Here is a 56,659-nt window from a genome sequence, read left to right as displayed (position 1 = left end):
CTTCCGCAGGCAGAGCCTACGGATGGATTCAGCAAAAGCGGCTTCATCATTTCGGCGGTCGGCAGCTCAGTCGGCCTCGGGAATATTTGGCGGTTCCCCTATTTGACGAGTCAAAACGGCGGAGCCGCGTTTTTCCTGCTGTTCACCCTCTGCCTGCTGCTGATCGGGCTCCCCGTTCTGCTGGCGGAGCTGGCGATCGGACGCGGAGGGCGGGGGAACGCGGCGTCTTCCTTCCAGAAGCTTTCCGGCAAGAAGGCGTGGGGGCTGTTCGGCCTGATCTCCGTGCTCGGTTCGCTGCTCATCATGTCCTTTTACGGAGTGGTAACGGGCTGGACCTTGCACTATTCCGTGCGGTCTTTCACCGGTTTCTTGAATCGGCAATCGGATTACGCCGCTTCCTTCCAGTCGTTTACCGGTTCCGGTTACTGGCCGGTCTTCTGGGAGATCATCGCGATGGCCATCACTTGCTGGGTGGTGGCGAAGGGGATCTCCGGCGGGATCGAAAAATTCAACAAAGTGCTCATTCCCGCCATGGTCGTCGCTCTCCTCGTGCTGATGGTCAATGCGCTTACCTTGTCCGGTGCCAAGGCGGGCATCGATTACTTTCTCAAGCCGGACTTCTCCAAGCTGACTCCCGAGGCAGGGCTTCTCGCGCTCGGACATGCCTTCTTCTCCCTGTCGCTCGGGATGGGAACGATGGTCACCTACGGCTCCTACGTGAACAAGCGGCAGTCCTTGAAGTCGGCATCCCTCGCCGTGGTCGGCGGAGACCTGGTGTATGCGCTCATCTGCGGGCTGATCATCTTCCCAACCTCGTTCACCTACGGGCTGGAATCCCAGCAAGGACCGGGACTCGTGTTCATCGTGCTTCCCGCCGCTTTTCACGCCATGCCATTCGGCGCCGTTCTCGGTGGTATCTTCTTCGTGCTTCTCGCCATTGCCGCGCTCACCTCGGCGGTATCGATGCTGGAGGTTCCGGTAGCCTTCGCCATGGAAAAATGGAAGTGGACGCGCACGAAAGCGTCTGTCGCCATAACGGCCGTGTGCGTGCTTCTCGGGGTTCCCGCGGCACTGTCGGCGGAAGGACCGTGGAAGGGCTACGTCTGGCTGGGCCGGACGGTGTTCGACTGGCTGGATTATACGGCTTCCAACCTGCTGCTTCCGTTCGGCGGGCTGCTGGTTACGCTTTTTGCCGGGTACGTCTGGAAGACGTCCTCGCAGGAAGCGGAGCTCACTCCCTTCTGGAGCCGGGTATGGCGGTGGCTTCTCCGCTATCTGGCGCCGGTTGTCATCGTGTTGATCTTCTTGTACTCGGCGGGGCTCCTTCGTTTTTAACCTCCTCCGCTGCTTTGGCATAACCTGTTAGCAGTACGCCTTCAACTCATAGCCACGGTTGCTGCACCTTTTCCAATACCAATTGACACGAAAGCATCTCCACCCGATCAGGGGTGAAGCGTACCAGCGGGTTTGGCCAGATAGACAGCGTTCATCGGCTGATAGCGGTTTCACACGATCGCCTTATTCGACCTGCATATCCGCTTCCGGTAAGTGTTAAGTATCGGTATAAGGAAAGGATGGTAGGAGAATGGCTGACGAAGAGAACATCCGGGACAAGACGAAGGGAATGGAGCAAGCGGCGGTTACGGAAGCCTACAGCCGTCAGGCCACCCGCGTGCTGCTGATCTCACTGGCCGGCATGCTGGTTACCGCCGCTGTGCAAGCGGTCATCTGCGTGTATTCGGGCAGCGTCGCGCTTCTCGCGGACACGATCCACAACTTCGGCGATGCGCTCACCTCAATTCCGCTCTGGATCGCGTTTGTCCTCTGCAAGCGCCCGCCTTCGAAGCGGTTCACGTACGGGCTCGGCCGCACGGAGGATCTGGCCGGCCTCTTCATCGTTGCGGTCATTCTCGCCAGCGCGGGAGTAGCCGGGTATCAATCCATCCAGCGGCTGGCGCATCCGGCTGAGCAAACTCATCTGGGCGTGACCGCCGCCGCCGCACTCATCGGCTTTATCGGCAATGAGATCGTCGCGGGCTATCGCATCCGCATGGGGCGGAAGCTGGGCAGCGCCGCGCTCGTGGCGGACGGTCAGCATGCTCGCATGGACGGCATTACCTCGCTTGCCGTCATCGCGGGAGTGGCGGGCTCCTGGCTGGGTTATCCGATTCTAGACCCCATCGTCGGTCTCGGCATCACGGTGATGATTCTGTTCATCGCCAAGGATACCGCTAAGCTTGTGTTTACGCGGATGCTCGACGGCATCGAGCCGGAGACCGTCGAGCGGATCACGCAGACGGCCGGGCGAATTCCCGGTGTGCGCGCGGTCAGCGAGGTCAAAGCCCGCTGGAGCGGGCATGAGATCAAGATGGAGCTCAGCATTTCCGTCGATACGGAATTGACGGTGCGCGACGCGCATCGGATCGCCCAGGAAGTCAATCATGAGCTGCTGCATGAGATCGAGCATGTGGGAAGCGTGTATGTTCATGTGGATCCGGTGGAGGAAACCGGCCCCGAGTTCCATACCCATGAAGCGCTCGACCGGTGCTGTCCCGAATCGGGATCGCTTCGCGAACGTTTATCAGGGTGACGGAGGAGTGGAACGAGCGGAGGATTGCGGCCTTTGAAGGTATGCCGATGGCTAAGCTGTCGGCTTTTTTGATTTGCGGGTGAAATATGCTATCTTAAAGTAGGAGACTTACATAAAAGGAGAGAGACACGATGAAGAACGTTGCATCTACCGTTACGCTGAACAACGGCGTTCAAATGCCGCAGTTTGGACTGGGCGTCTGGAAAGCAAAGGAAGGCTCCGAGGTTGTCGAAGCGGTCAAGGCCGCGATTGCCGCAGGATACCGCAGCATCGACACCGCTGCCGTCTACGGCAATGAAGAAGGAGTCGGACAAGCCATCCGCGAATGTGGCGTTCCCCGCGAAGAGCTCTTTATCACCACCAAGGTGTGGAACAGCGAGCAGGGGTATGACACCACTCTGGCCGCGTTTGACGCGAGCTTAAGCAAGCTGGGTTTGGATTATGTCGATCTATACCTCATCCACTGGCCGGTCAAAGGCAAATACAAAGAAACATGGCGCGCACTCGAAAAGCTGTACGCGGAAGGTCGGGCGAAAGCGATTGGCGTGAGCAACTTCCACCCGCATCATCTGGAAGATCTTCTGGCAGACGCTAAGGTGGTACCGGCTGTCGATCAAGTGGAGCTGCATCCCCTCTTGAACCAGGCGGAGCTGCGAAGCTACTGCGACAGCAAGAACATCTACGTCGAAGCCTGGAGCCCTCTGATGCAGGGCAATCTGGGCCATCCGGTACTCACCGAGCTGGCGGGCCGTTATGGGAAGTCCGCGGCGCAGGTCATCCTTCGTTGGCATCTGCAGCACAACATCATCGTGATTCCCAAATCCGTCACCCCTTCGCGGATCAAGGAAAATGCGGATTTGTTCGACTTCGAGCTTACGGCGGAGGACATGGCCAAAATTGATGCTCTGAACGAAAACAAACGCTTTGGTGCGGATCCGGACAACTTCAATTTCTAAGCGAACGAGACGATTTCGGCCTATTGATACACAAAGCAGCCTCCCCTTCATCGGAATGAGTGAAGGAGAGGCTGCTTCTGTGATAGAGCCTTTGAGGAATAGGATCGTATTCTCGCATAGGCGGTTATCGGTGGATTCGGCTGAGTCGCTCCGCCGTTCTAAATCTCCTTGCCGCAGTGGGGGCAGAAGAGAAACTCCTCCTCCAGCTTACCGCCGCAGAATGGGCAATATTCGCCCTGATATTTTCGCTTACCCGTCGAGGCGGTTGTTCCGGACTCCCGAGAAGCTTCTGGCGTGCCTGCGTTCCTCGACTCGAAGCGCGTGGAATCGTCGCCAAACCGATTGGATTGCGTAGAGCTGCCGAATGGCCTGTTAACAAAGTCGTCCAGAGGATCGGGTTCGCGGCTGCTGTCCACGATGTCGAAGTAGGACATCCGGTTGCGGCCGGTCGCATTTTTGAAGTGAAACACCGTTTGCACGATGCCGGTCACGATGAACAGAATTCCGAACAAGGGAAAGATCAAGCCGATTATTCCCGGAACTCCTCGGGTTATGCTGAACGCAATGATCGTCCAGAAAATCCCGAATATGACGGCGATGATGCTGCCGAGAGCTCCCATAGCGGACGGGCCTCGGCCGGGTTTGATGCTTTTCATGGAACGTTCCTCCCGAATGATTGAGATGGTATATATACTGCTCAGATTGGAAAAAGTTCCAGTTGGGTTTCGTTTCGCCTTGTCCAAGCCCATTCCCGTAAGGTAAGATAATCTGGACGAACGGATGTTCCGGAAAAGAAATCCTACGCGAGTGGAGTCGCGACCAGCATAAACTCTTACTCTGAAATGAGACACGACAGCACGAAGGGTGTGCATTCCTCATGGCTTTTCATTATCAACCCCGCGATTATCCGACAGCTCCGGGCTGTTACCTCATGAAGGATGCATCCGGTACGATCATCTATGTGGGCAAAGCGAAGCATCTGCGCAACCGACTCAGCTCGTATTTCCGCGGCACGCCCAAGCTGGAGCGAACCCGCGATCTGGTGGCGGAGGTCGCTTCTATTGAAGTGGTTCTCGTGCACAACGAAGCCGAGAGCCTGTTTCTCGAAAATAATCTCATCAAGCTGCACAGACCTAAGTACAACCGCGCGCTCAAAAAGGACAACAGCGGGTACGCCTACCTGAAGGTGACCAAGGAACGGATTCCTCGGCTCGACCTTCATTTCCGGGTTCGGAGGGATCTTCCGGGGAAGTTGGCCGCTGCCGGCTCCGGTCCCGGTTCCGGTTTAAACGGCTCGCGAATGTTCGGTCCTTATCCGAACGGCAAATTTCGCAATGCTCTCCTGGAATTCGTAAACGAACATTACGGGCTGCGCAGCTGCCAGAGGATGCCGAAGCGGGTTTGCTTGTATTATCACTTGGGGAAATGCTGCGGCATCTGCGAAGGGATGGTGACCCGCGAGGAGTACATGGAGCGGATCGCTCAAGCGGAGCAGCTTCTCGCCAACAAGGAAAACGAGCTGATCGCCGAATTGAAGCGGATGATGCTGGAGCATGCCGAACGGCTCGAATTCGAACGGGCGGAAGGACTCCGCCGGCAGATCGCTTCCCTGGAAAAGCTGCTGGTCAAGCAGGTCGTCGACCGGGATAGCTCCATCGATCAGGATGTACTGTACTTCGGGGAGAAGCATGTCATGATCATAAGCCTGAAGGAAGGCATGATTCGCGGCATGTTCTTTGAACCTCTGCAGATCGGCGGGGAGCAGAGCGCTGCCGAGCGTTTTTTGACCGATCGGTATCGCGAACAGGGGCCCCAGGAGCTGATCCTGAGCGAGGCTAGAGATCTCCCTAAGCTGAAGCAAGCTCTGCGGACGAGGGGAGCCGAGCCGGTGACGCTCACGGTTCCGAGGAGAGGGGACAAGCTGCGGCTTCTGGAGCTGTGCCGGCAAAACTACGAATTCCGCGCCGCAGCAGCTGCAGCCGCTGCAACCGGAGAGGCTGCCGATAATGGAGAGCTCTAGATGAATCAAGCATTTCGCCGCTTTGACGGCGGAATGCTTTTTTTGGCTTATATATATTGACAGTCGATATATCGGGTGATAATATAGAGACATCAAATACATCGACTCTCGATACAATTAACGACGATACAACGACACCCGCTATAAAAGCCGCTCTTGAGAAAGGATGAACCCCGATGAAAAAGAATACGGTCGAAGAGATGCTTCCCTTGACCGAAGCGTTCTACTACATCCTTCTCGTACTCCAGCCAGGCCCGGCGCACGGGTACGGGATGATGCAGGAAGTCGAGAGGTTAACGGATGGGCGGCTGAAGATCGGCCCAGGCACGCTTTATACCGCCCTGAATACGCTCACGGCCAAGAAGCTGATTGAGAATACGAACGAAACGGATCCGGCGGATTCCCGCCGCAAGCTGTATGCCACGACCCCGCTTGGAAGCCAAGTGGCCGAGGCGGAGATGAAACGGATGGAAGAACTGGTCCAACATGGACACCACTACCTTCAAGGAGGCCATGCCCAATGAAAAAGCAAACCGTATTCAAACCGATGAAGCTTGTCTGGAATGTCCAACAGATGGACGACAATCTCTCTGAGCTTTCGCAAAAAGGGTTCCATATGGTGAAAAACGGCTGGTTCAGTAAGCGCTGCGTCAAAAGCATGGCCGAACGGTATGAGTACCGGCATGATTACCAGAGCCGGTCGTTCTCTTCCAAAGAAGCCTTCGCGGACTATCGCGCTTCTCTCGAAGCTAAAGGATGGGAATATGTGGACAGCCGCTTCTGCTGGTATGTCTTCCGTCGCCCGTATGAAGCCGGGAAACATCCTGAGCTGTATACCGACAAGGAGTCCCGCTCCGGCTATTTCGCCCGGATGCACAGCTCGTTCCAGACACTCGCGTTTACCAATCTGGTCAGCTTCGGCGTAACTCTGAATCTTCTATTGCGGAGCGATGCTTCGCTCACCCGCTCCTTGATAACCGGGACCGCAGTCGCCTTAAGCCTGGGAGCCGGGATCGCCCTCTCGTTTGCCGCACGCAAAGCGAAGCTTCAAGGAGGGCAGGTTCAATGAGCTCGCAAACGGAATTTAAAGCAATGAAATGGACGCTGGGATTTCAAGAGGCAGAGAAATGGCTGACCGAGCAATCGGCTGAAGGGCTTCATTTTGACAAAAAGGGCATCTTCCGCTGCCGGTTCCGCCGAGATCCGAGCAAACGCTATGAATACCGGTATGATCTGCAATCCTTCATGATCGGGAGGAAGAAGGCGTTCCGGGAGTATATTACCCTCTATGAGGACGGCGGCTGGGAATACACGGACAGCCAATTATGGTGGCATATCTTCCGCAGACCTTTTGTGGAAGGACAGATCGGTGAGCTGTACACCGATTTGCCCTCACGAACCGCCTTCCTGAAGCGAATCCGGGTGCTGTTCCTCACAATCGGCTGGTTCAATATCGCTTGTCTAGCTCTGAATTTCGCCCTCAGCATGACCGTGGGGTCGGAGCGCTACGACTCCATACGCGGCTTTCTGATCGGCCTGAACTCCACGCTGGGTATCCTCCTGTTATATGCTGGTTACAGATTGAAGCCGGTCAAGGACTAATCATCTTCATTCGGAACAAGGAAACGAGGACGGCGAACGGCCGTCCCTCGATGGGGCTGTCCCCATGCAGGTTTTCACCTGCATGGGGACAGCTCTTATTTATTGAATTTCGTTTCGAGTCCAGGAAAATGCTTCATATCGGACCCCGCAATTCGCAGGATGCTCCGCCAGCGGTAATCGTCCGTGTGTTGTGTTGCATCCGCTCTTCGTCTATTCTTCTTTCGGTCTTCTTTCGGTCGATCAACCTGCCCCGGACGAGGTCTTAGGCTATGCCCCGACCAAGGTCCAGTCCAAATACCGCCGCGGGTCCGTTTTGGCTAAACCCGTTATAACCTAGAATAAAGACATAAACAAAACGTCATACCAACGAAAGGCGGTGAAACGAAATGAAACTCCAAAGCAAGAACACATTCGCGCTTATCCTGATCGCCTGCGGCGCCTTGATTCTCTTCGGCAAGCTCGGGCCGGTACTCGGATGGTTTATGGGCCTGCTCGTTCCGATCGCCCTGATCGGCTTCGGATATCTCGGCATTCGCAATGGCAAGAAGCTGATCGGCGGATTTCTCGTGTTCCTCGGCGCGATCATCTTGATCGGGAAGCTGACTCCCCTGATCGGCTGGATCGTTGCGATTCTGTTGATCGCTTACGGGATCTCGGTACTGACCAAAAAAAATAGTAGCTACTAATTCGATAAAGATGGAGTTGAGACCATGAGCGTCTGGAATCGGATGAGGGATATTACGGTGGCGACGTTGAACGACCGGTTGGAACAATCGGAAGATCCCGTCCGCCTGATCGACGGGTATCTCGCCTCCCTGCGGGAACAGATTCGAGAAACGGAACGACTGCACAGCGAATGTGCGAATCACGTCGGCGCGGTCCGCAATCAGTACCTGACGGCCCTTTCCCTCAAGCAAAAACGCGAAGAGCAAGCGGTCATCGCCCTGAAGGCGGGCGAAGAGGAAATTGCCCGCATCGCCCTGCAGGAGAAGCTTCAGCAGGAAGAAATTTGCGCCCAGTACGGCCCCTTGTATGAAGAGGGAAGAGCCTCTCTGGCCGACCTGGAGAATCAGATCCGCCAGCTGCGCGCCGACTTCGATGAAATCGCCGCTCGCCGCAGCTACTACCAAGCAAGAATGGAATCGCTCCGGCTGCAGCGTCGGATGAATGAACGCTTCTCCGGCGGCGGAGCCAATCCTTCGCCCCGCGCCTTCCAGCGGCTCGATGAGCGCCTGAGCGATATGGAGCTCGAATCCCGCACCTTGAACGAGGTTCGCCGTTCCACTACCCAATCCTACGGGTCGTATGGGTCCAACAGCAGCAGGCTGGACGAGGAAATGAACCGGCTGATGAACAAGCTGGGTGGCAAGCTGGAGGAGAAGGGCGGCAAGCTCGAAGAGAAGCTGAACCGTGAGCTCACCAAGCTGGAAGAGTCTTTGGAAGAAAATCGCGTCAAGCTCGAGCAGAAGCTCGAAGAAAAACTCGCCAAACTGAACCGGATTGAGAAGTAAAGCCGTGTCAGCTCGGAGAGAGAAAGGTTGGGATCAACTATGAACAAACTATACCGGTCCCGCAGGGACAAGAAGATCAGCGGCTTGTGCGGCGGACTCGCCGAATGGCTGAATATCGACGCCACGCTCCTTCGGGTAGTGGTCATCATCACCGCGATCTTCTCCACGGGCTTTCCGGTCATTCTCATCTACATCATCGCCAGTGCGGTGATTCCGAAGGAGCCCGGTCCGTACGACCCGCCTTATCCTCCGGCAGGCTCGTATCAGGAACGCCCCCCCTTTGCAGGCGGTAACGGCGGATTCGGTGGTTTTGGCGGCGGCAACGGCGGTCAAGCCGGAAGCCCTGGAGGGAACCCCTTTGGAAGCTTCAACTCCGCAAGCCGGCCGGAGCCTCCGAAGGCTGCACCGCAGCGAGACCAGTTGGACGAGATGATGAAGGAAGTCGAGAAGAAAGCTTTGCAGAAAGAAATCGAAGAACTCCGAGCCAAGCTCGACAAATATGAAAATGATAAGGGAGATGTATAACCATGGGAGTATTTACTCGAATCAAAGATATGACGCGCGCCTCGATCAATGAAGTTCTGGACAAAGTCGAAGATCCGATCGTTATGCTGAATCAGTACCTGAGAGACATGGAAGAAGAGATCGCTCAAGCGGAAGTTACCGTTGCCAAGCAGATCGCCAGCGAGCGCAAGCTTCAACAGCAATTGAAGGAAGCCGAGAAGCTCGCGAATGATCGCGAAGCCACCGCCCTCGCCGCCATCAAGAACGGTCAGGAAGCCGCTGCCCGCGCAGCGCTTGAAGAAAAGCTGTACTACGAGCAAAAGGTAACGGACTATACCGGCCTGCACGCTCAAGCGAAAGGCCAAGCCGACGAAATCCTCAAGCAGCTTCATGAAATGAAGGATGAGTTCTACAAAATGCGCAACAAGCGCAATGAGCTGATCTCCCGCGCCCAACTGGCGAACGCCAAGAAGCAGATGGCTTCGGTCACCAACCAAGTGACCCTCGGCGGGGGCAACGCCTCCCGCGGCTTCCACCGCATGGAAGAGAAGATCATCGAGCTGGAAGTGCAGGCGGAAGTAGCCCGCATGCCGTACACGGCGGTTCCTTCCACGGCAGCTTCCTTCAGCGCAGCCGACGCGGTGAAGAAGGAAAAGATCGACGCCCAGCTCCAGCAATTGAAGGATAAGCTGAATCCTCTGGCTGCTGAACAACCGGCTAACGAATAACATCGATATAATCAAATCGCAGCAAACGGGCACCGTCTGCCCCCGTATCAAGAGCATCTCTTGTACGGGGGCTTTCCGGCGAATGAAATAGAGCTTTTCCGGTTTGTCCCGTTTGTGATATGCTGTTCCGTGGCAGTAAAGTAGGCAGAGAATTCCCCCGGCAGGAGGTGCGAGATGGAAGAGCCTAAGAATAATCGGCAAAAGAATACGTATCTCGTCCTGATCGCGGCGGGGGTCTTCATCTTATTGGAACGGTTCATCGGATTTTGGAATCTGATGGGACTCCTGCTGATTCTCTATGGCGTTCATGTTCTGCGCAGCGGAGGCGGCGACAAGAAGGGGTATATTTTGGTGATCGCGGGAGCTTTTTTCGTAGCCGGAGGGCCGCTCGCCCTCATCATCGGCGTTGTACTGATCTCGCTGGGCTTGTTTTACAAAAAGTCGAAAGAGCTGCATCAGGACGGAGATTTCACCCAGAAGCAGAGCTTGATCGGCAGCATCCGTTATGACCGCGAGCCTTGGGTGCTGCGCAATATGAGCATTTGGCATGCCGTTGGGGAGATGCGCTTCGACTTCTCGCTCGCTCTTCAGGAAGAAAAGGAAGTGACCGTCGTTCTGCAGGGAATGATCGGCAATTTGAACATCATTATCCCGGAGGATATGGCGGTGTCGGTAGAGGGCTCGGTACAGGCGGGATCGCTCAATGTTGGAGGCACGAAGCGCGAAGGCATCGGCAACAAGATCTCCTGGCAATCCCCCGGCTATGAGACCGCCGAGACGAAAGTGAAACTCATGGCTTCTTATCTCGTAGGAGAAGTGAATATCAAAATTGTGTAAAATGAGGGACGCGAAGGGAGGAGGACCGCATGAACAAACGATTGACCGGCATGGTATGGCGTACGTTGGCTGAATCGATGCTCATCGGGTTTCTCCTCAGCGGCGTCCTGATTTATTTTTTGTATACATATGGTTTTTTGAACACGAGCCGAACATGGGAGCAGGGTATTCGCATCAGCCTGGTCTTGGTCGGTACCGTTGCGGCGATCACGATCTCGTACGGATTCTGGAGCGGTGCCCGGACGGCCCGCCGTTTGGAGCAGTTGAGCGAAGTGATGCTCTCTCTGGAAAAAGGAAACCTGTCCCGCGCGGTTCCACCGCTTGGGGAGGACGAGATCGGCGAGCTTGGCGAGCAGTTGAACCGGATCGGCAAGAAATGGGAGGAGCAGGTCTCCTCGCTCCAGCGCTTGTCGAACAATAATGCTCAGCTTGCCGAGAAGGCCCGCTATTCGGCGATCATGGAAGAGCGGCAGCGGCTTGCGCGCGATCTGCATGATGCGGTCAGCCAGCAGCTGTTCGCGATCTCAATGACGGCTACGGCGGTGGGACGGATCATCGACAAGGATATCGACAAGGCGACCCGGCAAATTCATTTGATTGAGGAGATGGCGTCGGTCGCGCAGTCGGAGATGCGCGCGCTGCTTCTGCATCTGCGCCCGGTTCATTTGGAGGGCAAGCGCCTGGCACAGGGGCTGCGCGACCTCATCACCGAGCTGCAGGCGAAGGTTCAGATTGAAATCGCGCTGGAGATGGATGAGGATCTGCAGCTGCAGAAGGGGATCGAGGATCATTTGTTCCGCATCGTGCAGGAAGCGCTATCCAACGCCTTGCGGCATTCCCGGGCCAACCGGCTGGAGATTCGTCTCCTGGTCGCAAGCGACAGTGTACGCTTGCTCATCCGCGATAACGGAGTCGGCTTCGTGCTTGATGAAGTTAAGCACGCTTCTTATGGACTGGTGTCGATCCGCGAGCGGGTAAACGAGCTGGGAGGCTCTCTCAACCTCGTAACGGCTCCTGATCGGGGCACGAGGATGGAAATCCGCATTCCCTTTACCTTGGAGACGAAGGAGGAAGAAAGCGTTGGGCAATCATAATAGTGATGAGCAGGATTGTCCCATCAAGGTTCTGCTGGTGGATGATCATGAGATGGTGCGCATCGGACTCGCTGCCGTGCTGAGCACGGAGGACGGCATCGAAGTGGTAGGAGAAGCGGGCAACGGGCTGGAAGGAATTCGCTTAGCACAGGAATACAAGCCGGACGTCATCCTGATGGACCTTGTCATGGACGGCATGGACGGTATTGAGACGACCCGGCGGGTGATGGGCATCTGCCCGGACTGCAAGGTCATCGTGCTGACCAGCTACCTGGATGACGAGAAGATGTATCCGGTCATTGAAGCGGGAGCGTTCAGCTATCTTCTCAAGACATCTCGGGCTACCGAGATTGCGGATGCGATCCGGGCGGCGGCAAGCGGCCGACCGATCATCGAGGCGCAGGTGGCGTCGAAGATGATGAACCGGTTCCGGCAGCCGCGCGCGGAAGCGGCTCCTCATGAGGAGCTGACGGAGCGGGAGATGGAGGTGCTGCGGCTCATCGCGAGCGGCAAATCCAATCAGGAAGTGGCGGACGAATTGTTCATCGGTATCAAGACGGTGAAATTCCACGTCACCAACGTTCTGGCCAAGCTCGGCGTGGAGGATCGGACCCAAGCGGCGATCTACGCGATCAAGCACGGACTGGCGGAATAAGAGACTGGGGCGGCAGGCCCTTTTCTTGCATAGAACGAGACGGGGCGCCCCGGCCAGCATTGGCCTCGGGACGCCCCGTTTCGTTCGATTTGCTAGTAGGTTATCCTGCTGAAACGAGGCGGTCGCAGGGATGCGTGGGAAGCGTCACTCTTGCTTGCGTGAGATGCTCCAGGAGTAAAAAGTCGGAATGACGACGAGCGGAATCATCGAGAGGAGGATGATGGCGGTGCTCCAGCGGCTTGGCAGGAAGGTGCCGATCGCCACCAGGATTCCGGCCAGCACCCACAGGCGGCCTCCGAGCCGATGGGTCTTGCGCCATACCTCCGGGCTGTTCAAGGTCCAGGGGGTGCGGATTCCTATGAAGTAATTATCCTTGATTTGAGGAATGTAATTCCCCATGATGATGAGGAGAACACCGACTCCCGCCAGCACCGCGTTCGTCATATTGATCGAGTAGCCAAGACCGTACAGGACGGTCGCGACGAGCACGAGATCGAGCAGCACGGCGATGACGAGCCGGAGCATGGCGAAGGCGTTCTCGAACTTGGCGTAATTGCTCCGCTTTGGATCGATGTGCCGGGCAACGCCCATGGCGAGCGGCAGGAAGAGGCCGAGGCAGACGAGCAGGCCGAGGCTGCTCAGCTTGTCGCCGTAGCGGTCAACTCCTCCTGTACTGAAATGAATGGGGAGCTGGTCGGGCAGGCGGTTGTAATTGACGAGAGCAAAGATGAACGCTCCGAGCCCGAGCAGCACGATCACCGTGTCCTGCCACTTCCAAACAAACTTGTTCATGATGGATGGTCCTCCTTTTTCTTGTTCGGGGCTGCCTTCTTGTCTTCTGAGCCGGCTCCTGTAACGGATAAGACCCAGCCAAGCACCTCTTGCAGAACCGTCATGTTTAAGGTATAACGAATGAACTGTCCTTCCCGCTCATCCTGAATGAGACCCGCATGCTTGAGGCTGTTCAAGTGATGCGACAAACTCGGCTTTGACATCTGAAAATATTCCGCGAGTTCTCCAGCCGTCCGGTCTTTTTCCTTCAACAGATCGATGATTTTCCTTCGGGTAGGGTCCGCGAGTGCTTTGAACGATTCGTTCATCTTCTGAATCCCTTCCGTTTCAATATTTAGATAATTATCTAAATATATAATAGTCGTTCGGTTGCTTTTTTGTCAACATTTATGAAGAATGGTAATGAAGGCGGATTGGGGAATTGACGGACAGAATCCATCCCAATCCGGAAGGAGGCGTTTCTCATGACATTCGGGGCGAGGGTGCTGAAGACTGGGGTGGCGGTAACCTTGGCTTTATACGCGAGCACCCAGTTTGGCTTAACGCCGCCTGTGATCGCGGCGATTGCCGCTGTTTTTGCCATGCAGCCGTCCATTTACCGTTCCTGGCGATATTTCTGGGAGCAGCTGCAGACGAATACACTGGGCGCTCTACTTGCGGTGATCGCTCTGCATTTTTTCGGAAATGACCCGATCGCGGTCGGTCTTGTCTGTATTCTGGTCATCATGCTTTGCCTGAAGATGAAGATGGAGGAGACCCTTGGACTCACGCTGGTTACCGTGATCGTGGTCATGGAGGCCCCTGCGGGACAGCTTGATTTTGCGCTAAACCGATTCCTGCTCAGCTGCATCGGGATCGCCTGCGCGTTCGTTGTTAATCTCCTGCTTTTGCCGCCGAATCCGCGAAAGCAATACTTTGAGCAGATTGAGAGCGTGTTCGATCGCTTGTCGCTCCTGCTGAGGACGCTCATCTCCGACGAAATCAAGGAGACGGTGTACCGAGAGGAGAAAAAGAAGCTGCGCGGGCTGATCAAAGGGCTGTCCGACAAATACGATCTGTTCGAGGAGGAACACAAAAAGCTGAGGAAGCCGAGCTATAGCGGAACCCGGCGCCTCGTCGTCTACAAGCAGATGCTGACCGTTCTGAACCGGGGAGCAGAAATTCTGGAGGTGGCCGAGGAGCATTATTTCCAATCGGAGCGGCCGAAGGGGACGGATGCCCGCTTTGATCATCATTTGGAGCAGATGATTAAGCGGCATGAGCATATTCTGCTCAAGTTCCAGAACAAACTAAAGCGGGATTCAGATGAGGACGCTGCAAGCGAGGAAGCGAACCGCATCTTCCTCTTGGACATGCTCAAGCTCTCGACGACCGCCTCTGCTCATGAGGATCGAGAGAGAGACGCTGGGGAGATAGCCGATCCGACAAGCGGGAAGGAAGCTCGAAGGGAACCGGAAGAAACGGCTAGTGGCGAGCACGCAAAAGAGCTGCACGGTGCTTCTGAAGAATCGGCAAACCGTCTCAGGCTCGCGGTAGTGGCTGCGGCGGTTTACGATTACGGGTTTCAGATCAACCGACTGGATAAGCTCGTCGTTCATGATCTGCGGAACGGAGAGGAAGCATCCGACCGACCGGCGCTTAAGGTATGGAGATGGTGGAAATGATGAAAAAGGCCGGCATCTGTCTCCTGGTCTTTGCCGTGATCAGCATGACCATGAGACAGGGATGGCTGACCCCTATGGATACGGCCGTACGGGAGTTGATCCAGAGCCCGGCTTTTGATAGCTGGCTCCCTTTGGCGCTGTCGGTAACGAACGCGGGCGAGTTCCTCGTTCAACTGCTTGTCTGTGCGATAACAGCGGTCTGTCTTCGCCTCGTTGCAGGACGGTTTGGACCGTCTTTGCTGCTGACCGTCCATATGAGCGGTGTCTGGGTGTTGAATGTGGGACTCAAAGAGCTATACCGAAGGGATCGGCCGACGGTCCGGCATTTGGTGGAGGCGAACGGGTACAGCTTTCCCAGCGGTAATGCCATGAGCTCGGCGGCCTTTTACGGAATGGTTGGCTATCTGTTGTGGAGAGCCTTCCGGGGAAACCGGAGCTTGGCCTGGATGATTCCTTTCCTCACGGTTCTTCTCGTTGTGTTGGTCGGCTGGAGCCGCATTTACCTCGGTGTCCATTTCCTAAGTGATATTCTGGCGGGCTACGCCGCAGGCGGCTTTTGGCTCGTGCTGTCCATTGCTTTCTATAGGCGATTCGATTCAAGCGGCTGAGCTGTCTTTGCGAGCCCTCTAGGACTCCCCCCCGGTCGCGTGGCACTCTCCGTTTCCGTGTGCTAAACTGAATAGGAGCACGAACCCTTTCACACTTACATACAAAGGATGATGATCATGAGCGAGGTTAAGAACGAAACCGTCCGGTCCGATGGGGCTGTCTTTATATTGTTCGGCGCGACCGGGGATCTTGCCAGCCGCAAGCTTTTCCCCGCCATCTACAGCCTGCACCGCGAGGGCAAGCTGTCGGACAAGTTCGCCGTTATCGGGGTTGCTCGTCGTCCGAAGACGCAGGATGAGTTTCGTCGGGATGTCCACCACTCGATTCACGAGTTCGCACGATATAAGGCGGAAGAGACCGATCCGGAATGGAGACGGTTTGCCGAGCATTTCGAATATCTCTCCCTGGATACGAACGACACGGCCGGCTACAGCCGGTTGAACGAGCTGACGGCGGAGATGGAAGCCAAGTTTCAGATTGCCGGCAACCGGCTGTTTTACCTGGCGCTCGCGCCGAATCTGTTTGGAAGTGTCGCCCGCAACCTTCAAACCGGTGGGCTGCTGGATAGTACCGGCTATCACCGACTTATCATCGAGAAGCCGTTCGGCTTCGACCTGCCGTCGGCGACCAAACTTACCGAGGAGATCCGTCACGTTTTCCACGAGGAAGAAATTTTCCGGATCGACCATTACCTCGGCAAGGAAATGGTGCAGAACATCAATGTAATCCGCTTCGCAAACGCCATGTTCGAGCCGGTGTGGAACAACAAGCACATCGCCAACATTCAGATTACGCTCAGCGAGACAGTAGGCGTTGAGGACCGCGGCGGTTATTACGACCACTCGGGAGCTCTGCGCGACATGGGGCAAAACCATATGCTGCAGATGGTGACCATGATCGCAATGGAAGCGCCCGGAAGGCTGCTGCCGGAAGATATTCGCGATGAGAAGGTCAAGGTACTGCGCTCCCTGCGCGGCTTCGCGGGTCCTGAAGAGGTGGCGGAACGCGCTGTGCGCGGGCAGTACGCGGAAGGAACGATGAAAGGCGCAGCGAAGAAGGCGTATCGCGAAGAGGACAAGGTTAGCCCGGACTCGATGACGGAGACGTATTTTGCCGCCAAATTGTTCGTGGACAATTTCCGTTGGGCAGGGGTTCCCTTCTATGTCCGGACCGGGAAACGGCTGCCAGCGAAGACCACGGAAGTGGTGGTGGAGTTCAAGAAGATCCCCGACAACGTCTACCTGGCCAAAAGCCAGGAGCTGAAGCCGAATCTTCTCGTCTTCCGCGTCTCGCCGCTGGAGGGCATCTACCTGAAGATCAACGCCATGCAGCCGGGCTCGGAGGGAACCGTCATCCCGATCGCGATGGATTTCTGCCAAAGCTGCCAGGTCGGCATCAACACGCCGGAAGCCTATGAGCGACTGATCTATGATGCGGCGCGGGGGGATTCCACCCACTTCACCCGTTGGGACGAGGTGGCGCTCGCCTGGCAGTTTGTCGACAGCATTGCCGGCGCTTGGGGCCAAGGCTTTGGCGACCTGCAGCCGTATCCGGCTGGAACATGGGGTCCGGTGGATGCGGAGCAGCTGTTGGCGAAGGACGGCTTCCACTGGTGGCCGGTAAGCGGGCAAGAAGAAAGCGACGTCGTTTGGGTAGCGGCTTCTCCGACGTGAGCGGAGAAAAGCGGATGAATCAACGAGAGACAGGAGGAGCGAATATGTTTACCTTTTACGATATATCGATGACGATCAAACCGGATATGCAGGTCTACAAGAACAAGGACGAGAAGCGTCCGGTGTTCACGACGATGTCGGATCATGTGACGGGAAAAGCCCATGAGACGAGGATCGCGCTCGATGCCCACACGGGTACGCATATCGACGCTCCGCTGCATATGATTGCCGGCGGAGAAACCATTGAGTCGATTCCGCTGGAATCGCTGGTCGGTCCGGCTCGTGTGCTGGATCTGACCGCTGTGACGGACGGAATCACCAAGGCGGACTTGGAGCCGTTTGGCATTCAGGCGGGCGAATGGCTGCTGTTCAAGACGCGCAACTCCCTCTCCGAGGAATTCGATTTCGAGTTCATCTATCTGAAAGAGGATGGAGCCGTTTATTTGAGCGAAATCGGCGTGAAGGGCGTAGGAACCGACGGACTCGGCATTGAACGCGCTCAGCCCCATTACGGAACGCATCGGTCTCTTCTGGCGAACCGCATTCAAGTCGTGGAAGGCTTACGGTTGAAGGATGTACCCGGCGGCAGCTATTTCATGGTCATTGCGCCGCTGAAGCTGACCGGTATCGATGCGGCTCCGGCCCGGGCGTTTTTGCTCGGAAACGGATAAGAGCAAATTAGCAAAGGTCGAGCAGAAGGAGGGATTTCCTTCACTCGACCTTTTTTTTCATGGCTTTTATTCGATACCAATCGTGTGCTTCCTGCCTTAATCGTGCGGATACGATCGGTGTCGATTGGTATGGGACTAGGTGGAAAGACTAGGTTCAGAAACCAAGGCTGTTCGTTGAAGGCGTACTCGCAGTTCATTTGGCAGGTATTGCTTTTCGGCCGCGGCTTTTCCGATAGACCAGGGCTATACCCCCGCAGACAAGCAGAAGGGCGATGAGATTCTTCATCTCCAGGATTGTTTCGCCAAGAAAGAGGGCGGACAGCAGGGAGCCGAAAACGGGAATGAGGAAGTTGTAGACGGATACCTGCCCAACCTTGTTGTATTTCAGCAGCAGATTCCACAGGCAAAAGGCAACTGAGGATAGCAGCGCCAGATACAGAAGCAGTGCGGCGGAACTCAAGGTAAAATGAGTCACTCGCCCGCCGCCGAGCAGACCCGTCACCGTAAGTGCAACCCCGCCGATCAAAAGGCTGTAGCCAGTGATGACGATGACATCGATGCGACCGGCTAGTCTCTTGCTATAGAGGGCCGCTATCGAAAAGACGAGGGCTGCGATGATTATAAAGCCTTCGCCATTCAGACGGAACGAGAAATCGAGCAGATCCGTGTGGAAATTAACCAGGACAACGCCGAGAAAGCCGAGCAGACAGCCGCCGACCTTATTCGGGGTTAGCCGGTCGTTCTTGTAGAGGAAATGCGCCAGCAGCACGCTGAAAAAGGTCGTGGTCGCATTCATGATCGAGCCTTTTACCCCGGTCGTGTGCGCTACTCCGATATAGAAAAACAAATACTGCACCCCTGTCTGAAAAAGCCCGAGAGCGGTTAAGCCGGCCCAATCCTTCGGCGCAAGACGCAGAATTCGGATTCCGAGCACCTTGGCTGCCGCCAAAAGGACGGCCCCTGCAAGCATAAAGCGGTAGCCGGCGAAGACAAATTTGGAGGGGATGTCCTCCAATCCGATCTGAAACCAATCCAGCCCAAGCTTGACTGAGGGAAAGGCGCTTCCCCACAGCAAGCAGCATAACGTAGCCACGGCAGCCACGAATTTTCCATTTGTGTAGACGTTTTTGTTCACGACATGCCTCCCGAAGCTATGAATGATGGCGCATCTGATGGCGCTACCGCGCCGGCAGACCCCTTCGCGCGTCTGTTAGCCTCGCATAAGCGCATATAGGCTCACCAAATTATAAGGCACGTCTCCCGGAAAGAGAAGAGAAATTGCAGAATCAAATCTGCACCAGTTGGGGATCGAATCGGCTTTTACTGTGAACTCCGAAACAATGAATAAGCTTCGGTGTTATTCGGAGTCTGGAAGCTTGGATGAAACGAATGCTTCGGCCTGCTGTCCAGATTATCTAACGGTTTCGCCGCACGATGCAGGCGGACTCTTGACAGTGCCGCCAGAAGGGTGCACTCTGGGTTAAGGCTGAACTTGTGTTGACCCAAACAATCCGGATACCTAGTACTCTGTCAACTCAAAAACGGTGTTTATCGCACCCCTTCTCATACCGATTGACGCCGCTTCGTATCCACATGATTTAGGTTGACAGCGTACTAGATATAGAGGGAGGAATAAGGATGGAGGAACACCGGCAAGAAATGCCCGATTCGGAAAGTCGTGAGGAATTTAGGGTCTCACATAGCACGCATGAGCACAAGGAGGAGCATTTCACGGCTTCAGACATGGTCCGCGATATCGTCATCGGCATGTCGGATGGATTGACCGTCCCCTTCGCTCTGGCGGCGGGTTTGTCCGGAGCGCTGTCGCATACGTGGACAGTCGTGGTGGCGGGGCTCGCCGAAATAGCGGCTGGCTGCATTGCCATGGGACTTGGCGGCTTCCTCGCAGCCAAGACGGAGGAGGAGCACTATATCTCCGAAGAAGCGCGCGAACGGTGGGAGATCGATCATCTGCCCGCCCGCGAGCGTCAAGAAGTAGAGGACGTCTTCCGGTCGTGGGGCCTTCAGGACGAGGTGCTGGAGCGGGCGACTGACGCGATCTGCTCGGACCCGGACCGCTGGACTGAATTCATGATGCGTCACGAGCTGGGGCTTGAAAAGCCGGAACCGAAGCGCGCCCGCAACAGCTCGATTACCATCGGGCTGTCGTATGTGGTCGGCGGCTTGATTCCGCTGTCGCCCTACATCCTGATTGACGAGATGAGGACCGCGCTCACGCTGTCCATCATCCTGACCCTCATTGCGCTATTCGTCTTCGGATTCGGCAAGGGCAAGTTCATGGGAACGCATGCCCTTAAAAGCGCCATCTCTACCACGCTTGTGGGGGGAGCGGCAGCTGCGGTTGCCTTCTTCATCGCGAAGCTGATCGGAGGGTAAAGAAGATGAGTCTTTCCCCTGTCATGAGATTGCTTTCCTTCAATATTCTCGTGGATCGAAGAACGGATGCGCCTTATTCCTGGGAGTGCAGGAAGCGTCAAATCGTGGATCTGATCAAAGCGCACAATCCTGATCTGATCTGCATCCAGGAAGCGCTCGAGCATCAAAAGCTGTTTTTGGCGGAGGAACTCCCGGACTATGAAGGGTTTGGAGTCGGACGAAATGACGGACGAGCGGACGGGGAACAAGTCCCGATTTTTCACCGAAAAGGGATGTTTCGGGAGCTGGACCGGGGCCATTTTTGGCTGTCGGAGACTCCACACCTTGCCGGAAGCATCGGTTGGGATGCGAAATGCCCTCGCACGGCTGTTTGGAAGCTGCTGCAGCACGAATCAATGGAGCGCCCCTTTGTCCTCGCGAACACGCACTACGATCATGTCGGGATAACCGCCAATCGAAACAGCGTGAGTACCCTGCAGCAGGAGCTTTCGGCCAAGGTGCCCCCTTGCGCCACTTTGTTTTGCGGAGACTTTAACTCATCCGAGCAGACGCCTGCTTATCAGGAGATTTTGTCTTCGGGATTTCTAGATTCCTCCCGCGCGGAACAGGTGGTCTGTACCGGTATGCCTTTTTCGTACCATCGTTTTAACATGGAGCTTTATGGGACAGACGCTCACCGGCTTATGCAGGAGAACAATCGCATGTTTCGAACCATCGATCATCTTTTTTACCGCGGAGACGTTCAGGTGCTGCGTCACGGAATCCTTGGGGACAATCGGGAAGGGGTCTATCCGTCCGATCATTTTCCTCTGCTGTGCGATTTTCGTTTTACGGGATGAGGCAACTTTCGGGTTCGATGTGAAAAGCCGGGTTGGAAGCGGAGAACGAACAAGGTATAATAAACGGGTGTGAATTTTCCGAGCGAAAGGATTTACGATGAAATGACGAGTTCTTCCAATAAAGAAATGCTCCAAGAGGTTGCCAAGCGGCGCACCTTCGCCATCATCTCCCACCCGGATGCGGGGAAAACGACATTGACCGAGAAGCTGCTCCTGTTCGGGGGAGCGATCCGGGAAGCCGGAACGGTCAAGGGGCGAAAGGCCAGCCGCCACGCCACCTCCGACTGGATGGAGATCGAGAAGCAGAGAGGGATCTCTGTTACCTCCAGCGTGCTGCAATTCGATTATAACGGCTGCCGGGTCAACATCCTCGATACCCCGGGTCACCAAGACTTCAGTGAAGACACGTACCGGACGCTTACGGCTGCGGACTGCGCGGTCATGATCATCGACTCCGCCAAGGGTGTCGAGGCTCAGACCAAGAAGCTGTTCCAGGTGTGCAGCAAACGCGGCATCCCGATCTTCACCTTCATCAACAAGATGGACCGCGAAGGCCGCGATCCCTTCGAGCTCTTGGAGGAGCTGGAAGAGGTGCTCGGCATCCGTTCCCATCCAATGAACTGGCCGATCGGCTCCGGCAAGCAGTTCTGCGGCGTCTATGACCGCGCGAAGACGCGCCTGGAGCTGTTCCAGGGCGGCGGCGGCGAGCATGTGAACGTCGAGGTGCGGCAGGTCGAAGGTTATGAGGACTCGCTGGTAAAGGAAATCGCCGGCGAATACCTGTACGGCAAGCTCTGCGAGGACCTGGAGCTGCTTGATGTGGCCGGCGACCCGTTCGATCAGGAACGCGTCAACCGCGGCGAGCTTACTCCGGTCTTCTTCGGCAGCGCCATCAACAATTTCGGGGTGCAGACCTTCCTCGAGAACTTCTTGGAGCTCGCTCCGACTCCTGCTCCGCGCGGTATTGAAGGTGACGGCTCGATCGACCCGCTAGCGGAGGGCTTCAGCGGCTACATCTTCAAGATCCAGGCTAATATGAACCCGGCGCACCGCGACCGGATCGCCTTCCTGCGCATCGTCTCCGGCAAGTTCGAGCGCGGCATGACTGTGAAGCATATTCGTGCGGGCAAAGACATCAAGCTGTCGCAGCCGCAGCAGTTCCTCGCCCAAGACCGCGACATCGTTGAATACGCCTATCCAGGCGATATCATCGGGCTGTTCGATCCAGGCATCTTCCGCATCGGCGATACACTGAGCCAGCTCGGCGATATTCATTTCAATGAGCTGCCGACCTTCTCGCCTGAGCTGTTCAGCAAGGTGACGGTGAAGAACGCCCTCAAGCACAAGCAATACCAAAAGGGGATCGAGCAACTGACGGAGGAAGGGACGATTCAGGTATTCCGCACCGTCAGCTTCGACGACACCATCCTCGGCGTAGTCGGACAGCTTCAATTTGAAGTGTTCGAGTACCGGATGAGAGGCGAATACGGCGTCGAGGTCCAGCTTCAACGAATGACTTATCAGTTTGCCCGCTGGCTGGTTGGAGACGATATCGACCCGGCGAAGTTCCGGGTCAATTCCACGTTGGTGAAAGATAAGAAGGACAATCTCGTCGCCTTGTTCGAGAACGAATATGCGCTTCGGACGGCGATGGAGAAGCTTCCCAATGTGAAATTCTTGGAGACAGCGCCTTAATCAACAGCTTCTGCAGCGATAAAATCCTCTTAAATCAGTGATCGGTGAACCATTGGGTTGTCGGGTCGAGGATCAAGCGGATCGCTGATTATCGGTACCGAAAAAGAATGAGTACCCAACAATCGAAGGCAGTCCGCCCTCCGCTGAGGATGGACTGCTTTTTTATACACCGACTGCTCGTAAGGTTTGGAGTTCTCTGCTAGCATCGGATGTCAGATCGAACGGAACCATCCTGCAGGAATCTTACAAGGCTTACGCCGACTCGGAAGCCCATCTCTTGACGCTGGAGTTCTCTCAGAACTTCGGTCGGACAGGCGAGAGGACCACGCATTATTACACCTTCGATCTGACAGCTGGGGTGAAGCTCGTCAACGAGGCTGGGGTCGTTCGGTCCGACAAGCTGCTAACGAACGATCCATGGATAGGACAGGGAACGGGGACGGTCGCATACCGGAATGGAAAGCTTTATCTGGCGCAGCCGTTTATCGATCGGCGCGATCCTGACAACGACAAGCTGTTTACAACCAAGTGGCCCAAAGTCTTTCTTGTCGAGGTCTACCGCGGCTCAAGCCTGCTGTATGAAGGGGAGCTTCTCACGGATCAGCAGCAGGATTACAACCGGAGTTATCCCAGCTTCAACAAGAAGGATTACCGGAGCTTCACTCATGTGAAGTTTCAATCGCCGGAACAGGAGGGCAAGCCATGATCGAGCTCGTTCGCGCGCAAAAGCGCTATAAGGGCAAGGAGGTGTCCTGTTATGTGGACCGTCTGACGCTGAATCGCGGCGAAATCATCGGGGTGCTGGGCGATAACGGCAGCGGGAAAACCAGCTTTTTGAAGATGGTGATGGGCCTTGGGCGTCTATCGAACGGAACCGTGCAGGTGGATGGCTGTCCTCCGGTCGAGCAGTACAGCCGGATGGCCTTTGTCACAGAAGAGGGGAGCTGGCTGCCGGGGATGAATTCGCAGGCCTACGGTGAATTTCTAGCCGAGTTTTATCCGCGGTTTGATCCGGTCCGCTATGCTCGGCTGCTCCATTCCTTCGAGCTTGAGGCCAACAAGCCAATCCGCACTCTGTCTAAGGGGCAGCGGGCCAAGCTGGAGCTGGCGGCCGGCTTTGCCAAACGCGCTGATTATTTGCTGCTCGATGAACCGTTTCTTGGAGTAGACGGGACGACGCGACGGCGGTTTCTAAATGAGCTCGCAGCGGAGTTGACCGGAGATGAGCTGGTGTTGGTCGCTACCCATTTTGTAGAGGATTTCGCCAACCTGTTCGATCGCGTTCTTCTCTTTCACGGCGGGCGCATCCGTGTGGATGCGGCTGTCGACGAGCTGAGAGAACAGGGGATATCGATCGAGGAGCTCATGACGGAGGTTTCCTCGGGAGAACGGGACGGCACCTATTATTGAGCAGCAAGCGGGGACGATTGGCCGACGATACGGTAACAGCATGAACCTTCGCTTGAGACGGCTCTTCAGCAACCTACCCAGAAACTCGAACGCGTTCGCGTCGCAAAACTGGGGCGTGAGCCCTTCCCTAAAGCCCATTCAGCCGCGAAACCGATCTCATAAGATGGAGAGATGAGCAATGCGAGATGGACTAAATGGAGTGGATGACAATGCCCAGGTATGTGGCGAGTAAATGGAGGAAGACGGCGGCTCTACGGGAGAACGAACGAATTCGGCCTTTTCTCTTGCCGATGGAGAGAATGACTCCCTCGACTCTGGACTCGATGCTGGTGAGGCATCGAACGGTATTCGTGAAACCCGTATCCGGCATGCATGGCAAAGGCGTCATCAAGGTGGAGCTGGTGAAATCGGCAGAGAAGCCATATCGGTATCAAGAAGGATTGGTTAAGCGCTCGTTCAAGGATAGGGGAAGCCTATACAAGGCGATTCTGAAGGTAGCGGCAGGCAGGCCCTATCTCGTCCAAAAGGGAATCCGTCTGCTCCGGTACAAGGACCGGCCATTTGACATTCGGGTGATGATCCAGCAAAGCCCCGCCAAACGATGGGAGGTCACAGGGATCATCTGTCGTGTCGCTCAACCCGGTAAGATTGTAACGAATGTGCATAACGGCGGCAGGCTCCAGCCCATCGAAAGGATGTTGAAGCCGTATGCTCACAAGAGGAGCATGGAGCGGTCCATCGCCGATCTGAAAAGCTTGGGCAAAGATGTCGCGGAGCATCTAGGCCGGCGTTTTCCGGGTATCAAGGAGATTGGGCTCGACATCGGCATCGATGGCGATCTCAAGCCCTGGATCATCGAAACAAACACCTCGCCTGCTTCGTTTATCTTCAAGCATCTGCCGGACAAAAGCATCTATCAGAGGGTACGGAATTACGCGATTGCTTATGGGAAGCTGAGGAGGCCGAAACCAGCCGAGAAGAAGCCTGTTCATCAGCAAAAAAAGCCATCATCCGCCAGGCGGGCCGCTGCGGGGAAACGATAACCTCAAAAAAAGCGCTCCAACACTCCAAACAGCATGAAAACCTCTCCCACAGAAAGCCCTGTGGCTTTTTGGGGAGAGGTTTTTGCTCAGAGACGGTAGCTTCCGCCGGGCGGGTTACTTTCCAGGTTCTATCCCAGACTTTTTTCCAGGTTTTCGATCATATGAGTTTGCAGCTCGGGATCACTCGTTTTCCATATGTTCTCAAACAGAACGCCGAGTCCAGGCAGCGCCTTCTCGTCGCCGTCGACCGAATCAGCGATGACCTCGCGAAGCTCTTCTTCGGATTTTCCCTTCACCCGCATGACAATGGCTTGTCGTAATGTGATGTTCATATGCGACCTCCGATTCAAATAATCTTCCTTTTTCTGCTTCCCTCGCGATTGAGGCTGAGTCCTCTGTAGCTTGCCCAGGAGGCGGCTTTTCCATCCCGGGAACAGGCATATCCTCCAACATGTGCTATAATGGAGCGTGATTAGGCTCGGACGTGTGGGAGGTCGTTTTTTTGTGAAAAAGCAATTCGCCATCATCGGGATCGGGCGCTTCGGATCCAGCGTGGCTCTATCTCTGACTCAACTCGGCTACGAAGTGCTTGCGGTTGATCCGGATGAAAGCAAGATCCAGGCGATCAGCCAATGGGTCACGCATGCGGTTCAAGCGGATCCTACGGAGGAGGAAGCGCTGAGAGCGATCGGCATCCGCAATTTCGATGTCGTGGTGGTCGCGATCGGCCAGGACATTCAAGCGAGCATCCTGACGACGCTGATTCTGAAGGAGCTCGGAGTCAAGATGCTGATTGTCAAGGCCCAGAACGAGCTGCACGGCAAGGTGCTGCGCAAGATCGGGGCGGACAAGGTGATTTTTCCGGAGCGGGATATGGGACAGCGGCTTGCCCATGCTCTCATCTCACCGAACATCCTCGATTTCATCGAGCTTTCCGACAACTATAGCATCGTCGAAATCCGCGCTACCCCACTTCTCATCGGAAAAAGCTTGAAGCAATTGGACATTCGCGCCGTATACGGCTGCAACGTCATGGCGATCAAGTCCATAGATGGCAAGATGAACATAACCCCAAGCGCGGACGATCTGATTCAAGCGACGGATATCCTGATTGTCGTCGGCCGTAATGACGATCTGAACCGGTTCGAGAAAAACTATTCGGAGTGAACCTGACGATATGAACATCACCTCAGTACAAAACCCGCGCGTGAAAGAGTGGAGCGAACTAACCGGCAAAAAGGGGCGGGACAAGCAGGGACGCTTTCTCTTGGAAGGCATCCACCTCATTCAAGAGGCGCTTCACGCCGGTGTAGCGGTGCGAACGGTCCTGTACGATCTGGAGAAGGGCCTTTCATCGGAGCTGGAGCCGCTTCTTGCGGATGCGCCGCAGATCGAGCTTGTCGGCGTCAGCGCAGCGGTGCTGGCCAAATGCTCGGAGACGGAGACGCCACAAGGAGCTCTGGCCATCGCCGACAAACCGTCCTCCGGCTTGAAGGAGCTGCTTGCCGATCCCGCCGGATTCGTGGTCGCCCTCGACGGCCTTCAGGACCCGGGCAATGTCGGAACCATCATCCGCACGGCGGATGCCGCTGGTGCAGCGGGCGTCATCGTCGGCAAAGGCAGCGCGGACCCGTACGCGCCGAAAACCGTGCGCTCCACAATGGGCTCGCTGTTCCATCTGCCCGTTGTCGAGGCGGCCCTCGCGCCGCTTCTGGAAGAAGCGACGGCTCGCGGAGTGCAGGTGTACAGCACCGGGATGGCTTCGGGCTTGACCTGCTACGACGCGGACTTTACCGCACCGGTCTGGTTCGTCATTGGCAACGAGGGCCGAGGCGTATCCCCCGAGGTGCGCGCTCTTGTGCAGCAGGAGCTGTCCATCCCGATGCCCGGACAGGCGGAATCGCTAAACGCTGCCATGGCGGCGGGTATTCTGCTGTACGAAGCCGTGCGACAGCGCGGATTTAAGTAATAACTCCTGTCCAAAGCCCAAATATCTTTCCCTGAAAAATAACTGTCTGTAAACATCGAAAAGACTGGATGCTGGTTGGCGATTTACCCAACCTATGCTCCAGTCTTTTTCTCATCTTTTTAAGCCATTCTCAAGCCTTTCCACGATTCTTATCTCAAGCAAGAACCCAAGCACATCGAGGCTTTTCACGATCTATTACTCGATCCTTTCCCCAAGCATTAGAATTTCCGTCCGTATCTTTTCTCTGTCATAACCCTGTCTTTTCCCTGTCCTTTGGGACACCAAATAAATATAAAATTCAAGCCTTTATGTGCTACGGACAATTTTAAGAGAAATAGTACACGAGGGTGATGAAGGGTAAGTACTTTGGGACATTACCGCTTGTTTCTTTCAGCGCTGGATGGGGGTAAAAGAAAGGCCTTGAAGATAGCATCTCTCAAGATCTTAATAAGTTTAGTGTTTCTCAACAAACAAGCCTATTTGTTCGATTGATGGTATTAACGATTCAATTGATTTTGATGTTTGGATTCCCATCAAAAAATCGTATCCTATAAAGACCTTCATCCTTCTAGGAAAATAAACCTCAGAACCAATATCTTCTCGCAAAAGCAGTCTACAAAAAGAATCCAGCTTCTCTTTATCTAGCTTGTCCAAATCTTTAGCTTGAGTATAAATTCCCAGCATATCTTGTGAGTAAAGGTTACGGTGGTTTTTCCTAATCTCCAAAAATCTGTCGAAGGAAAAACTTCGCCTGACGTTGTTGATTGATAATATGGGGATTTCCAAGTACTCCATAACGAGATTAATCACTTCAATATATCTGTCTTCAACGATCTTATAGCTGTTAATTGTCAGTAGTTCACCTTCAAATGACTTGCCAATATCACCAATTGCAGTCCAATCTTCCTTTAGATACTTTCTTTTTTCATTACGGAAGCTCGGATTGTATTTGGAAATTTCGTACTTGTACAAATTAATCACCTATTCTATTTAAGGATGCATCATAAGTTCCCATTCAAGTATCTTTGCTAATAAATTCTTGGGGGGAGGGTTGCCATCTTCCAAACACCACCATTATGCAGCCCCATACCGCACCACTGCCAATATCTTGACTTATTGCTGAGGAACCGCCTCATATCGGGATCATACCACCCTGGTTTCGGAGATTCAAGAAATAAATGGATAATAATAGTTATTGGTGGACGTTTCTGAATCGATTTCGAAAGTTGTTGAATAGATCCGATGTTATAATATAGTGATAGGAATGAAACCGCCTTACGAGGTGGTTTCAGCGCATTTGGGGGTGGTCTATTGAAATTCTTTATGACGGATATCCATGGTGACGATAAGGGAATGGACTTGTTGCTGAAACAAGCTCAGGTTGATTTTACTAGAGATTTGATCGTATTTGGCGGAGATATGATTGATCGTGGCAAGGAGAGCGCTAAGGTTGTCAAGAGAATCAAGCAACTCGTTGATGCCTATCCGGAACATGTCCAGGCCTTGATTGGAAATCATGAAGAGATGGCGAGGGACTATTATCGGAGCGGGGATAACCTTTGGCTTCGTCATGGCGGGCGTGAAACGATAAGGGATTTCGAGAAGACATTTTCCAAGGCGGACATGGATGAACATATCGAATGGATGAGCAATCTGCCGTTGGTTTATGAGGACGAGGGGTTTGTTTATACACATGCAGGTTTAAATCCATTCGAAGCGTTGAATCATCAAAGTCGAGACATTCTTTGGATGTCAGAAGCAGACTTTTACAGCATCTCAAAGGACCACTTACATGCATTGACGATGAATCGGCCTGTCGTTCATGGGCATACGCCTGTAGAACGGATCTATTTTGACGGCTGTCGTTTGGGCTGCGATCTCGGTTCCAATACGTATTCCATCACGGAGGAGCGAGGGCTCGGTTTGGTGAACCTGGATCAGATGATTTATTATGCGTATAAGCCATTTACGGGGAAGATTGAGGAGCGGAGTATTATGCAATATTAGATCTGTGAAGCGTCGCACTCCACCAATACGAAAGAGGGCATTCCGACAATGGAAGCCCTCTTTTCGTATATTTATTGATTTTCCTCAAAGCAATTCGTTATCTGTTGCTGGAGACCTTCCCTTCTAGCTTTCTCGGATTTCGGGAAGCCAAGTGTCCGAATCATTTCTGTGCACATAAACGCACAGGCCATTCCCCAAGCGTTTCTCCAGTCTTTTTCCTATACCTCCGTGTTATAGGGCAGGGGTTTTTCCTTCGTGACCACACCCTACTCCATAATCAATACTCTTGCGTTCGTCTTTTTGATCACCTTGGAGGAAGCCCATGCTCCGAAGGCTGCGCTCAGGATGCTAATGGAGGCTACGCCTGCACTAACTCCCCCGTTCAGGACGAGCGGCAGTTGAACGATCCCGTATGCCGTTAACACCTGTTCTAATACGGTCGGCAATACGTAGATTCCGACGAATATGCCTGCGATGGCACCGATCGTGCATAGAGCCGCGGTTCCGATCGTGAGGGACAACCGAATTCGGGTTGAGGTCATTCCGATCGACTTAAAGATGCCGTAGGTTCGACTCTCATTGCGGGTTTGGATGCGATACGAGCTGTAGATGATGATGAAGGCAACTAGCAGGAACAGGAGTCCGATCACGCTCATGGGAATAAGCAGGATAAGGGCTCCCTCGTTATAGACCGAATGGAGAAGCGTCTGCTGCGAGACGACGGTTGCCCCATCCTTAAACCTTGCATGGAGTTCGCTTGCGACAGCTTCGGCTTGCGAGCTATCCTTCAGTCGAATCAAGCAGTCTAACGAGCTTCCGTTGGCTAACGACAATTCGTTTGATGGTTGCTGTGGATTGTCGGTGATTAATCGGGCGGAATTGGACATGTTTGCAATGGCCTGATAAATGCCGGTAACCAAAAGTCGACTTCGCTGTCCCTTCAAATACATCACGATGGTATCGCCCACATCCTTGTGAAACTTGCGCGCCACGTTAACCCCGATGGCAATCTCGTTCTCATTATGGGGATTGCGGCCGGAAATTACGTTATATCCGAATTCATCGAAGCCTCCCTCTAGCCGGTTGACGACGATTCCGGATGAAATTGAACGGGATTCGTCTTCCACAATTCCGGATTGACTATGCGCCCATGCGACGGATTGAATCCGCTCGTCGGATTTCAGCACCTGTTCGAATTCCTCACGATTGAACCCCATTGGATTGAACACGGTCGCGACAACATCAGAGGAATCATAGCCCCACTGTCCTGCTGTCTTCTGAATGGAAGCGACGCTGTTCGTGACGACATAGCCGAACACAAGCACAGCGGATGTCAAGACGGCCATGATGAGCATAAGCAGGGAGCTTTTTCGATTGCGCAGAATACTTCGGATCCCGATGACGAAGGATATCGGAAGTTTACCGAAGCCCCAGGAATGGGAGATGGAGGCGCTTGTTCTGCTGATCTTTTTGTTGTGGTCCGACTCGGACATGCCGTACCGGATTGCCTGCATGGGGATCACGCGTCGCGCCTTGCCACCATAGATGAGAACGCACCCGATCACAGCCGTCAATACCAGAAAACTCGTCAATCCGGCAGTTCCGGCATCATTCAGTCGGAATCCAGTACTCTCCGTTCTCAAAGACGACATGGTCAGCCCGATCAGGATACGGGAGAAAATGCCGCTGATTAACGCACCGGGGATGATGGCAATGACGGCTAATAGGGCGTATTGCAAGACATAGACAAGCACCATGCTCCTGGACCGCATCCCCATCGCTCGCAGCACGCCCAATGTCGAGTAGTTCGCCAGGATCGCGTCGGAGATGGTGAATCCAATCGTCAACAGCGCGACCAGCATCATCGCGATCCCAAGGAAGATCATAACGAAGCCAATCAGTTTGTTCATGATGAAATAGAAGGCGGTCATCTCTTCGTAATCCATCTTCAATTCCAGATAAGGCTTGCCGAGGAATTGTTCGAATCGTTCCCAGTATTGGGTGCGTTGCTTGTAGTCCTCATAGCGGATTCCCACCATATAGGACTCATTCCCCGGCATCGTTCGAATCTCTCGCTCATAGTCGGTCGGATTCATCCAGATTCTTGCCGTATTCGAGAAAGGTCCGCCATAAGGGAGATCAATGACGATCGCAGATACGCGAAGCCTTAGCGGAACATCCGCTCGCTTCATATCAAGGGTGTCTCCCACCTGGATATGTTGAGAATAAGCCAAAGAAGTGGGGATCCACACGGTCCCGGGAGAAGGAACCTCGGGGGGATCCTCGTTGACAGACGCGAAGGTGAGCTCGTCTACCCCTAAGGGCCTCGCCGGTGTATCCATCATATTGAAATAGAGATTCGGAATCTCCTTACCCTTATAGAGGATCCCCGACAACGTCCGATATTCCAGCAGCTTGGAGGTTTCTACCCCTTCCTGTGACGTCCACCAATCGTGAACGGCATTCGGATTATGGAGTTCCATCTCCATGGTCAACAATTGATGAGAACCGTTGGCCCGTTCATGCATGTTAGTGAACAGATTGCCTGTGTTGGCCATGACGGTCGCTGCGGTCGTTATCATCAAGACGGACAGTAAAATGAGCAGTGCGATGAACCCGTTTTGTACTTTCCGTTTCCTCAACTGCGACAGACAGAGTGTCCAGACAGCGTTCATTAGACAATCTCCTTATCCGTAACGCAGGCGAAGATCATCTTCTCCCGATCTTCGATGTTGTCGCCGTCGTCGAATTTGTCAAACTCCACCGTTCGGCTCACCTTGCCGTCGCGGATTAGAATGAGACGATCCGCCCGACAGGCCGCCTTTATATCGTGCGTGACCATCACGATCGATTGGCCTTGGCGGTTCAGCTGTGTCAGGATATTAAGCACCGATACACCATGCTCATAATTGAGGCTTCCGGTTGGTTCATCCGCGAACACGATATCAGGTGAGTTCATGAGCGCCCGAGCGATCGCCGCCCGCTGTTGCTGTCCGCCCGAAGCCTGGGATGGGAGACGTCTGGCTTGCCCGTCGATCCCCATGTTGACCATAAGAGTCATTGCCTTCTGCTTGACACTTGATTTGTCCTTGCCGGCAATATAGCCGGGAAATGCGATATTGTCGAGCAAAGACAGGTCGGGAACCAGGTTGATGCTCTGGTATACGTACCCGATGGAATGCGAACGGAAACGGGCCAATTCCCGCTCCGTAAAGCGGTCGATGCGTTGATCTTGGAAGTAAACTTCACCCGCTGTCGCATGGTCAAGGCCGCTGAGCAAATACAGCAGGGTCGACTTGCCAGAACCCGAGCTTCCCATAATGACGGTGAAATCCCCTTCGTAAATATCCAAGTCGACGTTGCGAATGGCATGATACTGCTCGGTGCCTGTGGTATAGGTTTTACATAAGTTCGATGCGCGCATGATGGCTTTCTTGGCCATAGTTTACTTGCCTCCCCATTTGTGTCATGCAAGTTATGGTAAGGCATCTTTATGGATAAGAGCTTATCAAGATATAAATAAATTCTTACAGGAGGATGGGGTTAGTGGAAAAGTTAAATAGAATGCGGTTCCTTCGCCTTTTGCGCTCTTGAATGAGATGGAGTCGCCATGAGCTTCGATGATCGTTTTGCATATCGACAACCCAAGTCCCGCCCCATCCGTCCAGGCTGCAGCGGGTGAAGAAGAGGATTCCCCTTTGAAGTAGCGGTCAAAAATGAAAGGCATGTCCTTGGGCAAAATTCCTTGCCCCGTATCGGCGATTACAATCGTGAGAGATTCTGGCGTCTGGTCGAAGCTGATCTGGATCGTATCGCCGAGGGTCGTATGTTTGATCGCATTGGAGATCAAATTCGCGAATACTTGCTCCAGTCGGGCAGCATCGATAGGAATCAGAATATTTGGAATGGATGAGGGCTCGATGAATGTGATGCCGCTGGTTCGAACGACATGAGCGAGCGGCTTGATGATGGAGGAGAAGACTTCGCCGCTGTACTGCTCGCGCAACTCAATGGAGATTCGGCCCGACTCCCTCAATGCGTGAATGAGCAGATCATCCACCAGCCTGACCATCTTGTCCGTATTGACTTGCATGACCCTGATATAATCCATGAACGTCTCTTCGTCTGTGCAAGCCCCTTCTCGAATGGCATCGATATAGGCTTTTACGATCGTGAGCGGTGTTTTGATATCATGGGAAATGTTCGAGATCAATTCCTTGCTCTCTTGCAATTGCATCTTCTGTTGATGGTTCAGATGCAAGATTTCGGTACGCATGAGATCAAAGGACGCCGCGAATTGCACGATCTCGTCCGGTCTGCCGCCGAGGTCAATCTTCTCCTCGAACCGTCCTCTCACAATTGCCTCCGCGTGGAGCTTCAGTTGTCCAACGGGGAGGAGGATTCGCCGCTTAAACTGGATGACCGCCCCTACAAGGAGCACGATTAGCACCACAGCCGAACCGAGCATCGTGAGGTAAGCAACAAGCGGGCCTGTGCGGTCAGGAGCCGCGAATACTAGGCTAGCCGGAACCGAAAAAATGGCGTTTCCGACTTGCTGACCAAGGGATTCGCTAACGACGGGGAACGCTATCGAGAATTGATCATGCTCGTCCCGAGCTTCGTAAAAATCGTAGTGCAAGTCATATTTTAGGTCGATAACGGGATTGACCGTCGGAGGCGATAGGGAAGAGGAATCGAATACAACCGTGCCGTCTAGTCGGACAAGCCGCATTTGCACCCCGTTTTTTTGGCACAATGGGTCTAGTTCAGCAAGAGCTTCCGGATCGTCAGCTAGGAGCGATCGGGATGCATGCTGTTCCAGGTAAACCATGACTTCACTTCCATGCAACCGAACCTGATTTATCACCCATCTGGAATCGCTCGTCGATAGTGGGTCGTCCCTACTCGCGAGAAGGATGTAAGTTCCGCTGCCAACGATTAACGCTAAGCATACGAAAGCGGCAAGAAGCCAACGGACTGCCAAACGCTTCAAAATCACAGGAACACTCCCCGAAGCTCATGAATTTGCACTGAATTTATAGCCGACTCCCCATACGGTCTTCAGGAACAAAGGTTTGGACGGGTCCTCCTCAATTTTCTCTCGAATACGACGAATATAGACCGTCACGGTGTTGTCGTCACCGACTGATTCATATCCCCACACAGCATCAAGCAATTGACTCTTCGTGAATACCTGGTTGCGGTTATAGGCCAAATAATAGAGAAGCTCGAATTCCTTGGCGGATAAACGGATTTCCCGTCCGTTCAAGCATACGCGATAGGCCTTCCTATCAATCGTGAGGCATCCGATTTGTAGAAACTCCTTATTGTTCCAAGTAGAGGGGGTGTTTACCATGCTGTCGTATCTGCGAAAATGCGCACTGATGCGCGCCGTCAGCTCGCTGAGCGAGAACGGCTTCGTCATATAGTCATCCGCGCCGAATCCGAGACCCATCACCTTGTCCGTGTCGCTTCCTCTCGCGCTCAAGATCAGAATCGGCGTATCGGCGCGTTCGCGAATTTGCCGGCATAGCTCGATCCCGTCCATATCCGGGAGCATAAGATCCAGAATGATATAATCGGGACGCCAAGCCTCCAATTGCTGCAAGCATCCGGCTCCATTGCCAGCGCAGGATGTTTCGTAGCCCGTATTCGTTAAGTACTGCTTCAAGATGCGAGAAATATCTTGCTCATCTTCTACGATAAGGATCCGTTTAGTAGAGCCCATGGGCATCCTCCATCGACCCGGTCAGATAGATTTTACATAAAGTATACAACAAAGATATAGATAAAATATGAACGCGCTAACCATATTCCAGAATAATGGGGAACGAAATATCGATCACCGCTAATGATCTTGGATTATCGAATCATTTTATCTTCGCTGGACGCCTCTAATCATTCCTCTTGAAAAAAAGGACTTGATTTAAATATTCTCGAACGTTAAAATTAATTTTAACGTTAAGTATATGTTTATTGGAGGCGAATCAAGTGAAGGCAGCTTCGGAGTGGGAGGAAGAGAAAAAGAGCTTGAAGCAAGGAAACAAGCCGGTTCAGACGGAGGAGCGGGCAGAGGAAGAGCAAGAGCTCCAAGCGGAAACGGGGTCGGCGGAGAAGGAAACGCCAGCAGCGGAAGTAGACGGACCCGCTCAACCGGCCAAGCAAACGCTGCGCATGCTTTTACGAAACCGCGGATATGTCACTCTGATGCTCGCGGCTGTCATCTCCCGATTCGGGGACTCGCTTGATTCCATCGCTTATTCTTGGATGGTATATGAGCTGACCGGCTCGAAAGCGCTCATGGGCATTTTGTTCGGAATCAATGCTCTGCCCAATTTGCTGTTCGGCCCCTTCGCCGGTGTGCTGGTCGACCGTTGGCCCAATAAGCCGATCCTCGTGATCACGGACCTCATTCGGGGAGCTTCGGTTTGCACGACCGCTTTGCTGTTCTTTACAGGCAATCTGGCAGCCTGGCATTTATTCGTCTTGACGATTGTGCAATCTACCATGGAGACGCTGTGCACTCCAGCGGAGAATACGCTCATTCCCGATCTGGTTCCGAAGAAGCTGTTGTTATCCGCCAACTCGTATCTCTCAACCGTATCCAGACTTGCGGTGCTCGGCGGCTTGGGAGCGGCAGGCGTCCTTATTGCTCTGCTCGGCATATCGGGAGCCATCCTCGTGGACGGCTTCACGTTCCTCTTCTCCGCACTCATCCTGTTGATCGGCCTGAAGAAACTGCCGAAGAAGACGAACGCGGATGACAAGCTGACGCCCTCCGGTTATCTTCTCATGATTCGGGAATCGTTCGGGTTGATTCGTCGCAACCGGCTTTTGCTCGCGACGGTCATTACGGCGGCGTTCGTGAATTTTTGCTTGGTCCCTTACAACGTCCTCATCCCCGCCTTCTCCAAGGATCTGCTTCATTCCGGTCCGGCCGGACTCAGTTACCTGGGGGGAGCGATTACGATCGGGATGATCGGCGGCGGGATTTGGGTCGGTGCCCGAGGCAGCCGCATGGCTCAATCTACCCTGATCGCCATAGGACTGGGCCTCATCGGTGCGATGTACGCGCTCATTTCCCTGTCCCCGCTGCTTCCCCACCCTGCCGGGCTGATCAGCGCCGTCGCGTTTTGCTTGATCATCGGCCTCGCGTTGCCCCTTGCCGCGTCCCCGCTCATGACCATTCTGCAGGAGAAGACGCCGCGCGAGATGATGGGACGGGTGATGGCGCTCATGTCGATGCTTGCCTGCAGCGCCATGCCGCTCGGGGGCTGGTTTACGGCCGCTTTGTCGGGGCTGATGCCGATGACGACCTTGTTTCTCGTCATGGGGATTCTGGTGATGTTCGCCGCGGCTGCTTACCGCCGTAGCACGCGGGCTTTATAAGGGGGAACAGGTGAGGTATGATGGACAATGAGGTGAAAGGCATGTCCATAAAAATCCTGTCCACAATCGAAGAATTCAAAGCGATATCCGACCCTTACCGCATGCAGATCATCCAGCTATTCGGTTCCGCTAAGAAGCCTCAGACCGTCAGCGAGCTTGCCGTACAGCTCGGGGATTCGCCAGCCAAGGTCCATTATCATATCAAGAAGCTGGAAAAAGCCGGGATTGTGTCGATTGTCGAGACAAAGGAAGTCAACGGCATACTCGCCAAATACTACAGGCCGACCGCGGAATCCTTTCATGTTGACAAGGATTTGGGGCTGCCTCCCGGCCAAGAGCGCCAGAACGCGATTCAGGATACGTTTCTGGGCATAACGGATACGTTCCGCAAGGATTGGGTGCGCCGGTACGGTGACAAGGAAGTGATGGGAGAAGCCCAATACACCATGCTCTCTCTTTCCGAAGCCAAAGCGGAGGAACTCCGAAAAAGACTGTCTGATCTGGTGAAGGAGTACACCAGCCCCTCCGATGAGGAAAAATCGGATCAGCGGTACTATCAGCTGTTTACAAGTTTCTTTGGAGAGAAGACGGAATCCGAGGAGACGGAACCAAGCGGAGTAGAGCCTGAGGATCGGAAGGACGCATCGATGGAGTCGAATCGTTCTGAATAAAAGAAAGTCGGAATAGCGGCCTTCGCCCTGAATGAACAGGGGGTGAGGCCGTTTTACTTTGTTTAGAGTCGTTCGTTCTTGGTAAAACGTCCTTCCGAAATCCGGTTTCTTCCTTTACTTGAATGCGGTTAACGCGGTGTGTTCTTCTTTTCCTTCTGCTAACGGCATAAGGTAGTACTGACAGCCTGACTTCCGATGAGAGGAGGAGGCTCATGAGCAGACGAAGATGGAGGTCGCGAAGGCCGCGCAAGGGGAGTCGCAGACGTTTGGTCTGGTTCGTTTTGCTGGTCTTTCTGCTGTCGTTCGTTCAGTCGTTCATTTTTATCGAAAAAAACCTCAAGCCTCCGCTCATGAATCTTGCCAAAATTCGCTTGAAGCAGATGGCGACCCAGTCCATCAACAAGGCCATCGCCGACCGGATTGCGGAGGAGACGAATTTTGACAAGCTGATCGATTGGCGAACGGACAAAGACGGCAAAGTGACCGGATTCATGCTCAATTACACGGAGCATATGCGGATCACCTCCGATACAATCAATCGGGTGCAGAATCTCCTGCTCGGCCTGAAGCGCATGCCGGAGCATATCCCGCTCGGTATGGCGATGAACAGCGCCATCTTTGCTTCCTTCGGTCCGGATATCCCCATCCGGCTTACGCCTGCAGGCGCGGTGAAGGTCGATCTCAACACGCGGTATCAGAACGCCGGGATCAATATGATTCTGGTTGAGGTCTACATCCGCATCATGGCGGAGGTGACGATCATCATCCCGTTCGATACGGAGCCCGAAATCGTCGAGACGGAGCTGCCAATCTCCTATCTTCTCGTAGTCGGTGACACTCCGATGTATTACTATGACAACAAAGGCAATCCGGTGGGCAACTCCAGTCCGCTCCCGCCGGGGGTAACGCTGCCGGGTTTATCCTCGGGAAGCGGGGCATCCTCCGGAGCTACCAACAGCTCTACATCGATTCCGGCCGCGAGCGGAGCGGGGACGCTTGGGGGAGCATCCACCACCCAAACGGGAAATTCGGGAAGCGCAGGAGGAACGGGAGCTGCGGGGAACGGGGGAAGCACAGGAAGCGGCGGGAATTCCGCAGGAAGCGGATCCGTCGGACCATAGTGGATCTGTCGAGCCATAGCGGATCCGTCGAGCTGTACCTGATACGCGGTCAGCCCTAGATGTGTGGTACGAAACAGCAATAATGGGTAGAGAAATTGTGCGGCGACCCTGGTTTTTTGCTGACAGTGACCCCGGGATGAACGGCCGAACGCCTTCCTGCTTCTTGAGCGGGAAGGCGTTCGTTATGCGATCGTCATGCGGGAGCGCGTTCGGTTCATAGGGATTGTCGATGCGGCGGCCCCTTCTCCCTTAAGGCTTCGCTTTGCTTCGAGCTCGCTCCTCCCGCTCCCAGCGGAGTAAGGAGGGGTATGGATCGAAGGCCCACTCCGCCTTTCCGGTGTCTTTGTACAGGCCGTAATGGAGATGGGGCGGAAACTTGCCGGACGTTCCCGGCTTGCCGTAGCCGGAGCTGCCAACCCAGCCCACCACCTGACCGGGCCGGACAGGCGTCCCGACCTCCACCTCCTTCGAAAAACCAGACAGATGGGCGTAATAATGATACACATTATTTAGATCGCGGATGCCGATCCTCCAGCCTCCATAGTTGTTCCAGCCCTTCACTTCAATGATTCCATAGCAGGTACTGCGGGCAGGCACTCCGTATCCGGCGAAGATATCGGTGCCCTCATGAATCCGGTTCCCGCCCCAGCCGCGGCTCGCTCCCCAGGTACTGCGGAAGGTGTACTCGGACTTTAGCGGCACCGGAAAGGCGTGCTCCTGCAGATCGAGGCGTCCGAAGGCTTCATAGATCTTCGCAAATTGATCGATGCGGGTCATCCCGCGTTCTCCGAAGGTTCGGCGAAGGGAGGCTTCCCATTGGGCGGCTCCGCCGTTTGCCGCGCTCATGTCCTGCACGAAGGCGAGCAGGGTATCCAGGTCGTTGCGGCGGTCTGCTTGCCCGTCCCCGGAGCCGTCTCGGCCTTTGCCTCCGAATATCCCGATGCGGGTTGGGCTCATGTCCTCCGGGTTCGGATTCAGAGGCCCGGCCCATTCGGCTTGCGGATAACGGCCACTTCCCTCCGGCGCTCCTTTCTTGCCGGCTCTGGTGACCCGATGGAATTGATCGGCAGCCGCAAGCCGGTACCAAGGGATTCCGGTAGCTAAGCTGAGCTGGTCAAGGAGCTCTCGCCTTTCCTCCGGTGTAACCGGAGGAAGCTCTTCTTTTCCGGGAGCCGCGGGAGGAGGTGTTCGTCTATTCTCGGCATGTCCGATTCCGCTGAGAGCGGTTGTGGCGGCCAGGATCCCTGCTGCTGCGGCAAGCGTTATCCTTCGCAGGCTCTGACTCGGTCTGTTCTTCATGCTTCATCTCCTGCCTTTTGCATAAGAAGTCAGGACTGTCCCCGATATGTACGTTAGCATGTTCAGGTAGGCTTGAATTATCCGGCAGCGAAAGGCAGAAGCGGCAATTCTCCGGCTGGGAATTGATGGAGACTGGAAGGGCATGTATCGAAAAAGCACCCTGACCGGTTACCCGGCAAGAGTGCTTTCGTCCCTGGACGCATCGAATTCTTAAGATTCCATTTGCCATTCTTCAAGCATAAGCTGATAAAACTGAACATCGTGCCAGCCGTTAAATTTCCAGCCCGTTTGCGGAAAGGTGCCTACGAGCCGGTAGCCAAACCGTTCGTGCATGTGTACGCTCGTGTCGTTGCCTACGGTTATGCAGGCGATCACCGAATGGTAGCCGAGCGTCTTGCTTCTGCGCAGCAGCTCTTTCATCAGCATGGTTCCGATTCCGCGGTTATGAAAGGCTTTATCGAGATAGACCGAGCTCTCCACAGTCGGCCGATAAGCGGGCTTTGCCCGGAAGACCGACAGGTAGGCATAACCGGCAAGGCATCCGTCGGATTCCGCCACGAGCAAGGGATAGCTGCCTCCGTAATGCGAGAACCATTCGAGACGCTGCTCCAGGCTTTGCGGCTCCAAATCGAAGGTTGCGGTAGAGGTTTGAACGTAATGGTTATAGATGCGGAGCAGCTCGGGCACATCTTCGCGAACCGCTTCTCTAAGGGTTACCATGGGGTTAGCTCCTTTATGTCTGAAATTCATTTCTCCAATTATACTCCCGCCAGGCGGAAAGTGGAATGTTGGACTTTTCATGGTATAATACGAGAAAGGAATTTGTCGGAAACCCCGGGCATTCACGGGGATGGGGGTGCGAATTTGTTTCACGTTGGCGGCAATGTATATGAATTGGTGAAGGAAAACAAGAGCGGTTGGAATTTGGAAATGTTTCGCAACCGGTACAGCGAGGTTCTGGAGCGCTATGACTATGTCGTCGGCGACTGGGGCTACAACCAGCTTCGTTTGCGCGGTTTCTTCAAGGAAGCCAATCCGCGAATGACCAAGGAATCCTCGATCGTCAACCTCGAGGATTACATTAACGAATACTGCAATTTCGGATGCGCTTACTTCGTGTTGGAAAAGGTCGGTCAAAGCGACCGTACGAGCGAGGAAGCGGCTATACTGGAAGAGGGCGGACAAGTCGAGGGAGCCGCTGCGTCGAACGAAGCCGGTCGGCCGGACAAGCTCGAGCGGCCCGACCGCTACAACCGCAGTGGGGAGCCGCGGCCGGTCCGCCCCGTGCGGCCGGACAGCCGGCCTGTCCGCGAGAGAGGGCCGGAGACCCGCAGCGCGGGAGGCTCCGCGTCGTCCGAGCGCGAACCAAGCCGTCCGGGCGGCGAACGCGTCCAATGGCCGGACAAGAAATCTCCGCGTCCGGACGGCGACCGGTCCTCGCGCCCACGGCAGGATCGGAATTCCGACCGCCAGCAGGAACGACCGAACCGTCAGCCGGATCGGCCGTCGCGGAATTCCGAGCATTCCGGACCGCGTCCCGATCGAACGGATAAGCAGCAAGAACGTATGACAAGGCATGCAGATCGCCCGGAACGGTCCGAGCAGCAGCCGCAGTCGGAGCATCACGTCCGAAACGACCGTCCGGACAAGCGCCACCACCGGAAGCCCAATGCGGACAAGCCGCGGAATGAGCAGGCCGTCGCGGAAACCTCCTCGCATGATCGCCGCCCCATGCCGTACCGGAAACGCCGGCACGGAGGAGGGGGCCATCAGGAGGGAAGCGGAAACCCCGCTTCCTCAGAACAGGGGAGCCCTCGTCCGCCGAGACAACGGCCTCAGGGCCCGAATGCCCAGCCTCCGTCAGGGAATTGATCGCGATAGCAAGTCCATTGTCCGGCATCGTCGTACGGATTGATCGAAACGGAATCGATCGGTAAGATAAGGGGAATGGAAGCGGAATGAAACGTGCGGAACCCGCAGGTTATGAGCTGCCCTTGCTCTAGCATTCGCTAAAGGGCATCTACCCCTTGATGCTTCAGCCCCTACTAAACACAAACAGCAAGCCTCCTAAGGGGCTTGCTGTTTTTTTGGAGCACAAGCATGGAAAAGGCTTGTGCTCCTTAATTGATGGTGTTGTTTTACATTTTACAGTCTCATATCCGTCGATCTTAGAAATCCGTTGTGGGCTCCTGGCCGATGAAGGCTCTCTGAACGCGGCTCCAAAACGGATACGGACGGTAGCGGGCAAACCGGATCGTCTCCTTCGCCACGCTCACCCGAATGGATATCAGATCGCTGCGCTGAAGTCCCAGATGATCGAGCGACAGCATCATCCGTTTGTCCGCTTGCGGATAAATGTCGCAATGATGATGCTTGGGCAGCACCAGGGAAGAGCCGACCGTGCGGAACACCCGGTTGTTGATCGAGGCGATCTCGGTGATTTGCAAACAGGGGATGGACGGGTGGATCACCGCTCCTCCCAGGCTTTTATTATACGCCGTGCTGCCGGATGGGCTGGAGATGCAGATGCCGTCCCCGCGGAACGTCTCGAAGATCACGTCGTTCACATCCAGCTGCGCGACCATCGTTTCCTCGATCCCTTTTATCGTAAATTCGTTCAGCGCTAGATGAATCTCTTGGCTGGTCTTGGTGCGAAGCTCGATGGACAAGAGGGGATACTCCACCATTCGGTTTGCGTTCTCCTCAAGCGGCCGCGCCATGACCCGGGCCATCGTCTCCAGCTCCTCCGGCTTCCAGTCAGCGAAGAACCCGAGCCGGCCGGTATGAAGACCGACAAACGCAAGGCGGTCAAGCTGATCCTTGTATTTATGAAAGGCTTGCAGCATGGTTCCGTCACCGCCGATCGAGAGCACCGTGTCGGGAGCCTCCTCGTCGAGCGTAAGACCGAGCTGGTCCGCGAGCCGGGTAAACCGTTCATGCAGCGCCAAGGAGACGCCGTCGCCGCGATTGATGATGAAGTACTTCAAACTCGCATCCTCCTTACCAACCTGTCCTGTCTATCATATCAAAAAGCTGTGATAAAACAAACGCCGCCCTCTTGGGCGGCGCAATAGCATTCACTTAATGTACCGTCGTGAATCCGAGAGGCATCTCGAAACGGTGAGCGAACAGGGGATGGTCGGGACGAACCCTCACCGAATAATGCTCCAGGTGATGAAGATGGACCGGGATCTGTCCGCGGAACCGGACCTTACCGCCTCCGAGCTCTTCCTTTCGTTCCAGAGGGACGTGAACCGGCTCCCAGATTCCCTCGGAGTTATCGGCGTAATAGACGATTTCGGCCGCGACGGAATCTGCCGGGAGCAAGCCGAGCCCGATCTCCACGTCGACCTCCTTCAGCCCTGCGGGAGCCGACTCTTCCGGTTTGTCCTCGACAAGGGTCACGCTCACTTCCGGCCAATGGTCGTTCACGAGCTTCTTGAACCGGGCTAGCGCCTCGGCTTCGGCATGGTCGTTCGCCGTGAAGCGGCAGAACCGTTCCATCGTCGGAACATAGAACTCCCGGGTGTAATCCTGCACCATCCGGTTTGTATTATATTCGTGCGCAAGGGTCTGGATGGAATGCTTCATCCGCGAGATCCAGGTGTGCGGACAATCCGCATCGGCATCCGCGTAATAGAGCGGGATGATCTCATTTTCGAGCCGGGAATACAGCGAATCGGCGTTTTGCTGCTCTTGGGCTTGCCAGTCGCTGTGCGGGTCCGATTCGATGGACCACCCGTTCGCGCCGTCGTAGCCTTCCTCCCACCAGCCGTCCAGAACGCTGAAATTGAGCACTCCGTTCATCGCAGCCTTTTCGCCGCTAGTTCCGCTCGCTTCCAAGGGACGGAGCGGATTGTTCAGCCAGATGTCTACGCCTTGGACAAGCTCCCGAGCGAGCCCGATGTCGTAATTCTCCAGCATGACGACCTTACCGCGGAATTCATTCAACTGAGAGACGCGGTAAATCTCTCGGATCAAGTCCTGACCGGGAATATCCGCCGGATGGGCCTTGCCGGCAAAGAGGAATTGCACCGGCCGGGTCGGATGATTGAGGATCTGGCTGAGACGCGGCAAATCCTTGAACAGTAGATTGGCGCGCTTGTAGGTAGCGAAACGACGGGCGAAGCCGATGGTGAGAGCTTCGGGATTCAGCAGGGTCCCGGCTTCCGAGATCCGTTCCGGGCTCTCCCCGTTGCGGCGCCGCTGCTCCTCCAGATTGGCTCGAGCGGTGTCGACCAGCTTCTTCTTCAGCTTGTGGTGGCGGTCCCACAGCTCTTCATCCGGAATGGAGGAGACTCCAAGCCACAGAGAAGCGTCTGCCTGATCGGTCCGCCAATCGGCCGGAAGATGTCGGTCATAGAGCTCCGCGATCTCCGGAGCGGTCCAGCTTTCCATATGAACCCCGTTGGTGACATGCCCGATCGGCACCTCGTCAACCTCAAAGCCGCCGAGAAAGCCTTTGAACATCATGCGGGAGACATGGCCGTGCAGCTTGCTGACGCCATTGCGCAAGGCGGCGCAGTTCATGGCTAGGAAGGTCATATTGAACTGGTTTTTGTCCGGATCGAAGCCAAGGTTGATCACGGATTCTCGAGCGGAGCCGAAGACCGGGAGATATCCATCCAGGTTACGATGGAACAGATCGAGCGGGAAGGTATCGTGTCCGGCTGGAACCGGGGTATGGGTCGTGAAGATCGTGCTCGCACGCACCAGCTCCAGAGCGGTCTCATACGGAAATCCGGCAGCTAGGTATTCGCGGATGCGCTCCAGCGAAAGGAAGGCCGCGTGTCCTTCATTGATGTGGTAAGCAGCAGGTGCAAGGCGGAGAGCTCGCAAGGCGCGAACGCCGCCGACGCCGAGAATCAGCTCCTGGGCGATGCGCATGTCCTGTCCGCCGCCGTAGAGCTGAGAGGTCAGCTCGCGATTCACCGGCGAATTGTCTTCCAGATCGGAATCGAGCAGGTAGAGGGTGACCCGGCCGATCTGGGTCGCCCAAATCTTTAGCTTCACCAAGTCGTGCTCGATCAGGACATCCACGAACAGCTCGCCGCCGTCCGCTCCCTGCACCGGACGTACCGGATGATCGGCAAAGTCATGATCCACCCGCTCTGCTGTCTGAATGCCGGAGGAGTCCAGCTTTTGCCGAAAATAGCCCTTCCGGTATAGCAGACCGATTCCGGTCAGCGGCAGGCCGAGGTCGCTGGCGGATTTCAGGTGGTCTCCGGCAAGGACGCCGAGACCTCCGGAATAGATCGGCAGAGACTCGTGAAAGCCGAACTCCGCCGAGAAATAGGCGATGCTATCGCTTCGGTAACCGGGGTATTCTTTCTGGAACCAAGCGTTCGCCGCTTGATAAGAGGTCCACGTTGCTGTGACCTCCTCGTATAGCCCGGCAAATTCCTCGTCCTGAGCGAGCCGCTGCCAATCTTCTTCTGTCAGTTGCTTCAGCAGGAGGACGGGATTGTGCGAGAGCTGCTCCCAGAGGACAGGGGCCATGTGGCGGAAAAGCCGGGTGGCGCCATCGTTCCAGCTGAACCAGAGATTGCCGGCCAACTCGGATAGCGAAGCGAAACGCTCCGGAATTCGGAGATCTTGGGCCATAGCGCGAACACCTCTTTCTCGTCGAGGCCCGATTAGCAGGGAGCCGTCAACAGGGAATTATTTCTGTCTATTATACAATTGATACGAAATCCATTGCAAAAAGATCAGGAAAACAAGCAGCAAAAGAATTCCGGCAAAAATGATCATCGTGACGGGCAAGGGGCCATACCGGGTAAGCCATAAGGCAGCATCGCCGGGAGCGGCCCTGCTGAGAAAAGCGGGCAGCAAGGGAGAGAGGCTTGGAGACCCCGATTCGGGTGAGAGGAGTCCGGCTAACGGAAAGACGAGCACGGCGGCCATGATCCCGTGGAGCAGCCGGGCCAGGCAAAAGGGCCAATAGCGCATCGTCGTGCGCGTAAGCAGGCTGAGAACCTGCGCATGGACGGACAAGCCGGCCCAAGAGAGCACGAAAGCGGCGGCGGCGATTCGGAAGAGGAGAGGAACGCCCTCTGCTTGTCCGGCAGAGCTTGTTCCGAGCGTCACTTCAAACAGACCGCCAACAATGGCGTCCGAAAGGGCCGCAGGCAGCCCGAACAGCTCGAGACTAGCGGCGATGGGGCGGGAGATGAGCGAAAGAAGGCCGCTTGAACGCAAAGCAGCGAGGAAAACCGAAAAGAACACCACGAGCCCCCCCACGACGAAGACCAGCTTGAGGGAGGATGCGATGGCTTCGCGAAGCAAGAGTCCAAGCGGGCGTCCGTCCAGAAGGCGCGCCTCGTGCATGGCATCGAAGGAACGGGCGAGCAAGCTTGTCCGGCCACTCGTCCGTTTGCTTGCTTTCTCGATGGAGGAAGAGGCCCCTGGAGTCGAAGACCTTGAATGGCCGTGGAACCTCATCAGAAACCCGAGCACCAGAGCCGAGCCGTAATGAGCGGCGGCAAGCAGCAGCGCAACGCGGGCATCGCCGAAGAAGCCGACGGACACCGCCCCGATCAGGAAGATCGGATCGGACGAGGTGGTGAAGGCGACCAGCCTTTCGCCCTCCTCTCGGTTGATCAGCTTCTGCTCCATGAGCCGGGAGGTTAATTTGGCGCTGACCGGGTATCCGGAAGCGAAGCCCATCGCCATGACAAAGCCGCCGATGCCGGGGATGCGAAACAGCGGACGCATCAGCGGATCGAGAAGCGTTCCGAAGAAATGGACGATGCCGAAGCCGAGCATGACTTCGGATGCCAGGAAGAAGGGAAACAAGGCGGGGAACAGCACATCCCACCAGATTGCGGTTCCGCGGACGGCTGCCTGCAGGCTTTCCCCCGGGTCGAACAGCATGAGCAGCAGCAATGCGGTGATCCCTACTGCCGGTAGCAATCCGGTCCGATATCCGATATGCCCCATGAGGCTCCCCCTCTCCTTGCCTGTTTGAGCGAACTAGCTTAAGCGATAGGACCGGCTCGTCTATGTATATGAGAGGGAATCCGCTCCCATTCTTCCGAGTGAATCCTCGTACTGTGATTTGTCCGACCCTGTGATAAAATAGAAAAAGACGGCAGCGAGAAACCGCTGCCGCTCTGAGAATAGGCACCCGGAGAGAGGAAGTAAGGATGATGCTGGAACCTTTATATCAAGTAACCGAGAAATGCGGCTATTGCGAGACGGAATTCCGAACCTCCAAGGTCCGCTCTAGCTTTAAGAAGTCAGCTTACACGGATACAGATTTCTTCTGCCAGTTCAAAACGATCAACCCGGACCATTATGTTGTAGCGGTCTGCCCGTTCTGTGGATACGCTTTCACTGAGAATTTCTCGCAAGGGCTTTCGCCGGAATTTCGGACGAGGTTCGAACTGACGGTCCGCAAAAATTGGCAGGGAGTAGACTACAGCGGGGAGCGAAACTGGGAGGATGCTCTGAAGTCGTATAAGCTGGCGCTTCTGTGTGCACAAATCAAACAGGAAAAGGAGCGGGTGGTCGCCGGATTATTGCATCACATTGCATGGCTGTACAGAGAGAAGGGCGATACAGAACAGGAACGGCGGTTTTTGACCCTTGCTCTGGAGGAGTACATAAAGGTATATGAAGTGGAGGGAATTAGCGTAAACAATGCGAGGCTGATGTACCTGCTCGGAGAGTTAAACCGCAGGCTCGGCCAATACAACGAGGCGATCCGCTGGTTCGATCGGGTCGTTAATGACAAAAAAATTATCGACTCCGCGATGATTCGCGCCAGCCGCGACCAATGGGCGGCTACCCGGCAGGATATGCAGGACCAATTGGAGAATTCCGGCCATAAAGAAACAGGCCACGTATAGTCGGGACCTGTTCATCCTTGCAGATAAGTAAACTCGGTTTGATACTCGGAACGGTCCTGATAGAGCGTATGCCTGTTCTTACCCGATTCCTTGGATTCGTACAAGGCCTGATCGGCATATTCGATGATGGCTTTCAAATCGGTGGAGGTTCCGTCGGAGACGGCGATCCCGATCGAGATGGTGATATTCCGAATCAAATAGCGCTCCTCGAGCGAGAAGGAATGCTCTTCCACCGCTCGGCAGAGGCGGCCTGCCACTCCGTGTAGATAGTCGGGATCGTTCTCATGACAGAGGATGATGAATTCTTCTCCGCCATACCGAGCGACGTAATCCCCGATTCCGATCGTATCTTGAAGAATGGAGCCGACCTCGCGAAGCAGATCGTCTCCTTGCAGATGACCGAAGGAATCGTTGTAGAGCTTAAAATCGTCAATATCCACCATAAAGATGGAGATTCGCTGATACTTGATGGCGTTCCTCGCCATGTTCATAAAGCTGTGAAGATTGGGGAGGCCGGTGAGACCGTCCTGATTGGCTTGCAGCTCAAGACGACGCTGAACCAGCTGGCTGCGAGTTTCGTCGTTCAGCATGAGGATGAGGATCGCGAGTACGGCGGCTGACACCGCGAACAGGATCAGGTTTGAAGTAACCCACCACTCATTGCGAACGGTGGGATCAATGGCCCATTTGCCAAAGCGGACCAGAAGGAGCAAGCCGCTGACGGCAGCTCCATCCCAGATTCTTAGGGGAGTGGTGGGATCGCTGTATTCCTTCTTGTGAAAGATCGAACTCAGGATGACCGGAAGAATAAAGGTTTGAACCAGGTCGAATGTACTCATGTCCATTCCGAAGATCCCATAGATCGTCGGGAGTACAGCCGAGAGGAGTCCGGGTCGGAGTCCGTAGCGCAGCGAAGCCATGACGAGCGGAGCAAACCCCAGGCTCTGTCCCAGCGGACTCTCCATCGAGATCAGCATGATCACGATAGCAGCGAATCCCGTATAAATCGGAACGGCGAACCATTCGAAGGATTCTGCTTTCTTCTTCAGTTTTACGGCCGTATAGCTCATGGTGATCAGCGCACAGACGTTCGTTATCATGGATAGATAATCGTTCACGGCGTCCACTCGATTTGCAGGTTATTTTTGGAAACAAGTTTCGTATTCATTATATCTGATTTCCATATGGGGAAAAAGTCCCAAAAACGAAAAAATGACGGATAAATATCCGTCATTGGTCCTGATTATGACAAAGGGTTTTTTCGCTTTGGGATTGTTCGGTCGGCGAGCAGATAATCTCCGTCCGCATCGACCAGCTTGAGCCTGTTATAGCAGCAGGGGAAGACGAGCAGCTTCTTTTTCCCGTCATGGAGCTCCTTCAATTCTTCCTTCTTCATCGGCAGGAGAACATTGGGACGGGAGCAAAACGGGCATTCCAAGACGTATACATCGGAGCCGAGCGTTTCGTAAGGCCAGGTTCGTTCAAATGGGACCATCGATCAGGACTCCTTGGCCGAGGAATCGTCGTCCTTATCCTCTTTAAGCTGGCTTGGCTCTTGGGAGAGCTGAGCCAGCTTTTGCATCAGGATGTGTTGGGGCATATGCATGAGTTGTTCGATAGGAATGTTGAGTGCTTTCGATAAGGTAACGGCCGTTTCGGCCGATATTTTGAGCGGCTGCATGAGAAACCATCCTTTCCGGGAAGCCTTGCTTCTTGTTCCTCCCATTAAATCATGGCTGACCACGGGATTCAAGCGGGAGTGAAGATTGATTATAACGGTTCTTCCTATTTCCGAATCGAAATGGAATGTGTTTTAATGGAAACGGAGATTCTCACCTACAGCGTGTTAGACCGAATTCCGGACGGTTGGACTTGACGATGACGTCTTCCCCGTAAGCAAACACGCTCTGGCAGGTGGGATACATTATCAATGAACGAAAGGGTGTTGACCATGAATAAACCACTCAATCCGGTTTGGGACCTGGACTGCTATTTTCCCGGCGGCAGCGAGTCCAAGCAGTTCCTTGCTTTTCTGGATGATCTGAAGGAGAGAGCCGTCTCCTTCCGCAGTCGTTTGGAGAAAGCGGCGAGTCCTCAATCTCTGGAGGACGCCGAGTCCTATGCGGACCTGGTGCATGAATTTCAAGCGATCTTTAACGGGATTTTTGAAGGGGAATCCTTCACGGGATGCCTGGCTGCACAGGATCAAGCGGATCGGAAGGCCGTCGCGCTGGGAAACCATGTTCAGGACATCTCGGCGGTGTACCAATCCGCCATGTCGCTCTTGGACCGGTTTCTCTCGGGCATTCCGGATGACGTCTTTGCAGCCTTGCTGAAGCAAGCTCCTTGGTCGGATGCTGCGTTTTACTTGAATGAACGCAGATTTCTGTCGAAGGATAAAATGTCTCCCGAGCTGGAATCCCTCGCAAGCGAGCTTGCCGTCGACGGCTATCACGGTTGGGGCGAGCTGTACAATACGGCTGTGGGCAAAATTCAAATCCCGTTCGAAGAAGACGGGAAGACGGAGCTTTTGTCCGCGGGCCAAGCCTTCAACAAGCTGCACAGCCCGGATCGCGAGACCCGCGTGGAGCTCTTCAAGCGGTGGGAAGCTGCCTGGGAGGACCAAGCTGATTTCTGCGCGGACGCCCTCAACCACCTTGCTGGGTTCCGACTTCGCCTGTATAAGCAGCGGGGATGGGATTCGGTCCATAAAGAGCCGCTTGCCATCAACCGGATGACAAAGGAAACCTTGGATACCATGTGGGGCACGGTGGAGAAGAACAAAGACATCTTCGTTCGCTTCCTGGAGCGCAAAGCGAAGCTGCTCGGGGTAGATCGCCTCGCCTGGCACGATATTGACGCCCCGATCGGCAAAGCGGAGAAGAAGCTCAGCTACGAGGAAGGGGCAGAGCTGATTATCGAGCAATTCCGCAGCTTCAGCCCGAAGATGGCTGATTTCGCCAAATACGCCTTGGAGAATCGCTGGATCGAAGTGGAAGATCGCCCCGGTAAACAACCCGGTGGCTTCTGCACCCCCTTCCCGATCGAGGAGGAGAGCCGGATTTTCATGACGTATTCGGGAACCTCCGACAACGTTTCAACACTCGCTCATGAGCTGGGACACGCTTTCCATGACGATGTGATGAAAGGCATGCCGCCGATTGCGAAGCATTACGCAATGAATGTGGCGGAGACGGCTTCGACGCTGGCGGAAACGATCCTGAGCGATGCGGCAATCAAGGCGGAGACGGACAAGGAAGCCAAGATTTCCCTGTTATCAGATAAGATTCAGAACGCGATTGCGATGTTTATGAACATCCACGCTCGCTTCCTCTTCGAAACGAATTTCTACGCCGAGCGGGAAAATGGGCTGGTCAGCATCGAGCGTCTGAACGAGCTGATGGTGGAAGCGCAAAAACAAGCTTATCGCGATTCCCTGAGCGAATACCATCCGCATTTCTGGGCGGCGAAGCTTCATTTCTACGCGACGGATGTTCCCTTCTACAATTTCCCGTATACCTTCGGTCTGTTGTTCTCCTCCGGCATTTATCAAACCGCTCAGCAGGAAGGCGAAGGGTTTGAAGACCGTTATATCGCCCTGCTCCGGGATACGGCCAGCATGACGGTGGAAGAGCTGGCGTCGAAGCATCTCGGCGTCAATCTGGAGCAGCCGGATTTCTGGCAGCGGGCCATCGACTTGTATGTGGCGGATGTCAACCAGTTCCTGGAATTGACGGAAGACTAAAACTCGCTTCTGTTACACGGATCGATACACGGATCGATACACGGATCGATACACGGATCGAGAGCGGAGCTGCCCACACGGGGAGCACCGAAATCGCCAATCCGAAAGAAAGAGCCTTTTCCGCGATGATGGCGGGAAAGGCTCTTTTGGTAGAGGGGCTGTTCACAAGAAAACGCTAAAAATTAAAGATTTCGATCGTCCGTTGAAGCTGCTTGGCGACATTGGTCATCCGTTCGGACTGTTCGACCATATCTTCCACCAGGGCGATCTGCTCATTCATCGAGGCGGAGACCTGTTCAGTTCCGGCGGCCGATTCCTGAGTGATCGCGGCGATGCCTTCCATGGTGCGGGAGATGGCCTGCGCTTTCGTCAGCATGGTGTCGCTCTGTGCGGCAAATTTGACGATGAGATCGGTGACATAATGAATATTGCCGGCGATTTCTTTGAACACCGTTTCCGTGTCGCGGATATGGAAGGTTTGCTCGCGGACGGCCTCCTCGTTGATTTCAATGTTGCGGATGGCTTCCTGCACGCCTTGCTCGATGCTGCGGACCAGGTTGAATACTTCCCGCGTTGAGGAAGCCGATTCTTCCGCCAGCTTCCGCACTTCCTGGGCGACAACTGCGAACCCTTTGCCATGCTCACCTGCTCTCGCCGCCTCGATGGAAGCGTTCAAGGACAATAGGTTCGTCTGTTCGGCGATATCGGAGATGGTGCGGGTAATCCGCGTGATCCCGCTTGCTTGCTTGGCCAAATCATCGATCGTAGCGGCTACGTTGGAGGTCGCCTCTATGTTCCGTTTCATTCCTTCCCCCTGGCTTTCCATGGCTTTGCGTCCTTTTTCGGCAAGATCGACCATCAGCTTGGATTTATCCTTCATGTTAATGGAGGATTCCACATAGCCCTTCACCGATTGTTGGATATCGTCGATTTCGGCCGAGATTTTCGTGACGCCCTCCGAGATTTCACCAGCGCCTGAAGCGAGTTCTCCCGCCGAAACGGTCACCTGCTTCAAGACCTCGGTCATCGTCTGATTCTTGAGATAGTTCTTATGGCTTGTGTCGGCAACCTGCTTCGTAATTCCAACCGTATCTTCAAGGATTCCTTTGAGCTTTTCCGTCATTTTATTGAAGGAATCGCCCAATTCTCCAATGCTGTCATGAGTATGGATGGTCAGCTTCTTCGTAAAATCTCCCTTGGCAATGTCGAGGGCCAGTCGCGAGACATTCTCGATCGGCTCTGTAAGCGCTCTCTCAAGAACCAAAAGAAAAGGATAGGCAAGTCCTAAAACAACTAGCACCAATAAGATGTTAAAGAAAAAGCCAAGCTTGGACAAAGCCAGGAAAAGAATGGAGTAAACCAAAAGCATGGTGTAACAACCCGCGTAGAGTTTTTGCTTAAACGACATTTTGTCCATAAACGACGACATCCCGCATCTCCCCTGACAATTGGTAGAATCTTGAATGGGCTCATTATAACATGACGTCGTTCGGAAGGTCTATGAATTTGGTCCCAACTTCTCAAGAAAGGTTGCAGAATGGTGAATATAATGGAGAAAAAAGGATGCTGAAGGTAAAGGGGAGTGGAGAGATGTCTTTGATGAACTGCAAGCGCTGTGGCAGACTGATGGTGCAGCAGCGGCGATCGGACTGCTGCGAAAGCTGCCGGTTGTATTATGATGAGTCTTATCGGGAAATTCGCCGCTGCCTTCATTCCCAGCCTCATCTGACCGCCTACGATGTTCACAAAGAAACGGGCATCCCGCTGTCAGTCGTACTGGAACTGGTTCGTTCTTGATAAAAACGGAGAAAATGAAACCAAGCGCTAAAAATGTAAAAAAATGTTGATCAACTGGGACTATTCGCATATAATAAGCCTCAAGCCTCATGAATCTACATACAACGCCAATATACCTTATGACTGGAGGGAAATTAGTGATCGATGAGCTTTCTCTTTCGAGACAGATCGATTATGTCTTTCGGGAGATACGGGATGAGTTGATGCGCTTGTCCTCGGGAACCGTGTTTGTGCAAATTCGTAACAACGTGGTGGGAAAGTTCGGCATTAAGCACAATCCATTGGAGAGCAGGGACGGCTGCATGCAGCTCGATGACGGAGGCTTGTCCGAGTCTCAGGTCTCCATGCTGCACCGCATGGCTGTAGATTCGTTGCGGTACAAGGTGAACTGGACGCACGGGGAAATCTTCTATGAATTCGCTGTTCAGAAGACGAGGTTATGCGCGAGCGTACAGTTCGAGTCAAACTACAATTACATGAGCAGAAAGACGCGCTAACACTGGATTTATGAAGGTTTTTGATCTCTTTGCCCACAGAATTGCCCACACCCTACATATTCGTGATGGTTTGGGTCTCTTCGAGAGCCTCTGCGATTGCATCTTGCATGTTTTCCAGAACGTGGGCGTAGGTGTTAAGGGTGACGGTTGTGGAGGCGTGTCCCAGACGTTCTGAGACCGCCTTTATTCCTATTCCAAGACCAAAGGGCTTAGGGGATAGGAGAAATGTTGCGTGAGTGTGACGGAGCTCGTGAGGGGTTATATAAGGAACACCTGCAGCTTCAATATCGTTTTTCATGCCTTTGTTCAATGCGGAGTTGTAAACAATGTCGGATCTTTGTCCTGGTATTATTAGATTCAGGCGGCTAAGCTTTTGGCCCAGCTTTAACCTCTTGAGATAGGCGGCCACGCTCTCCGGGATGGTTATCGATCGATTTGAGGAGTCTGTCTTTGGCGAAGGCTTGATCTCGATACCCTTTGACTTCGTATAAACCACGGTTCGATCTACACGAATCACTCTTCGTTTTAAATCCACATGATCCCAATCCAAGGCCAGTATCTCCCCAGGCCGCATTCCAGTGTTCAATGCAATCAAATAGAACGGGTAAAGCCTACTTTTCGCGGATGATGTAAGGAACTTAGTCCATTCCTCTTTAGTCCAGACATTGTGAGTTTTTTGCTTGTAGCCAGGCTTTTTTACGTGAGCGGCGGGGTTCGTGAAGATAACACCGGTTACAACTGCATGCCGTAATGTCTGGTTAACCAGCCTCATAATATTCCGGATCGTTCCGGGGTTTAGTCCTTCGGCAACAAGAGTATTAACGAACCTCTGTAGGTCAGCATGGGTTACCTTTTGAAGCTTTAAGTTCCCGATCTGTGGGACAATATGGTTTTCCATGATAGCTAGTTTGTTTTCGTAGGTTGTGCTTCCGATTTCATTTACCAGCGTAACCTCAAGGAATTCCTTCATGAAGCCGGCTACAGTTTTGCGGTCACCTCGTGTGGCGGCCATTCCCCTCTGATAGTCCGTCCAAAATGCGGCCGCAGCTTGGCGGGCCGCTTTCTCCGTTTCAAACCCACCTTTTTCTTTGGTTAATCGCTTCCCGGTTAACGGGTCCTTTCCAAGATCAATCCGGAACTCCCATAGTGCTCCACAGGTGCATTTCTTATGCTCTGGGGGGCATTTGCATCCTCTCTGGCGGTAAGATCCTTTCATGATTTCACCTCAGCTTTTTTCTTTATGAAGAAGCGGACTTCCACCACTTTTCCGATAATCCTTACGTCATCCTTAGACACAATTTCTGGCTCAATGTTTACTTTTGAGGGCATCAAGATATACATATCGCCAACTTCCTTGACACGCCTTAGCGTTGCAAATCCTTGTTTTATTGATAACAATGCAATATCAGCGGGGTAAGCATAGTCTTGCTTAAGAACGATAATGATATCGCCTTTTTGAATCCTATCCCCACTCATGTTGTCATCGTGAACGATTAATGCAAAGCCACTGCGGTTTAAGGTTACTTCAGGATCAACAAATACTTTTCCCTTGAGGTTTTCAAGGACCTCAATTTCAACACTAGGCTCTTTTTGATCATATATCGGCATGGTTGACAACACTTCTTGCGATGTTTTAATTCCTTTGTCACGTAATGAATTTTCAATTTTTCGTATCTCGTTCATTGAGGCGTTTTGTGAATTTTGTAGTTTTGCATAAAGCACTGCAGGCGACTCCGCAAGATCTTTTAAGTATGAGAGGATAATCTTCGTATCCTCTTCATCGAGTCGAAGATTTGTTAAATATACTGTGAGTTCTTCTTTATCGAGAATATTATCCGGCAAGTAATCTTGAGGAAGAGCACGGAATAGGTATGATTCTCGCAACTCGTTTTCAAGAAATGGAAATAATTGATTTCCATCGCTTAGAGCATCTAAGACACTCTCGATCTCTAATTGCCTTTTAACATGTCTTTCATAAGCAGCTATTTGACCACTGCTTAAACTGCTCAGGTTAGCTTCTGCAATTAACTTTTCCGGATCTCCTCCAGTTACCTTAGCTAAGGCTCTGGTGATATCTTCTGAGGGTGCCGGACGCTTTCCCAGACGCAATTTAGAAATGTAGGTTGGATGAACTGAAATGTCCATATCGGCACACTCTTGAGAAATCTGATCGAGTGTCTTACCAGATTTTTTAATATATGTGTCCAGAATTGCTGCGTACGACAAATTAATTCCTCCAACAGTTTATTTTTAAATAGTATAAATCAACTAGACAGACTAGTCAATTTTTTAGACTGAAATAAAGTGACAGACAAGGAAGGCTTGAAAACCCAAAAAAACTGTGGTACAGTTTTCCTAGACAAAAAAGTCAATGTAGAAGGGGGTGAGTATTTGACTAGATATCAAACAAACATTGCTGAACTTAGGAAAAGACTTAAGATGACACAACAGGCTATAGGGCTAAAATTTCAATCTCCAGTTGATGTGACAGTGGTTTCGCGTTGGGAAAGAGGTATTACAAGGCCAGACGCAGGGAACTTGCTGGAACTTGCTAAGGCATTAAAAGTTAACCCGGATGAAATTGTCTTTATCAAAATTGACAGACAAGACAGTCTGTAAAAGGTGGTGTGCCAAGCATGACATTAGTAGAGTCTCTTCCCGATATTTTAACGGCTAAACATATTGCCGATTATTTATCTATTTCACGAAGAAGAGTTTATGAGCTCTTTCAATTGTCGCCAGATGCGGGCGGAATCCCCTGCTTTGAGATCGGCCTATCCAAGCGGGTAGAGCGAGTAGATTTCTTCCGTTGGATAGAACAGCAGAAGAAGGCTAAATTTCACAAAGTGTCTGATCTTTGAACCATTTGCTCATGAACTACGAGTGACCCCGATTTTCTTGGGCTATTGCCCACAAAACTACATGAAAGTGGGTGCGTTATGGGATACCCGATAGGCGAACAAGAAACAACCTGCACTTATGATCATGTTACCAAGGAATGGACCGTCTACTCGTGCGTAAAAC

The 56,659-nt window shown here is 54.0% G+C and carries 58 protein-coding genes (1 of these 58 only partly in view); 37 read left to right on the top strand and 21 right to left on the bottom strand.

Translation table 11 applies throughout. The features are described 5' to 3' along the window. From BN2684_RS12590 to BN2684_RS12580, 3 genes are all read left to right on the top strand, one after another. On the top strand, nt 1–1,335 hold the 3' portion of the coding sequence (locus BN2684_RS12590) for a sodium-dependent transporter (RefSeq protein WP_058302468.1). 21 nt of this gene lie to the left of the window's left edge; only the last 1,335 of its 1,356 coding nucleotides appear in the window; its start codon lies off the left edge, out of view; the stop codon is at nt 1,333–1,335. A gap of 250 nt (nt 1,336–1,585) precedes the next feature. After that, a complete protein-coding gene (locus tag BN2684_RS12585; protein ID WP_058302467.1) occupies nt 1,586–2,590 on the top strand; it encodes a cation diffusion facilitator family transporter in 1,005 nt (334 codons plus the stop codon). 131 nt (nt 2,591–2,721) lie between these two features. Beyond that, on the top strand, nt 2,722–3,546 hold the full coding sequence (locus tag BN2684_RS12580) for an aldo/keto reductase (RefSeq protein ID WP_058302466.1): 825 nt from the start codon (nt 2,722–2,724) through the stop codon (nt 3,544–3,546). 158 nt (nt 3,547–3,704) lie between these two features. Here the strand turns inward: BN2684_RS12580 and BN2684_RS12575 are convergent, their stop codons facing one another. After that, on the bottom strand, nt 3,705–4,202 hold the full coding sequence (locus BN2684_RS12575) for a zinc ribbon domain-containing protein (RefSeq protein ID WP_058302465.1): 498 nt from the start codon (nt 4,200–4,202) through the stop codon (nt 3,705–3,707). Nucleotides 4,203–4,423: 221 nt separating this feature from the next. On the opposite strand from BN2684_RS12575, the gene BN2684_RS12570 reads away from it, so the two are divergent. From BN2684_RS12570 to BN2684_RS12520, 11 genes are all read left to right on the top strand, one after another. After that, on the top strand, nt 4,424–5,566 hold the full coding sequence (locus tag BN2684_RS12570) for a GIY-YIG nuclease family protein (protein ID WP_058302464.1): 1,143 nt from the start codon (nt 4,424–4,426) through the stop codon (nt 5,564–5,566). A gap of 176 nt (nt 5,567–5,742) precedes the next feature. After that, entirely contained in the window at nt 5,743–6,090 is a 348-nt protein-coding gene (locus BN2684_RS12565) for a PadR family transcriptional regulator (protein WP_058302463.1), read from the top strand. Then, a complete protein-coding gene (locus tag BN2684_RS12560; protein WP_058302462.1) occupies nt 6,087–6,635 on the top strand; it encodes a DUF2812 domain-containing protein in 549 nt (182 codons plus the stop codon). The genes BN2684_RS12565 and BN2684_RS12560 overlap by 4 nt, the downstream gene beginning before the upstream one ends. Beyond that, a complete protein-coding gene (locus tag BN2684_RS12555; protein WP_058302461.1) occupies nt 6,632–7,168 on the top strand; it encodes a DUF2812 domain-containing protein in 537 nt (178 codons plus the stop codon). The genes BN2684_RS12560 and BN2684_RS12555 overlap by 4 nt, the downstream gene beginning before the upstream one ends. A gap of 386 nt (nt 7,169–7,554) precedes the next feature. Then, nucleotides 7,555–7,854 (top strand): LiaF transmembrane domain-containing protein, encoded by a 300-nt coding sequence (locus BN2684_RS12550; RefSeq protein ID WP_058302460.1) that lies wholly within the window; start codon nt 7,555–7,557, stop codon nt 7,852–7,854. Between the two features lie 24 nt (nt 7,855–7,878). Next, nucleotides 7,879–8,679, top strand: coding sequence for a PspA/IM30 family protein (locus tag BN2684_RS12545; RefSeq protein WP_082651917.1), 801 nt, complete (start codon nt 7,879–7,881; stop codon nt 8,677–8,679). A gap of 39 nt (nt 8,680–8,718) precedes the next feature. Further along, nucleotides 8,719–9,204: a PspC domain-containing protein gene (locus tag BN2684_RS12540; RefSeq protein ID WP_058302459.1), complete on the top strand. Its 486-nt coding sequence runs from the start codon at nt 8,719–8,721 to the stop codon at nt 9,202–9,204. Between the two features lie 2 nt (nt 9,205–9,206). Next, entirely contained in the window at nt 9,207–9,911 is a 705-nt protein-coding gene (locus tag BN2684_RS12535; protein WP_058302458.1) for a PspA/IM30 family protein, read from the top strand. Nucleotides 9,912–10,085: 174 nt separating this feature from the next. Beyond that, nucleotides 10,086–10,748: a cell wall-active antibiotics response protein LiaF gene (liaF, locus tag BN2684_RS12530; protein ID WP_058302457.1), complete on the top strand. Its 663-nt coding sequence runs from the start codon at nt 10,086–10,088 to the stop codon at nt 10,746–10,748. A 29-nt stretch (nt 10,749–10,777) separates the two neighbouring features. Further along, the gene (locus tag BN2684_RS12525) at nt 10,778–11,842 is read left to right on the top strand and encodes a HAMP domain-containing sensor histidine kinase (protein WP_058302456.1); all 1,065 of its coding nucleotides are present in this window, start codon (nt 10,778–10,780) and stop codon (nt 11,840–11,842) included. Then, nucleotides 11,829–12,497 (top strand): response regulator, encoded by a 669-nt coding sequence (locus BN2684_RS12520; protein ID WP_262360922.1) that lies wholly within the window; start codon nt 11,829–11,831, stop codon nt 12,495–12,497. The genes BN2684_RS12525 and BN2684_RS12520 overlap by 14 nt, the downstream gene beginning before the upstream one ends. Nucleotides 12,498–12,641: 144 nt before the next feature. Here BN2684_RS12520 and BN2684_RS12515 read toward each other — a convergent pair whose 3' ends face one another. Next, a complete protein-coding gene (locus BN2684_RS12515) occupies nt 12,642–13,289 on the bottom strand; it encodes an SdpI family protein (RefSeq protein ID WP_058302455.1) in 648 nt (215 codons plus the stop codon). After that, nucleotides 13,286–13,597 carry an autorepressor SdpR family transcription factor gene (locus BN2684_RS12510; RefSeq protein ID WP_058302454.1) on the bottom strand — a complete coding sequence of 104 codons (312 nt, stop codon included), beginning with the start codon at nt 13,595–13,597 and terminating at the stop codon, nt 13,286–13,288. The genes BN2684_RS12515 and BN2684_RS12510 overlap by 4 nt, the downstream gene beginning before the upstream one ends. A 156-nt stretch (nt 13,598–13,753) precedes the next feature. Here BN2684_RS12510 and BN2684_RS12505 point away from each other — a divergent pair, with 156 nt between their 5' ends. The 4 genes from BN2684_RS12505 to BN2684_RS12490 all read left to right on the top strand — a co-directional run bounded on the left by BN2684_RS12505 (nt 13,754) and on the right by BN2684_RS12490 (nt 17,906). Beyond that, on the top strand, nt 13,754–14,953 hold the full coding sequence (locus tag BN2684_RS12505; RefSeq protein ID WP_058302453.1) for an FUSC family protein: 1,200 nt from the start codon (nt 13,754–13,756) through the stop codon (nt 14,951–14,953). Then, complete coding sequence (locus tag BN2684_RS12500; protein WP_058302452.1) at nt 14,950–15,561, top strand: phosphatase PAP2 family protein; 612 nt, start codon at nt 14,950–14,952, stop codon at nt 15,559–15,561. The genes BN2684_RS12505 and BN2684_RS12500 overlap by 4 nt, the downstream gene beginning before the upstream one ends. A gap of 117 nt (nt 15,562–15,678) precedes the next feature. Beyond that, nucleotides 15,679–17,235 carry a glucose-6-phosphate dehydrogenase gene (zwf, locus tag BN2684_RS12495; protein ID WP_058302581.1) on the top strand — a complete coding sequence of 519 codons (1,557 nt, stop codon included), beginning with the start codon at nt 15,679–15,681 and terminating at the stop codon, nt 17,233–17,235. Nucleotides 17,236–17,279: 44 nt separating this feature from the next. Beyond that, nucleotides 17,280–17,906: a cyclase family protein gene (locus tag BN2684_RS12490; RefSeq protein WP_058302451.1), complete on the top strand. Its 627-nt coding sequence runs from the start codon at nt 17,280–17,282 to the stop codon at nt 17,904–17,906. A 193-nt stretch (nt 17,907–18,099) separates the two neighbouring features. On the opposite strand, the gene BN2684_RS12485 is transcribed toward BN2684_RS12490, so the two are convergent. Further along, the gene (locus BN2684_RS12485; protein ID WP_058302450.1) at nt 18,100–19,041 is read right to left on the bottom strand and encodes a DMT family transporter; all 942 of its coding nucleotides are present in this window, start codon (nt 19,039–19,041) and stop codon (nt 18,100–18,102) included. A gap of 503 nt (nt 19,042–19,544) precedes the next feature. Here BN2684_RS12485 and BN2684_RS12480 point away from each other — a divergent pair. The 6 genes from BN2684_RS12480 to BN2684_RS12455 all read left to right on the top strand — a co-directional run bounded on the left by BN2684_RS12480 (nt 19,545) and on the right by BN2684_RS12455 (nt 25,290). After that, entirely contained in the window at nt 19,545–20,303 is a 759-nt protein-coding gene (locus BN2684_RS12480) for a VIT1/CCC1 transporter family protein (RefSeq protein ID WP_234340226.1), read from the top strand. A 5-nt stretch (nt 20,304–20,308) separates the two neighbouring features. Then, the gene (locus BN2684_RS12475; RefSeq protein WP_058302449.1) at nt 20,309–21,142 is read left to right on the top strand and encodes an endonuclease/exonuclease/phosphatase family protein; all 834 of its coding nucleotides are present in this window, start codon (nt 20,309–20,311) and stop codon (nt 21,140–21,142) included. 102 nt (nt 21,143–21,244) lie between these two features. Continuing rightward, nucleotides 21,245–22,837, top strand: coding sequence for a peptide chain release factor 3 (locus tag BN2684_RS12470; RefSeq protein ID WP_058302579.1), 1,593 nt, complete (start codon nt 21,245–21,247; stop codon nt 22,835–22,837). Nucleotides 22,838–23,114: 277 nt separating this feature from the next. Beyond that, complete coding sequence (locus tag BN2684_RS12465; protein ID WP_058302448.1) at nt 23,115–23,543, top strand: hypothetical protein; 429 nt, start codon at nt 23,115–23,117, stop codon at nt 23,541–23,543. Further along, nucleotides 23,540–24,247, top strand: a complete 708-nt coding sequence (locus BN2684_RS12460; RefSeq protein ID WP_058302447.1) for an ATP-binding cassette domain-containing protein — start codon at nt 23,540–23,542, stop codon at nt 24,245–24,247. Before BN2684_RS12465 ends, BN2684_RS12460 begins: the two co-directional genes overlap by 4 nt. A gap of 209 nt (nt 24,248–24,456) precedes the next feature. Beyond that, the gene (locus tag BN2684_RS12455) at nt 24,457–25,290 is read left to right on the top strand and encodes a YheC/YheD family protein (RefSeq protein WP_058302446.1); all 834 of its coding nucleotides are present in this window, start codon (nt 24,457–24,459) and stop codon (nt 25,288–25,290) included. A gap of 128 nt (nt 25,291–25,418) precedes the next feature. Here the strand turns inward: BN2684_RS12455 and sspI are convergent, their stop codons facing one another. Further along, nucleotides 25,419–25,622: a small acid-soluble spore protein SspI gene (gene sspI, locus BN2684_RS12450; RefSeq protein WP_058302445.1), complete on the bottom strand. Its 204-nt coding sequence runs from the start codon at nt 25,620–25,622 to the stop codon at nt 25,419–25,421. Between the two features lie 172 nt (nt 25,623–25,794). Here sspI and BN2684_RS12445 point away from each other — a divergent pair, with 172 nt between their 5' ends. Together BN2684_RS12445 and BN2684_RS12440 are read left to right on the top strand one after the other, a co-directional pair. Next, on the top strand, nt 25,795–26,457 hold the full coding sequence (locus BN2684_RS12445; protein ID WP_058302444.1) for a potassium channel family protein: 663 nt from the start codon (nt 25,795–25,797) through the stop codon (nt 26,455–26,457). A gap of 10 nt (nt 26,458–26,467) precedes the next feature. Next, complete coding sequence (locus tag BN2684_RS12440; protein ID WP_058302443.1) at nt 26,468–27,259, top strand: TrmH family RNA methyltransferase; 792 nt, start codon at nt 26,468–26,470, stop codon at nt 27,257–27,259. Nucleotides 27,260–27,712: 453 nt separating this feature from the next. On the opposite strand, the gene BN2684_RS12435 is transcribed toward BN2684_RS12440, so the two are convergent. Then, nucleotides 27,713–28,231, bottom strand: a complete 519-nt coding sequence (locus BN2684_RS12435; RefSeq protein WP_058302442.1) for a hypothetical protein — start codon at nt 28,229–28,231, stop codon at nt 27,713–27,715. Nucleotides 28,232–28,570: 339 nt separating this feature from the next. On the opposite strand from BN2684_RS12435, the gene BN2684_RS12430 reads away from it, so the two are divergent. Beyond that, nucleotides 28,571–29,266: a metallophosphoesterase gene (locus tag BN2684_RS12430; protein WP_058302441.1), complete on the top strand. Its 696-nt coding sequence runs from the start codon at nt 28,571–28,573 to the stop codon at nt 29,264–29,266. Nucleotides 29,267–29,532: 266 nt separating this feature from the next. On the opposite strand, the gene BN2684_RS12425 is transcribed toward BN2684_RS12430, so the two are convergent. The 4 genes from BN2684_RS12425 to BN2684_RS12410 form a co-directional block, all read right to left on the bottom strand. Then, a complete protein-coding gene (locus BN2684_RS12425) occupies nt 29,533–31,941 on the bottom strand; it encodes an ABC transporter permease (RefSeq protein ID WP_058302440.1) in 2,409 nt (802 codons plus the stop codon). Further along, on the bottom strand, nt 31,941–32,708 hold the full coding sequence (locus BN2684_RS12420; RefSeq protein ID WP_058302439.1) for an ABC transporter ATP-binding protein: 768 nt from the start codon (nt 32,706–32,708) through the stop codon (nt 31,941–31,943). The genes BN2684_RS12425 and BN2684_RS12420 overlap by 1 nt, the downstream gene beginning before the upstream one ends. A gap of 66 nt (nt 32,709–32,774) precedes the next feature. Then, nucleotides 32,775–34,097 carry a sensor histidine kinase gene (locus tag BN2684_RS12415; protein WP_058302438.1) on the bottom strand — a complete coding sequence of 441 codons (1,323 nt, stop codon included), beginning with the start codon at nt 34,095–34,097 and terminating at the stop codon, nt 32,775–32,777. 186 nt (nt 34,098–34,283) lie between these two features. Next, nucleotides 34,284–34,994 (bottom strand): response regulator transcription factor, encoded by a 711-nt coding sequence (locus BN2684_RS12410; protein WP_058302437.1) that lies wholly within the window; start codon nt 34,992–34,994, stop codon nt 34,284–34,286. Nucleotides 34,995–35,257: 263 nt separating this feature from the next. On the opposite strand from BN2684_RS12410, the gene BN2684_RS12405 reads away from it, so the two are divergent. The 3 genes from BN2684_RS12405 (at nt 35,258) to yunB (ending at nt 38,447) form a co-directional block, all read left to right on the top strand. Beyond that, on the top strand, nt 35,258–36,655 hold the full coding sequence (locus BN2684_RS12405; protein WP_058302436.1) for an MFS transporter: 1,398 nt from the start codon (nt 35,258–35,260) through the stop codon (nt 36,653–36,655). Nucleotides 36,656–36,696: 41 nt separating this feature from the next. Beyond that, nucleotides 36,697–37,326: an ArsR/SmtB family transcription factor gene (locus BN2684_RS12400; RefSeq protein WP_108722212.1), complete on the top strand. Its 630-nt coding sequence runs from the start codon at nt 36,697–36,699 to the stop codon at nt 37,324–37,326. 212 nt (nt 37,327–37,538) lie between these two features. Beyond that, nucleotides 37,539–38,447: a sporulation protein YunB gene (gene yunB, locus BN2684_RS12395; RefSeq protein ID WP_082651914.1), complete on the top strand. Its 909-nt coding sequence runs from the start codon at nt 37,539–37,541 to the stop codon at nt 38,445–38,447. A gap of 249 nt (nt 38,448–38,696) precedes the next feature. On the opposite strand, the gene BN2684_RS12390 is transcribed toward yunB, so the two are convergent. Next, complete coding sequence (locus tag BN2684_RS12390) at nt 38,697–39,746, bottom strand: M23 family metallopeptidase (protein WP_058302434.1); 1,050 nt, start codon at nt 39,744–39,746, stop codon at nt 38,697–38,699. Between the two features lie 210 nt (nt 39,747–39,956). Then, nucleotides 39,957–40,466, bottom strand: coding sequence for a GNAT family N-acetyltransferase (locus BN2684_RS12385; RefSeq protein ID WP_058302433.1), 510 nt, complete (start codon nt 40,464–40,466; stop codon nt 39,957–39,959). Nucleotides 40,467–40,568: 102 nt separating this feature from the next. Here BN2684_RS12385 and BN2684_RS23925 point away from each other — a divergent pair, with 102 nt between their 5' ends. Next, nucleotides 40,569–41,618, top strand: a complete 1,050-nt coding sequence (locus BN2684_RS23925; protein ID WP_234340225.1) for a YutD-like domain-containing protein — start codon at nt 40,569–40,571, stop codon at nt 41,616–41,618. Nucleotides 41,619–41,914: 296 nt separating this feature from the next. On the opposite strand, the gene BN2684_RS12375 is transcribed toward BN2684_RS23925, so the two are convergent. The 3 genes from BN2684_RS12375 to BN2684_RS12365 all read right to left on the bottom strand — a co-directional run bounded on the left by BN2684_RS12375 (nt 41,915) and on the right by BN2684_RS12365 (nt 46,685). Next, nucleotides 41,915–42,733 (bottom strand): NAD kinase, encoded by an 819-nt coding sequence (locus BN2684_RS12375; protein ID WP_058302432.1) that lies wholly within the window; start codon nt 42,731–42,733, stop codon nt 41,915–41,917. Between the two features lie 94 nt (nt 42,734–42,827). After that, the gene (gene glgP, locus BN2684_RS12370) at nt 42,828–45,350 is read right to left on the bottom strand and encodes an alpha-glucan family phosphorylase (protein WP_058302431.1); all 2,523 of its coding nucleotides are present in this window, start codon (nt 45,348–45,350) and stop codon (nt 42,828–42,830) included. A 57-nt stretch (nt 45,351–45,407) separates the two neighbouring features. Continuing rightward, on the bottom strand, nt 45,408–46,685 hold the full coding sequence (locus BN2684_RS12365; protein ID WP_392389010.1) for a nucleoside recognition domain-containing protein: 1,278 nt from the start codon (nt 46,683–46,685) through the stop codon (nt 45,408–45,410). A gap of 206 nt (nt 46,686–46,891) precedes the next feature. Here BN2684_RS12365 and BN2684_RS12360 point away from each other — a divergent pair, with 206 nt between their 5' ends. Further along, nucleotides 46,892–47,596 carry a DUF2225 domain-containing protein gene (locus tag BN2684_RS12360; RefSeq protein WP_392389009.1) on the top strand — a complete coding sequence of 235 codons (705 nt, stop codon included), beginning with the start codon at nt 46,892–46,894 and terminating at the stop codon, nt 47,594–47,596. Between the two features lie 11 nt (nt 47,597–47,607). On the opposite strand, the gene BN2684_RS12355 is transcribed toward BN2684_RS12360, so the two are convergent. The 3 genes from BN2684_RS12355 to BN2684_RS12345 form a co-directional block, all read right to left on the bottom strand. Further along, nucleotides 47,608–48,714: a GGDEF domain-containing protein gene (locus tag BN2684_RS12355; protein WP_058302429.1), complete on the bottom strand. Its 1,107-nt coding sequence runs from the start codon at nt 48,712–48,714 to the stop codon at nt 47,608–47,610. A 125-nt stretch (nt 48,715–48,839) separates the two neighbouring features. Further along, nucleotides 48,840–49,091, bottom strand: a complete 252-nt coding sequence (locus BN2684_RS12350; protein ID WP_058302428.1) for a hypothetical protein — start codon at nt 49,089–49,091, stop codon at nt 48,840–48,842. Nucleotides 49,092–49,094: 3 nt separating this feature from the next. After that, nucleotides 49,095–49,277, bottom strand: a complete 183-nt coding sequence (locus BN2684_RS12345) for a YycC family protein (protein ID WP_058302427.1) — start codon at nt 49,275–49,277, stop codon at nt 49,095–49,097. 270 nt (nt 49,278–49,547) lie between these two features. Between BN2684_RS12345 and BN2684_RS12340 the strand changes: the two genes are divergently transcribed. Continuing rightward, complete coding sequence (locus BN2684_RS12340; RefSeq protein WP_058302577.1) at nt 49,548–51,341, top strand: M3 family oligoendopeptidase; 1,794 nt, start codon at nt 49,548–49,550, stop codon at nt 51,339–51,341. Between the two features lie 175 nt (nt 51,342–51,516). Here BN2684_RS12340 and BN2684_RS12335 read toward each other — a convergent pair whose 3' ends face one another. Continuing rightward, nucleotides 51,517–52,770 carry a methyl-accepting chemotaxis protein gene (locus tag BN2684_RS12335; protein WP_058302426.1) on the bottom strand — a complete coding sequence of 418 codons (1,254 nt, stop codon included), beginning with the start codon at nt 52,768–52,770 and terminating at the stop codon, nt 51,517–51,519. A 134-nt stretch (nt 52,771–52,904) separates the two neighbouring features. Here BN2684_RS12335 and BN2684_RS12330 point away from each other — a divergent pair, with 134 nt between their 5' ends. Next, nucleotides 52,905–53,138 (top strand): hypothetical protein, encoded by a 234-nt coding sequence (locus BN2684_RS12330; protein WP_058302425.1) that lies wholly within the window; start codon nt 52,905–52,907, stop codon nt 53,136–53,138. 137 nt (nt 53,139–53,275) lie between these two features. Beyond that, nucleotides 53,276–53,635 carry an O-methyltransferase gene (locus BN2684_RS12325; protein WP_234340224.1) on the top strand — a complete coding sequence of 120 codons (360 nt, stop codon included), beginning with the start codon at nt 53,276–53,278 and terminating at the stop codon, nt 53,633–53,635. A gap of 52 nt (nt 53,636–53,687) precedes the next feature. Here BN2684_RS12325 and BN2684_RS12320 read toward each other — a convergent pair whose 3' ends face one another. Together BN2684_RS12320 and BN2684_RS12315 are read right to left on the bottom strand one after the other, a co-directional pair. Then, complete coding sequence (locus BN2684_RS12320; protein ID WP_058302424.1) at nt 53,688–54,851, bottom strand: site-specific integrase; 1,164 nt, start codon at nt 54,849–54,851, stop codon at nt 53,688–53,690. Then, nucleotides 54,848–55,861 carry a LexA family protein gene (locus BN2684_RS12315; protein ID WP_058302423.1) on the bottom strand — a complete coding sequence of 338 codons (1,014 nt, stop codon included), beginning with the start codon at nt 55,859–55,861 and terminating at the stop codon, nt 54,848–54,850. The genes BN2684_RS12320 and BN2684_RS12315 overlap by 4 nt, the downstream gene beginning before the upstream one ends. Nucleotides 55,862–55,957: 96 nt before the next feature. Between BN2684_RS12315 and BN2684_RS12310 the strand changes: the two genes are divergently transcribed. Then, the gene (locus BN2684_RS12310; RefSeq protein ID WP_058302422.1) at nt 55,958–56,254 is read left to right on the top strand and encodes a helix-turn-helix domain-containing protein; all 297 of its coding nucleotides are present in this window, start codon (nt 55,958–55,960) and stop codon (nt 56,252–56,254) included. A gap of 17 nt (nt 56,255–56,271) precedes the next feature. Continuing rightward, nucleotides 56,272–56,496, top strand: a complete 225-nt coding sequence (locus BN2684_RS12305) for a helix-turn-helix domain-containing protein (RefSeq protein WP_058302421.1) — start codon at nt 56,272–56,274, stop codon at nt 56,494–56,496. Nucleotides 56,497–56,659: the final 163 nt, after the last annotated feature.

Source organism: Gorillibacterium timonense, from assembly GCF_001457415.1.
GTDB classification, from domain to species: domain Bacteria; phylum Bacillota; class Bacilli; order Paenibacillales; family NBRC-103111; genus Gorillibacterium; species Gorillibacterium timonense.
This window is presented reverse-complemented; position numbering and strand designations above follow the sequence as displayed.

Bases quoted from the DNA above. Each gene is read 5' to 3' on its own strand.
- BN2684_RS12585 (WP_058302467.1), top strand. From the start codon at position 1,586: ATGGCTGACGAAGAGAACATCCGGGACAAGACGAAGGGAATGGAGCAA.
- BN2684_RS12580 (WP_058302466.1), top strand. From the start codon at position 2,722: ATGAAGAACGTTGCATCTACCGTTACGCTGAACAACGGCGTTCAAATG.
- BN2684_RS12575 (WP_058302465.1), bottom strand. From the start codon at position 4,202: ATGAAAAGCATCAAACCCGGCCGAGGCCCGTCCGCTATGGGAGCTCTC.
- BN2684_RS12570 (WP_058302464.1), top strand. From the start codon at position 4,424: ATGGCTTTTCATTATCAACCCCGCGATTATCCGACAGCTCCGGGCTGT.
- BN2684_RS12565 (WP_058302463.1), top strand. From the start codon at position 5,743: ATGAAAAAGAATACGGTCGAAGAGATGCTTCCCTTGACCGAAGCGTTC.
- BN2684_RS12560 (WP_058302462.1), top strand. From the start codon at position 6,087: ATGAAAAAGCAAACCGTATTCAAACCGATGAAGCTTGTCTGGAATGTC.
- BN2684_RS12555 (WP_058302461.1), top strand. From the start codon at position 6,632: ATGAGCTCGCAAACGGAATTTAAAGCAATGAAATGGACGCTGGGATTT.
- BN2684_RS12550 (WP_058302460.1), top strand. From the start codon at position 7,555: ATGAAACTCCAAAGCAAGAACACATTCGCGCTTATCCTGATCGCCTGC.
- BN2684_RS12545 (WP_082651917.1), top strand. From the start codon at position 7,879: ATGAGCGTCTGGAATCGGATGAGGGATATTACGGTGGCGACGTTGAAC.
- BN2684_RS12540 (WP_058302459.1), top strand. From the start codon at position 8,719: ATGAACAAACTATACCGGTCCCGCAGGGACAAGAAGATCAGCGGCTTG.
- BN2684_RS12535 (WP_058302458.1), top strand. From the start codon at position 9,207: ATGGGAGTATTTACTCGAATCAAAGATATGACGCGCGCCTCGATCAAT.
- liaF (WP_058302457.1), top strand. From the start codon at position 10,086: ATGGAAGAGCCTAAGAATAATCGGCAAAAGAATACGTATCTCGTCCTG.
- BN2684_RS12525 (WP_058302456.1), top strand. From the start codon at position 10,778: ATGAACAAACGATTGACCGGCATGGTATGGCGTACGTTGGCTGAATCG.
- BN2684_RS12515 (WP_058302455.1), bottom strand. From the start codon at position 13,289: ATGAACAAGTTTGTTTGGAAGTGGCAGGACACGGTGATCGTGCTGCTC.
- BN2684_RS12510 (WP_058302454.1), bottom strand. From the start codon at position 13,597: ATGAACGAATCGTTCAAAGCACTCGCGGACCCTACCCGAAGGAAAATC.
- BN2684_RS12505 (WP_058302453.1), top strand. From the start codon at position 13,754: ATGACATTCGGGGCGAGGGTGCTGAAGACTGGGGTGGCGGTAACCTTG.
- BN2684_RS12500 (WP_058302452.1), top strand. From the start codon at position 14,950: ATGATGAAAAAGGCCGGCATCTGTCTCCTGGTCTTTGCCGTGATCAGC.
- zwf (WP_058302581.1), top strand. From the start codon at position 15,679: ATGAGCGAGGTTAAGAACGAAACCGTCCGGTCCGATGGGGCTGTCTTT.
- BN2684_RS12490 (WP_058302451.1), top strand. From the start codon at position 17,280: ATGTTTACCTTTTACGATATATCGATGACGATCAAACCGGATATGCAG.
- BN2684_RS12480 (WP_234340226.1), top strand. From the start codon at position 19,545: ATGGAGGAACACCGGCAAGAAATGCCCGATTCGGAAAGTCGTGAGGAA.
- BN2684_RS12475 (WP_058302449.1), top strand. From the start codon at position 20,309: ATGAGTCTTTCCCCTGTCATGAGATTGCTTTCCTTCAATATTCTCGTG.
- BN2684_RS12470 (WP_058302579.1), top strand. From the start codon at position 21,245: ATGACGAGTTCTTCCAATAAAGAAATGCTCCAAGAGGTTGCCAAGCGG.
- BN2684_RS12460 (WP_058302447.1), top strand. From the start codon at position 23,540: ATGATCGAGCTCGTTCGCGCGCAAAAGCGCTATAAGGGCAAGGAGGTG.
- BN2684_RS12455 (WP_058302446.1), top strand. From the start codon at position 24,457: ATGCCCAGGTATGTGGCGAGTAAATGGAGGAAGACGGCGGCTCTACGG.
- sspI (WP_058302445.1), bottom strand. From the start codon at position 25,622: ATGAACATCACATTACGACAAGCCATTGTCATGCGGGTGAAGGGAAAA.
- BN2684_RS12440 (WP_058302443.1), top strand. From the start codon at position 26,468: ATGAACATCACCTCAGTACAAAACCCGCGCGTGAAAGAGTGGAGCGAA.
- BN2684_RS12425 (WP_058302440.1), bottom strand. From the start codon at position 31,941: ATGAACGCTGTCTGGACACTCTGTCTGTCGCAGTTGAGGAAACGGAAA.
- BN2684_RS12420 (WP_058302439.1), bottom strand. From the start codon at position 32,708: ATGGCCAAGAAAGCCATCATGCGCGCATCGAACTTATGTAAAACCTAT.
- BN2684_RS12415 (WP_058302438.1), bottom strand. From the start codon at position 34,097: ATGGTTTACCTGGAACAGCATGCATCCCGATCGCTCCTAGCTGACGAT.
- BN2684_RS12410 (WP_058302437.1), bottom strand. From the start codon at position 34,994: ATGGGCTCTACTAAACGGATCCTTATCGTAGAAGATGAGCAAGATATT.
- BN2684_RS12400 (WP_108722212.1), top strand. From the start codon at position 36,697: ATGTCCATAAAAATCCTGTCCACAATCGAAGAATTCAAAGCGATATCC.
- yunB (WP_082651914.1), top strand. From the start codon at position 37,539: ATGAGCAGACGAAGATGGAGGTCGCGAAGGCCGCGCAAGGGGAGTCGC.
- BN2684_RS12390 (WP_058302434.1), bottom strand. From the start codon at position 39,746: ATGAAGAACAGACCGAGTCAGAGCCTGCGAAGGATAACGCTTGCCGCA.
- BN2684_RS12385 (WP_058302433.1), bottom strand. From the start codon at position 40,466: ATGGTAACCCTTAGAGAAGCGGTTCGCGAAGATGTGCCCGAGCTGCTC.
- glgP (WP_058302431.1), bottom strand. From the start codon at position 45,350: ATGGCCCAAGATCTCCGAATTCCGGAGCGTTTCGCTTCGCTATCCGAG.
- BN2684_RS12365 (WP_392389010.1), bottom strand. From the start codon at position 46,685: ATGGGGCATATCGGATATCGGACCGGATTGCTACCGGCAGTAGGGATC.
- BN2684_RS12360 (WP_392389009.1), top strand. From the start codon at position 46,892: ATGATGCTGGAACCTTTATATCAAGTAACCGAGAAATGCGGCTATTGC.
- BN2684_RS12350 (WP_058302428.1), bottom strand. From the start codon at position 49,091: ATGGTCCCATTTGAACGAACCTGGCCTTACGAAACGCTCGGCTCCGAT.
- BN2684_RS12345 (WP_058302427.1), bottom strand. From the start codon at position 49,277: ATGCAGCCGCTCAAAATATCGGCCGAAACGGCCGTTACCTTATCGAAA.
- BN2684_RS12340 (WP_058302577.1), top strand. From the start codon at position 49,548: ATGAATAAACCACTCAATCCGGTTTGGGACCTGGACTGCTATTTTCCC.
- BN2684_RS12335 (WP_058302426.1), bottom strand. From the start codon at position 52,770: ATGTCGTCGTTTATGGACAAAATGTCGTTTAAGCAAAAACTCTACGCG.
- BN2684_RS12330 (WP_058302425.1), top strand. From the start codon at position 52,905: ATGCTGAAGGTAAAGGGGAGTGGAGAGATGTCTTTGATGAACTGCAAG.
- BN2684_RS12320 (WP_058302424.1), bottom strand. From the start codon at position 54,851: ATGAAAGGATCTTACCGCCAGAGAGGATGCAAATGCCCCCCAGAGCAT.
- BN2684_RS12305 (WP_058302421.1), top strand. From the start codon at position 56,272: ATGACATTAGTAGAGTCTCTTCCCGATATTTTAACGGCTAAACATATT.